Source organism: Aeromicrobium sp. IC_218, assembly GCF_004336805.1.
Lineage (GTDB): Bacteria > Actinomycetota > Actinomycetes > Propionibacteriales > Nocardioidaceae > Aeromicrobium.
On sequence record NZ_SJXM01000005.1, the window covers coordinates 168405 to 224109 of the forward strand.

Consider the following 55705-nt stretch of genomic DNA (forward strand, 5'->3'; position numbering starts at 1 on the left):
CGCCGGGCTCGGTGCACGTGGTGGTGTCGCGGCTCCGGTCGCGCGTCGGCGACGGGCTCGTCCAGACCCAGACGCCCGGCTACCGGCTCGTCCTGGACGGCCACGAGCTCGACGCGGACGTCTTCGAGTCGCACCTGCGGGCGGCCCGCGAGAGCGACGACCCCGCCGCGGCGCGCGCGAGCATCCAGGCGGCCCTGGCCCTGTGGCGGGGCGACGCGTACGCCGACGTGCAGCTGCGCTCGGCGCGCACCGAGGCCGACCGGCTGCACGCGATGCGCCTGTCCGCGCACGAGCAGCTGGCCCGGCTCGACCTCGACGAGGGCCGGCACGACGAGGTCGCCGAGCGGCTGGCCGTGCTGGTCGACGCCTACCCGCTCGACGAGGGCCTGCTGACGCCGCTGATGCTGGCGCTGTACCGGGGCGGTCGCCAGGCCGACGCCCTCGCCGTGCTCGACCGCGCCCGCCGCTGCCTGGACGAGGAGCTCGGCGTCGAGCCGACCCCGGCGACGCGCGACATGCACCAGCGCATCCTGCGCCAGGACCCCTCCCTCGACCACGTGCCCGCGGCCGCGCCGGTCCGCCCCGACGAGCCCGACCGCCCCTCGCTCATCGGCCGCCACGACGAGCTCGAGCGGCTCGTCGGCGAGGTGCGCCGCGGCTGGACGTCCGGGCTGTCCGTCACGTCCGTGGTCGGCGAGGCCGGCATCGGCAAGACCCGACTCGTCGAGGAAGCCGCCGCCCGCGCCACCGACGACGGCGCGCTCGTCGCCTTCGGACGCTGCTGGGACACCGACGGCACGCCCGCGATGTGGCCCTGGGAGCAGGTGCTCTCGGGACTGGCGGACCGGCTCGACCCCGGCCTGCTGGAGGAGGCGACCACCGGCCGCGGCCAGCTCGCCCGGCTGCTCGTCCGCTCGGACGACACCGCTCCCCTGCCGGTCACGTCCGACGTCGCCCCGACCCGGCTCTACGACGCGGTCACCGCGTTCGTCGAGACCGTCTCGGCCCGGCAGCCGCTCGTGCTCGTGCTGGAGGACATGCACTGGGCCGACCCCGGCTCCATCGAGCTGCTCGACTACCTGCTGACGTCGTGCCGCGGTGGACGCGTCGCGGTCGTGCTGACCGTGCGCGACCCGGACGGCTCGCTCGTCTGCTCGCGCGCGCTGACCGCCACGCTCGCCCGGGCCGCGGGCACCGTGCGCATCGACCTGTCCGGACTGGACGTGCCGGAGGTGCAGGAGCTGGCCACCCGCAGCCTCGGCGCCCCCGTCCCGCTGGCCACGGCGCGCGCGCTGCGCGAGCGCACCGACGGCAACCCGTTCTACGTCGGCGAGCTCGCGCGGCTCTACGGCGACGAGCGGCGCCGGCACGGACGCGGCGACACCCCCGTGCCCAGCGGCGTCCGGGCGGTCATCGAGCGTCGCCTGCGCCACCTGCCCGACGGCGACGCCGACGTGCTGGCCGCCGCGGCCGTCATCGGCCGCACCTTCGGCCTGCTGCTGCTCGAGGACGTCACGGGCACCGGGCGGCTCGCGCTGCTCGAGACGATCGACCGGGCGATGACGGCGGGGATCCTGACCCCGGCCGACGACGTCCTGGAGTACCGGTTCAGCCACGCCCTCGTGCAGGAGACGCTCACGGTCAGGATGAGCCTGGCCCGCCGGGCCGCCGTCCACGCCGCGGTCGCCGAGTCCCTGCAGGCCCGGCACGGGCCGGACGCGGTGCACGCCGCCGCGATCGCCCACCACTTCCTCGAGGCCCACCCGCACGCCGACGCGGCGAAGGCCATCCGCGCCTCGCTGCACGCCGCCGCCCTGGCGCAGCAGCGCCTGGCCTTCGACGACGCCGAGCGGCTGGTCCGGCGCGCCCTCGAGCTCGTCGGGGTGGTGCCCGCCGACCGGGCCGCCGCGCTCGAGGTCGAGCTTCGGGTCCGGCTCGGCTCGCTGCTGACCCTGCGCCACGGCTACAACGGGCCGGGCGTCGCCGAGGAGCGTCGCCGGGTGCTCGAGCTGAGCGGACCGGGCGGGGCGGTGCCGGACCTGTTCTCGGCGCACTGGGGCACGTGGGGCGGCGCCCTGGTCTCGGGCCACCTGGACGAGGCCGGCGCCGCCGTCCGGGCGCTGCAGGACGCCGCCGACGCCACGGGCGACCCGGGTCTCGCCCTCGCCACGCTGGTGGCTCGCGGCCAGACCGCCTGGCACCTCGGCCGGTTGACCGAGACCCGGGACGCCATGGAGCGCGCGGTCGCGCTGGCCGACGCCGCCGCGACGCCGTTCGACCTCGACCTGTGGCTCCAGCACCCCGGCGTCCAGGCCCGCATCTGGCTGTCCCTGGCGGTGGCCCAGCAGGGCGACCTGGAGCTGTCGCACCGCATCACGCGGGAGGCCGCGGAGGCGGCGCGGGACTCCGGCCACCTCTACACGGTCAGCTTCCAGCTCATCGCCGAGGGCGTGCGCAGCGTCGTGCTCGACCGGCCCGAGGCGGCCGTCGAGCACGCCCGCCGTGGGCAGGAGCTGGCCGTCGCCAACGGCTTCCTGCAGCTGCAGGCGTTCGCGCTCATGCCGATCGGCTGGGGAACCGGCCGGCTCGGTGACCCGGAGGCCGGGCTGGCCATGCTCGAGGCCGCGATCGCGGCCTTCACGTCGCTCTCGGACCGGCACCTGTTCGGCCCGTTCATGCTGCGCCTGGCCGCCGACCTCCACGGCCGGGCCGGACGAGCCGAGGAGGCGCTGCGCCTCACCGACGCCGCGCTGGCCCACACCGAGCGCACCGGCGAACGGTTCGACCTGGTCGACCTGCACCTGCTGCGCGCCCGGCTGCTGGCCGACGACACGGCCGCGGCCGGGGCCGAGCACGCGCGCGCGGCCGAGGTCGCCCGGGCCGAGGGCGCCGGGCTCCACCTCGACGGCCGGCACTGAGCCGGACGTCCGATCGCGGTCAGCGCGAGCCGGAGAACGGTCCCCGCAGCGCCGCCCACTGCAGCAGCATCACGGTCTTGGCGTCCACGACGTCCGTGCCGATGGACGCGAGCGCCGTGTCGAAGTCGAGCTCGACGACCTCGATGTCCTCGCCCTCCTCGGCGAGCCCGGCGCGCGACCCGTCGAGCCCGCGGACGCTGTAGGGCGCGGCGAAGAAGTGCAGCCGCTCGGTGACCGAGCCGGGGCTCATGTAGACGTCGAAGACGTGCTCGACGTCGCCGACCTCGACCCCGGTCTCCTCGGCCGCCTCGCGCCGGATGGCGTCCTCGGGCGAGTCGTCGTCGAGCAGCCCGGCTGCCGTCTCCAGCAGCATCCCGTCGGGGTGGTCGTTGACGTAGACCGCGTAGCGGAACTGCCGGGTGAGCAGCACGGTGCGCCGCTCGGGCTCGTACAGCAGGATCGTCGCACCGTCGCCGCGGTCGTACGTCTCACGCCGCTCGGTGCTGACCGTGCCGTCCGGGTGCGTGTAGTCGTAGGTGGTGGCCCGCAGCACGCACCAGTCGCTGGCCAGCAGCTCGACCTCGCGCACCCGCACGCGCGGGTTGCGCCGCAGGTCGAGCCCGGTCAGGTGCAGGCCGGTGCGTCCCCGGCGGTCGGGGACGTCGGCGCCAGGGGTTCCGTCGGTCACGTGGCTAGGACAGCCAGGTCGGGCGCAGCGGGAAGCCGGACGTGCCGTCGGGCGCGTTCTTGACCGCCAGCACGTGGTGCAGCTCGATCTCGTCGCGCTCGAAGGCGATGCGCGAACCGGCCATGTACAGGCCCCAGATCTTGGCCCGGCCGAGCGACACCTCGCGCAGCGCCTCGTCCCAGTTCCGCTCCAGGTTGGCGCACCAGGCCTCGAGCGTCCGCGCGTAGTGCTCGCGGATGTTCTCGGTGTGCCGCACCTCCAGGCCGACGTCCTGGACGGTCGAGACGATCGTCCCGGACCCGGCCAGCTCGCCATCGGGGAAGACGTACCGGTCGATGAAGGCGCCCGCGGACGTCGGCGAGACGTTGTCACGGCGCGTGATGCAGTGGTTGAGCAGGCGGCCGCCGACGGCCAGCTTGTCGCGCAGGAACGAGAAGTACGCCGGGTAGTTCTTCACGCCGATGTGCTCGGTCATGCCGATCGAGCTGATCGCGTCGAAGCCGGACTCGAGCACGTCGCGGTAGTCGCTGAAGCGCACCTCGGCCAGGTGCTCCAGGCCGCGCTCCTTGATCGCCTTCTGCGCCCACTCGGCCTGCTCCTGCGACAGCGTCACGCCGAGCACCTTGACCCCGTAGTGCTCGGCGGCGTGCATGACCATGCCGCCCCAGCCGCAGCCGACGTCGAGCAGGCGCTGACCCGGCTGCAGGTCGAGCTTGCGGCAGACCAGGTCGAACTTCTCGGCCTGCGCCTCCTCCAGCGTCGCGTCCGCCGTCGGGTAGACCGCGCAGGTGTACGCCATCGACGGGCCGAGCACGAGCTCGTAGAACCGGTTCGACACGTCGTAGTGGTGGTGGATGGCGTCGGCGTCGCGCACCTTGGTGTGGCGCAGGCCCTCGAGCGTCCGGCGCCAGCGCGGCAGGTGCTCCTCGACCGGCGGCGCGGGCGGGACGAGGTTGCCCACGCCCAGGCCGCGCACGATCTTCACCAGCTCGGCGGGCGGCGGCAGCTTGAAGCTGAGCTTGCTCAGGATCTCGGTCATGAGCGGGTACGGGTCGCCCGGGTGGACGCCCTCGATCTCCAGGTCGCCGGCCACGTAGGCGCGGGCGAAGCCCAGGTCGCCGGGGGCCGTGACCAGGAAGGCCAGGCCGCGCTGGTTGAGCAGCCGCACCGTGTACGGCGACGCGGGGTCGCCGGTGGTGCTGCCGTCGTAGGCCTCGAAGCGGAACGGGATGCCGTGGCGCATGAGCCGCTCGAGGGCTCCGGCGATGGTGATGCGCTCGGGGTCGAGCAGGGTCATGAGTTCCTCACCGCTTTCTCGTACAAGGTGCTGAGTCGTCCCTGCGGGTCGTAGCGCTCGCGCACCCGCGCGAGGTTCTGCCCGCCGTACATGGCGTCGAAGGTCTCCTGGTCGTAGAACGCCTCGGAGTACAGCGACTTGTGGCCGTCGAGCCGTCCCACGGCTTCCTCGACCCGCCGGTTGACGTAGCCCGCCGGCGCGTCCGCGGGCACGACGACCGTGCCCCAGAAGCCGACGTTGACGTACGTCTCGCCGGTCGCGAGCGGGTACGTGGCCCACGGACGCTGGGTGCGCAGCGGGCACAGCCAGACCGGGCGCATCCCGACCTCGGCGTCGAACCACTCCAGGAACTCCGGCAGCCGCTCCAGCGGCACCTCGATGTCCTGGATGACGCGCTCGCGGCCGGGCACCTTCTTGATCCGGTCCAGCTTCTCGATGATCCCGAACCGGGCGTCGAGCGCGACGATCTTGTGGAACACGTCGCTGCGCCGCCACCGGCGGGGCCAGACGCGTCGCAGCCGGGGGTTCTGCGCCCCGAACGCGGCCGAGCACCAGAACCAATCGGTGTCCCAGCGCCACAGGTAGTCGTGGATGGTCAGCGCGTCCGTGCGCCGCTCCTGGATCGAGCGGTAGTAGACCTGCTGGCCGGTGTAGTCGCTCAGCGCGGCCGGGCGCTCGTCGGTGTACTCGGCCAGCGTCAGGTAGACCTCGTCCGGGCTGAACGCGGTGCCGTCGACGGCGTCGACGCGCACGCCCTCCCACGCGCCGGCCTCGACGACCTGGCCGAGCGCCTTGGTGGCCGACGCGACGTCGTCGAAGCGCACGTGGCGCAGCCGGACGTACGGCGGCACCTGCTCCAGCCCGATCCGCAGCCGGGTGGCGTAGCCGAGGCTGCCGTAGGAGTTGGGGAAGGCGTCGAACAGGTCGGCGTGCTCGTTGTCGGCGGTGGCCGTGACGACCTCGCCGCTGCCGGTCAGCACGTCCATCTCGAGCACCGACTCGTGCGGCAGCCCGTTGCGGAAGGACGTCGACTCGATGCCCAGCCCGGTGACGGCGCCGCCCAGCGTGATGGTGCGCAGCTGCGGCACGACGTACGGCACGAGCCCGTACGGCAGCGTCGCCTCGACGAGGTGCTCGTAGGTGCAGGCCAGCTGCACGTCCGCGGTGCGGGCGACCGGGTCGATGGAGATCACCCCGTCGAGCCCGCTGACGTCGAGCCCGGGCGTCGTCGTGGCGGCGCGCGGACGGAACAGGTTCGAGGTCTTCTTGGCCAGACGGACGCGCTCGCCCGGCGCTATGGCGGCGTACGAGGCGAGCAGTCGGTCCATGGCCACGCGGTGCGCGTCCCAGCCCTTCACGCGCTCAGACTATTACCGCAACAAGTTGCATGGTGCACTGGTCGTGCGCGACCTCCGTCACGCCTCCAGGAGCCAGACCAGCGCCTCCGCCGGAACGTCGGCCTCGAGGGTCAGCGCCCGGCCGTCGTGGATCCGCAGCTCGTCGCCCGGAGCGAGCTCGTCGGCGCCGTGCCGGACGCGTCCGCGGGTGACGTGGACGAGCGTCCGGGCCGCCGCCGGCACCTCGACCTCGTCGCCGGCACCGAGGCGGGCGACGAGCAGCCGGGCCGGCGCGTGGACGTCCACGGCGGCGTGGAGCCCGGGACCGTCGGCCACCGTCGCCTGCGCGTACTCGGGGTCGTCCCCGTGCTGGGAGACGAGCATCATCTGCACGAACACGAGCGGCTCGGTGCCGGACGCGTTGTGCTCGCCGTGGAGCACGCCCGACCCGGCGCTCAGCCGCTGGGCCGTGCCGGGCTCGACGACGCCACCGGGGCCGGCGGTGTCCTCGTGCCGCAGCGCGCCGTCGAGCACCCAGGTGACGATCTCGACGTCGGCGTGGCGGTGCGGCGCGTACCCGCGCCCCGGCTCGACGTGCTCGGTGTTGATCGCGACGAGCGGCCCGAACCCGACGTTCGCCGGGTCGTAGTGGTCCCCGTAGGAGAACGAGTGCCGGGTACGGACACCGTCGCCCACGGTCTCGTAGCGGTCCGCCGCGCGGCGCAGCTCGGCGTCAGGCATAGCCGAGCTCGTGCAGGCGCGCGTCGTCGATGCCGAAGTGGTGGGCGATCTCGTGGACCACGGTGATGCGGACCTCCTCCACGACGTCCTCCTCGCTCTCGCACATGGCCAGCGTCGGGTTGCGGTAGACGAAGATGCGGTCGGGCACGACGCCGCCATACGCGTGGTCGCGCTCGGTCAGCGGGATGCCGTCGTACAGGCCGAGCAGGTGCGGGTCGTGCGGCGGCGCGTCGTCCTCGACGAACAGCACGACGTTGTCCAGCAGCTCGACGAGCTCGGCCGGCACGCCGGCGAACGCCTCGTCCACGAGCTGGTCGAACCGTTCCGCGCTGATCTCCACCACGCGGACATCGTCCCAGGCCCGGCCCAACCGAGCCGGTGGGTATGCTGAGCCGGTCCAGCCCCCGTCGTCTAGCGGCCTAGGACACCGCCCTTTCACGGCGGCAGCGCGGGTTCGAATCCCGTCGGGGGTGCTCTTGATCACGTTCCGCCCATCTCGAGATGCGCTAGGTGCCATACCGGGTGAAGATTTTCTCATCACCTCCACCGCACATCGCGCATCCCTGTGGCGGAGGACAACGAACTAGGACCCTCGTCGACCCCGGTCGACGAGGGTCCCTTCGCGTCCTGGACGGTTCCTGAGCCTGTCGAAGGACGTGGCACGCTGAGGCCGTGCCCGCCGGACGCTTCGCCCCCAGCCCCTCGGGCGACCTGCACGTCGGCAACCTGCGCACCGCCGTGCTCGCCTGGCTGTTCGCCCGCTCGACCGGACGCGACTTCCTCGTCCGGGTCGAGGACATCGACCGCGTGCGTCCCGGCTCGGCCGAGCGACAGCTGGACGACCTGCGGGCCCTCGGCCTGGACTGGGACGGCGAGCCGCTCATGCAGTCCACCCGCACGGACGTCCACGTGGACGCGATCCGACGGCTGGACGAGGCCGGTCTGACCTACGAGTGCTTCTGCACCCGGCGCGAGATCGCCGAGGCGGCGTCCGCACCGCACGCCGCGCCCGGCGCCTACCCGGGCACCTGCCGCCACCTCACCGAGTCCGAGCGCGAGCTGCGCCGGCGCGAGCGTCCGGCCGCGATCCGGCTGCGGGCCGGCGTCACGACGTGGGCGGTCGACGACGTGCTGCACGGGCGCTACGAGGGCACGGTCGACGACTTCGTGCTGCGCCGCAACGACGGCGTCCCGGCCTACAACCTCGCGGTCGTGGTCGACGACGCCGACCAGGGCATCGACCAGGTGGTGCGGGGCGACGACCTGCTCAGCTCGGCCCCGCGGCAGGCCTACCTGGCCGACCTGCTCGGCCGTCCGGCCCCCGAGTACGCCCACGTCCCGCTCGCCCTGAACACCGAGGGGCGACGCCTGGCCAAGCGTGACGGCGCCGTGACCCGGCGCGAGCTGGAGGACCTCGGCGTCGACGTGCCGGCGATGGTCGCGGCTTCGCTCGGGCTCCCCGGACGCTCGCCGCGCGAGCTGCTGGCCGCCTTCGACCCGGTTCGGCTGCCGCGCGAGCCCTGGGTGGTCGTGCCGCCCGTCGGTGCGTCGTGAGCGGTACGGCCAAGGCCGTCATACCGGCGTTTCCGCGGCTCGGAGCGAGCAGACGACCCCCGGTTTTGGAGTCCGCGGAGGGGTAGGTTAGAGTTGCCGTCGGCTCAGCGAGAGCAGGGCCGCAGCAGGAACAGCAACATGGCCCCGTGGCGCAGTTGGTTAGCGCGCCGCCCTGTCACGGCGGAGGTCGCGGGTTCGAGTCCCGTCGGGGTCGCAAGTCAGCCGAGAGGCCGGTCGTCATGACCGGCCTCTCGGCTTTTTCGTGCCCACCCCCGCGCTCGCCGAAGGCCCGGTCCCCGAGCCCGTCGAAGGGCCGGTCCCTGAGCCTGTCGAAGGACGCCCGTGGCAGGGTGAAGCCATGTCCGACGCGCTGACCTCCCGCCTGCACGACGTCCTGCCGAGCGTGCTGTCCGACCTGGACCACCTCGTGCGCATCCCCTCGGTGTGGGCCCAGCCCGAGCACCGCGACGACGTCCGACGCTCGGCCACCGAGGTCGAGCGTCTGCTCCGCGAGGCCGGCTTCGCCCGGACCAAGATCGTGTCCGTCGGCGACGGCGCCCCCGCGGTCATCGCGCACCACCCGGCACCCGAGGGCGCGCCCACCGTGCTGCTGTACGCCCACCACGACGTGCAGCCGGTCGGCGACGAGAGCCTGTGGACGTCCCCGCCGTTCGAGCCGACGCAGCGCGGCGACCGGCTGTTCGCGCGCGGCGCAGCCGACGACAAGGCCGGCATCGCCGCGCACCTGGCCGCGTTCCGCGCCCACGGCGGCCAGCCCCCCGTCGGCGTCACGGTGTTCGTCGAGGGCGAGGAGGAGTCCGGCTCCCCCACCCTGGTCGAGCTGCTCACCACGTACCGCGACGAGCTGGCGGCCGACGCGATCGTCATCGCCGACTCGGCCAACTGGGACGTCGGCGTCCCGGCGCTGACCGTGTCGCTGCGCGGCCTGGTCGACTGCGAGGTCACGGTGCGCACGCTCGACCACGCCGTCCACTCGGGCATGTGGGGCGGCGTCGTCCCGGACGCCCTCACGACGCTGTGCCGCCTGGTCGCGACGCTGCACGACGCGGACGGCTCGGTCGCGGTCGAGGGCCTGCACCACGGCACCGCCGCCGACCTGACGTACCCGGAGGACCGGCTGCGCGCGGAGTCCGGCGTGCTGGACGGCGTCGAGCAGATCGGCACCGGCTCCGTCGTGCAGCGCCTCTGGGCCGAGCCGGCGATCAGCGTCATCGGCATCGACGCGACCCCGGTCGACATCGCGTCCAACACCCTGTCGCCGTCGGCACGGGCCAAGATCAGCATGCGCGTGGCGCCCGGCGGCGACGCCGAGGCCCACCTGGACGCCCTGCAGCGGCACCTGGAGCAGCACGCCCCGTTCGGCGCGAAGGTCGAGGTGACCCGCGGCGAGGTGGGCTCCCCGTACGCGGTCGACGCGACGGGCCCGGCGTACGACGCCGCACGCAGTGCGTTCCGCGACGCCTGGGACGGCACCGAGCCGGTCGACATGGGCATGGGCGGCTCGATCCCGTTCATCGCCGAGTTCGCCCGCATCTTCCCCGACGCGGCCGTGCTGGTGACCGGCGTCGAGGACCCGGACACCCGTGCCCACGGCATCGACGAGGGCCTGCACCTGGCGGAGTTCGAGCGCGTCTGCCTGGCCGAGACGCTGCTGCTGCAGCGCCTGGCCGACGTGGGACCGGTTTCCTGAGCCCCGAGCCCATCGGGTAAGGTGATGGTCGCTTGCTCGCAAGCACGGCCAGGTAGCTCAGTTGGTACGAGCGACCGCCTGAAAAGCGGTAGGTCGCCGGTTCGACCCCGGCCCTGGCCACCATCACGACGAAGCCCCCGCACCCCCGGTGCGGGGGCTTTCTCGTTCCTCACGCTGCTCGCCAGCGTCCGTCATCGCGCCACTGGCCGTCGGGTCCGCGGGTCTGGACGCGTCCGTGGTCGTCGCGGCGGAACTGCCAGCCGTCGCGGTGGGCCTGGTGGTGGTGTCGGGGGCAGAGCAGGACCGCGTTGTCCAGGTCCGTCGTGCCGCCCGCGCTCCAAGGGATGGGGTGATGGACCTCGGACCATGACGGTGGTCTGTCACATCCGGGTGCGACGCAGCCGAGGTCGCGGAGTCCGAGGGCAGTCTTCTGGTGCTTGGTGAAGAGTCGCTTGGTGCGGCCGAGGTCGAGCGGGAGGGACTCGCCGTCCAGGACGGCCGGGACGACGCCGGCGGTGCAGGCGAGGCGGCGGGTCTCGCCGCCCGAGAGCCGAGTGCCAGTCGCCAGGGTGGAGGCCGCGAGACCGTCGCGAAGGTCCTTCAGCTGCATCGTCACGACGAGGGTGGCCGCGGTGGTGCCGGACTGCGGGAGCCCGTCGACGGGCATCTTCTCGACCAGGTGGGCGAACGCGTGGCCCTGTCGCTGGCCGAGGGTCCCTTCGACAGGCTCAGGGACCGGGATCGCCTCAGGCGCGGACCGGTCGTTGAGCTTGTGGAAACGACCGTTGCCCTGCCTCGGGGCGGTGAAGGCGTCGAGCATCGTCTTCAGCAGCTCGGCCTGGAGGTCGGGCAGCACGAACCCGCCGCGCCAGGTGCCGTCCCGGTTGTCGGCCATCCAGAATTCCGTGCGCTCCCAGGCGCGGGCTTCCTGCTTCTCGAGCGCATCGTTCTCGATCTGGTCGACGACGGGCTTGGGTGCGTACACGTCCGCGATCCGCCGGGCCCGACACGACAGGTCCTTGGCCGACAGCGTCTGCGCCGCCGCGATCAACGTCTGCTCGCACCGTTCCTGATGCTCCGCCGGCACGCCCAGCAGAGCGTTGACGATCACCACCGCCTGGGCCTCGGTGATCAGTCCTTCGGCCAGTGCCCGCTCGGTCGCGGTCCGCTCACCCAACGACCGCGCCAGCCGCACCTGCCGGCTCGCCGCGCGCCGGTCACGTCCGAAGTCGCGGGCCAGCAGGTCGGCCGTGCCGGTGGACCCGCCAAGACCCACCGGCACCAGAGCATCGACCGCCCGCACCACCGCCGCACTGTGCGCGGCCAGGCGCGCCTGCAGCCGCTGGATCCGCATCGCCGCCCGCCGCGCCTCGTCCGGCGACAGCCCCAGGTACGACGAAGGATCAGCGGCGTCGAGGGCTCGCTCGAGCTCGTCCAGGAACGCCACCGGCGACTCCGTCTCGACGAGCTCAGCAACCATGATTCCCCCGAATCGAACTGATGTTCCCATCCTAGACGCGGTCGCCGACAGTTCTCGATGCTTCAGCTCATCTGTGGATCACCCGTTTCGCCCCGCTGAGCAACCCGTTCCCGTACCCTCAGCAGGCCGACGCTCGAGACCGGGGGATTCCATGCGCCGACCCTTCTTCGCCCTGCCGCTGCTGCTCGCCCTCGTGGTGGGCGCGCTCGCCGGACCGTCCACGACCGCCACCGCGGCCGAGCCGCCGGTCGTGACGCCGGGAGACGCCTTCGACAGCGTCCCCACGCTCTCGATCGGCCGCGCCGTCGTCGGTCAGCGGGTCAAGGCGACCCCGAGCGGATCCTTTGCACCGACGCCGACCCGCGTCACGTACCGCTGGTACGTCGACGACGAGTACGTCGGCTGGAGCGGTGAGGGAGACTGGCCCGTCTACCGCGCGTACGCCGGTCATCGCCTTCGGGTCGAGCTCCACGCCGAGCGGACCGAGGACGGGGACTTCCGAACCGGCGTGGTCGCCGCGAGCACGGTCGTCTCCCCCGCGACGCGGACGATCAAGCGTCTCCCGACCTTCTCCCACGCGCAGGCCGGGAACCGAGTCTGGCTCGAGACCTACTTCCCCGTCTGGAACCAGGAGCCGGACCCGGCCGAGTCCGACGCGCGGCGCACGTACCAGTGGCTGTTGGACGGCCGCGTGGTCTGGACGTCCCGCGACTCGGCGGTGACCCTGCCGCGGAGGTCCAAGGGCCAGCGCCTCCAGGCTCGAGTCATCCTCGACCAGCCGGGATTCCAGCGGGCGACGGCGACGAGTCGCCCCGTCACCGTCGGCGGGCTGCTCTTCCGCCGCACCGGCTACCCGGAGATCGAGTCCTTCCTGCCCGAGGTCGGCAGGACCGTGCGCGTCGACACCGACACCTGGTCCCCCCGGCCGACCCGCTTCACGTACCAGTGGTTCCTGAACGGCAAGAAGATCAAGGGCGCCACGAAGTCGCGGCTCAAGGTGACCAAGCGGATGAAGCGCAAGTACCTCAAGGTCAGCATCACCGGTCACCGCCGCTACTACGAGCCCGAGACGACCTTCTCGACGAGCTACAAGGTCTACGGGCCGAACCTGAGCTGAGCCGACCTGGAGCGTCCGTCCCCGACGCCGCGCGGGTTCTGCCGTTCCGCTCCGCGGGACGCATGTGCTGCCGTACCCTCGGCGAGCCGACGCTCGAGACGGGGGATCCCATGCGCCGACCCTTCCTGGCCCTGACTGTGCTCCTCGCCCTGGTGTTCGGCGTCCTCGCGGGACCCGCCACGACCGCGACCGCGACCGCTGCGGACTCCACCGGCTCGATCTCGGGCACCGTCACGTACCCCGACGGTGACGTGACCACCGTGCAGGTCCGCGTCCTGGGTCCCGCCGGTGCACGCTGGCTCACCCTCGCCACGGTCCGACCGGACGCTGACGGGCGCTGGCGCCACGCAGGGCTTGCCCCGGGCCGCTACCGCCTCGGGTACGTGACCACGTCCGACGTGGTCGGCACCTTCTACCGCACGACCGCCGGGACGGTCTCGGACGTCACTGCCGCCTCGACCCTGACGGTGGCCGCCGGGTCCGACCTCAGCGCCGACGTCACGGTTCCCCTGGGCGGCGCGTTGAAGGTCACCCACGTCCACCCCGACGACGAGGCACCCAGCGCGCTGGTGGTGATGTCGCGGAGCGACGACGGCACCTGGAACCCGATCCGCACCGTGACGGCCGGCTCGGCGTCGACCACCGTCGCCGGCCTGGAGGCTGGAACGTACCGGCTCGGGGTGCGACGCAAGCCATCCTCGACCGGGGTGAGCTCCCCGGACCTCTTCTGGACACGGGATGGGCTCGTCGCGGACGTCGCGGACGGCGACGACCTCGAGGTCGTGCCGGGCGAGGTCCTGGACGTCCCTGTCTCGCCCTTGACGCCACACGACCTCGTCCAGCCGCTCGTCCGCCCCACCGTGGTCGGCCTCGCGCAACCGGGCGGCACGCTGACGGCCACCGGCGAGCGGTGGCCCGCAGACGTCAGGGTCGTCGACCGACAGTGGTACCGCGCCGCCGGCAGCTCGCCCGCGACCGCCGTCCCGATCCCGGGACGGACCGGGACGGTCCTGCCCGTCACTCCCGACCTCGTGGGCTACCACGCCTTCCTCGTGACGACCCTGGGCGCTCCCGGCCGGGACCGCACCACCCACTGGACGACGGGCCAGCCGATCACGCAGCCGTTCGCGTCGGTTCCTCGGCTGACGGTCACAGCTCCCCGGGTGGGCACCGACACCCGCGCCGTGCTGAGCGGGGCTTGGTCCTCGCCGCCGGCCCTGGTCACCTACCGCTGGACCGTCGACGGCGTCCTCAAGGGCTTCTCGCCGTCCTTCACCCCCGCACCGGACCAGATCGCGAAGACGCTCCACCTGGAGGTCACGGCCATCGACTCGTCCTTCCGCAGCGCCACCTTGCGGGCCAAGACCCTCGTGTCCGGTGGCCGCCGTGGGCTGAGGCAGCTCCCGGCTCTCAGGAACGTGCGAGTCGGGCTCGTCGCCCAGCTGGCGGAGGACAGCTCCGGGACGTTCGAGTGGGTCCGAGGCGCCGAGAAGGCGCGGCGCACGTTCGAGTGGCTGCTCGACGGCAAGGTCGTCAGGGGCGCGGCCGGCCGGCAGTACCTCGTGCCGCCGGCCGCGGCCCATCGCCGCCTCACCGTCCGTGTCACCGAGTCCCTGCCTGGCTACGACGTCGCGGTCGCGACGACGAACGCCGTGGTCGTCCCGCGTGGATCGTTCGTCAGGCCGTGGCGGCCCTACATCGCCGGTCGATTCTCCCCCGGTCGCGTGATCCGTGCCGGCGCCAACGTGCACCCGGCACCGACCGGGTTCCGGTACCGCTGGTACCTCGACGGCAAGCCGATCCGCGGCGCGACCGGAAAGCGGCTCCGGATCACCAAGGCCATGAAGAACCGCGACCTGCGCGTCGCGGTCACCCCGATGCGTCCCGGCTACGAGGTGAGGGCGGTGCGCTCGAGACGGATCCGTGTCGACGGCGGCGGGTGGTGGCCGTGATCCGCCGATCCGCGCCCATCGCTCTCGTGCTGGCGCTGCTCGCGTCCGCGCTGGGCACGAGCGGCTCCGCGCAGGCCGCCGACCACGGCACGATGAGCGGCACCGTGCAGCACCCGTCGGGCGACCCGACCAGCGTGCAGATCTCGATCCGTCATGCGTCCGGACAGCTGGTGCGCACCCTCCGCCCGCAGGCTGACGGACGTTGGAGCGTCGTCATCGCACCCGGTACCTACCGCGTGCGGTTCGACCCGGCCTCCGGTGACCGCAGCACCCTGCCCCAGCACTGGGGTGGCACCACTCCCGCCGATCTGGTCGTCCGCGCCGGCGACGCGATCACCGGCATCGACGCTCGCCTCGAGGAGGCCGGACGCGTGACGGTGAACGTCGCGCCCGACCCCGAGGCCTCCGACCCCGTGCAGGTCCGCCTCGTGCGCGTCGACGACGGCGCCGAGGTGCCGACCGGCCTCGTCTCGCGTCGACTCCGTCCGGGTGGCTCCCACGTCTTCGACCAGCTCCCCGCGGGGACCTATCGCGCGCACGTGGATCCGCTCCCTGCGTACCTCGACGCCCTCGAGGACATCCTTCGCCTGTCGGCGCCGGGATACCTCTGGCGGGACGCCGACGGTCGTCCCGACCTGACCGTGACCGCAGGCGGGCGGACGGCGATCCGGGTGTCCGCGCCCCAGCTCTCCGGCACGCCGAGCTTCCCGAGCGTGTACCTCCGGGAGCGGCACCGGGACGGGGTCTTCACACTCAGCACGGGGACGCCGCCGGCCGGCACGTCGGTCGTGTCCCGGCAGTGGTTCGCCGGTCGGGACGGCCTCCTCCCCCTCGCGGGCCAGGACGGCACGTCGTTCACCGCGCCGCCCGCGCTGCGCGGCCAGGACCTCACCGTCCGCCTCCTGCTGCGCGACCGCGCAGGGCGGGAATCAGCCCTCTGGTCCAATGCCGTGCCCGTCATGGACGTCGTCGAGTCCGCCGGCACCGTCACGCTGACCCCGGTCGTGGCCGATTCCCTCGTCCAAGCGGAGCTGAGCGGGACCTGGCCCCAGGTCTCCCACTACCTCTACCGGCTGTTCGTCGACGGACGCCTGATCGAGTCCAACGGCTACGCGGAGTTTCGCGTCCCTCGCGAGGCGGTGGGCAGGACGCTGACGATCGAGGTCGCTGCGGACGCGCAACGCGTCCGTCATGTCGCTCGAGCGTCAGCGGTGGTGCGGCCGGCCTCACGCCGCGTCGTCAGTCGCCCGAGTATCCGGGACGCCCGCGTCGAGAGCACCCCGCACCTGTCCAACGCGTGGGAGATCTGGAACCCGGTCCCGGACCTCAACTACATCACCCCCGACTTCCGGTTCCAGCGCCAGTGGTACCTGGACGGCAAGCCGATCGCCACGCCGCGCAAGCTCTCGTGGCGTTACGGCGGACGCCGCCTCCACGCGCGAGTCACGCTCACGCAGGCCGGCTACCGGACCGTCACGGTCGACACCCAGCCGGTCACGGTGCAGCTCGGGCGCATTTACTCCCAGGTCCGTCCCGACCTGAACACCCTGATGGTGAGCGTCGGCGACACCGTGCGCGCCTCGAAGGGCACGTGGAGCGTGCGGCCGAGGAGCGTGCGCTACCAGTGGTACGCCGACAAGAAGCCGATCAAGGATGCGTCGACCTCACGATTGAAGGTCACCAAGAAGCTGGCGGGCAAACGGATCCGGCTGAAGGTGACCGCAGGCCACCCCGGCTACCGGTCGGCCACGCGCTGGTCGGACACCCTGCGGGTCAATCCTTGGTACCCCGGGCAGCGCTGACCTAGCCCTGGGCTGCCTCGGCGGCCTCGGTCGTGGCCTGGATCGCGCGGTGCAGGAAGCGTGTGACGACCTCGAGCTCGGCGTCGTCGAGGTCGTCCACGACGACGCCCATGGCGTCGCCGAGCGGCTGGAACATCTCGCGCCCGTCGGTGCGGGCGCTCTCAGTCGGACGCACGATGGTGCGCCGGCGGTCGCGGGGGTCGGGCTCGCGCTCGGCGTGCCCGGACGCGACGAGGCGGTCGATCACGGTGGTGGTCGCGGACGGGGTCAGGCCGACCGCCCGGGCCAGCTCGCCGGGGCTCGTCGCCCGGCCGGCCATCGTGGCCTGCATGACCGCCAGCAGGGCGTGCAGGTCGCTGCGGTGAAGGCCTCGGCGCGCACCGGCCGCCTCGGCGTAGCGCTGCGCGGCGGCGGAGAACGCCTGCAGCAGCATCACGACCTGGCGGCGCTGGTCGGGGAGGTCGGCGGGCATCGTCACGACCGTCAGTCTAGTATCGCCGCATGACTTCTTTCGATCATCGAACGAATTCGCGCGTCCCCTTCGTCCACCTCGTGGGCCGCAAGCGTTCGATCCTCGTCGTGCTGGCCGCGCTCGTCGTGTCCGTCCTGGTGATCCTGTTCGCGCCCGACCCGGTGGAGGGAAGCGGGGCCGGCTCGAACCTGCCGGACGGCGCCGAGTCCGCACTGGCCAAGAAGGCCGCCGCCGAGCTGCCCGGCTCCGAGGACGCCCCGGCGATCGTGGCGTTCTCGCGCGACGGCGAGAAGCTGAGCGGCCAGGACCTCGCCGCCGTCGCCGCCCTGCGCGAACCGCTCGCCGACCTCGGCGAGGCGAGCCCGCCCGTCCCGTCCGAGGACGGCACCCTGGCGCTGCTCGCGATCCCCCTGCCCGGCGACGTCTCCAACGACGAGAACGCCGACAACGTCCAGGAGCTGCGCGACGTCGTCGCCGACGGGACGCCCGAGGGCGTCACCGCCGAGGTCACGGGCGGCCCTGCGGTCCAGGCCGACCTGGGCAAGGTCTTCGACGGCGCCGACACCCGCCTGCTCGCCGTCACCGCGGGCGTGGTCGCGCTGCTGCTGCTCATCACCTACCGCAGCCCGTGGCTGTGGCTCGTCCCGCTGACCGTCATCGGCATCGGCGACCGGGTCGCCGCGGTGTCGCTGAACTACGCGTCCCAGCTGCTCGACAAGCCGATCGACGGCTCGATCACCGGCATCACGTCGGTGCTGGTCTTCGGCGCGGGCACGAACTACGCCCTGCTGCTCATCGCCCGCTACCGCGAGGAGCTGCGCCGCTACGACGACCGCCGCGACGCCATGCGCCACGCGGTGGGCGCGGCCGCCCCGGCCATCCTCTCCAGCTCGGGCACCGTGGCCCTCGCGCTCGTCGCCCTGACGCTCGCGGAGTCGCCGTTCGTCAGCAGCATCGGCGCCGCCGGCGCGCTCGGCATCGTCGTCGCCGTCCTCTACGCCCTGGTCGTGCTGCCCTCGGCGATGGTGCTGCCCGGCCGGTGGCTGTTCTGGCCGTTCGTCCCCCGCCAGGGCCAGGAGGGCAAGGAGTACAGCGGCCTGTGGGGCCGGCTCGGCACCGGCGTCACCCGGCGCCCGGCGATCGTCCTGGTCGTCAGCCTCGCCGCGCTCGTCGCCATGGCCCTGCCGCTGCTCGGGCTCAAGACCGGCCTCGGCCAGAGCGAGCAGTTCCTGGACGAGCCGGAGTCGATCTCGGCGCAGAAGACCCTGTCCGAGGGCTTCCCCGGCGGCCTGTCGTCCCCCACGACCGTCGTGACGTCCGCCGACCGGGCCGAGGACGTCGCCGCGGCGGCGAAGCAGGTGGACGGCGTCGACGACGCGACCGTCCAGCGTCGCGACGACAGCGCTGCGGAGATCTCGGTGACCCTGGCCGCGGACCCCGGCACCGACGAGAGCCTCGACACCATCCGTGACCTGCGCACCGCCCTGGACGACGTCGACCCGGACGCCCTGGTGGGCGGCGCGGACGCCGAGGACATCGACGAGCGGGCGACCGCCGCCGACGACCGTGCGCTGCTGATCCCGATCGTCCTGGGCGTGGTGCTCGTGATGCTGCTGGTGCTGCTGCGCTCCGTCGTGGCGGCGCTGCTGCTGGCCGCCACGACGGTGCTGAGCTACCTGTCCGCGCTGGGCGTCGGCTGGCTGGTGTTCCAGGGCCTCGGCTACTCGGCCATGGACGTCAGCACGCCACTGCTGGCCTTCATCTTCCTGGTGGCGCTGGGCGTCGACTACAACATCTTCCTCACGGCCCGCGCCCGTGAGGAGACGGCCGCGACCGGCGACGCCACCGACGGCATCGTCCGTGCCCTGGCCGTCACCGGCGGCGTCATCACCAGTGCGGGCATCCTGCTCGCGGCCGTGTTCACCGTGCTCGGCGTCCTGCCGCTCGTGCTGCTCGCCCAGCTCGGCGTGGTCGTGGGCTTCGGCGTCCTGCTCGACACCCTGCTGGTGCGCAGCGTGGTCACGCCGGCCCTGGTCGCCGTCACCGGTCGGTGGTTCTGGTGGCCGAACCGTCTGTCGAAGCAGCACGCCGAGGGCGCGCACGCCGCGTGACGGCGTAGGCGACGAGCGCCAGCGCGAGCACGACGAGACCGGGCAGCACCGACCCGGCCGGCTGCGTCCAGCCGAGCAGCAGGCACCCGGCGAGGCCGGCGACGGGCACCGCCCGTCGCCGGCCTCGCCGCGTCCGGACCGTGAGCGCGGCCGCGTTGGCGACGGCGTAGTAGAGCAGCACCCCGAAGGACGACGCGCCGACGACCGTCCCGAGGTCGCCGACCAGGACGAGCACCACCACCACGACGGCGATGCCGGCCTCGGCCGGCCGCGGGACCCCGTGCCGCGCGTCGACGCCGGCCAGCGTCCGGGGCAGGTGCCCGTCGCGCGCGAGGGCCAGCACCGTCCGCGAGACGCCGAGCAGCAGCGCGAGCAGCGCGCCGCCGGCCGCGAGGGCAGCCGCCGTGCGCACCACGGGCGCCAGCGCGTCGGCCCCTGCCGACTCGACCACGTCGACCAGCGGGGCGGTGGACGTCCCGAGGTGCGCGACGCCGAGCACGCGGATCCCGGCCCAGGCGACCGCGGCGTACACGACCAGCACCGCCCCGAGCGCCAGCGCCACGGCTCGCGGCACCGTGCGGCTCGGGTCGCGCACCTCCTCGCCGAGCGTGGCGACGCGGGCGTACCCGGCGAAGGCGAAGAACAGCACGCCCGCCGCCGCGAGCACGTCCCGCACGCTCCCGCGACCATCCCCGGCTGGCACAGCGGGAGCGCCGGCACCCACGGCCACGACCGCGGCCAGCACGGCGAGCACCACGACGACGATGACCGCCATGACGGGGATCGTCCGCTGCACGCCCCACCAGCCGAGCGCGGTCAGCGCCACGACCAGGAGCACCGCCACGACCCGCGCGTGCCCCGGCCAGGCGTAGGTGCCGACCGCCAGCGCCATGGCGGCGCACGACGCGAGCTTGCCGACCACGAACGCCACGCCGGCCAGGTAGCCCCACACCGGGCCGAGCGCCTCGCGCCCGTAGACGTACGCACCCCCGGACTGCGGCCAGCGAGCCGCGAGCACCGACATCGAGGACGCGTTCGCCGCGGCGACGAGCGCGGCCAGCACCAGGGCCACCGGCAGTGCGTCCCCGGCCAGTGCCGCGGCCGGCGCGAGGGCGACGAAGACCCCTGCACCGAGCATCGACCCCAGCCCGACGACCAGGGCGCCGCCGAGGCCGAGCCGCCGTCGAAGAGATCCTGTCGCGCTCACGCTCCGAGCATGGCGCAGCCGCGTGAACGGACGGGGCTACGGTGACGGCATGGACCTCGGACTCAGCGGACGCACCTTCCTCGTCACCGGCGGCACCCGCGGACTCGGCCGCGCCACGGCCGAGACGCTCGTCGCGGAGGGCGCGAACGTCGTCGTCTCCTCCCGCACCCAGGACAGCGTGGACGCGACCGTGTCGGCCCTGGGCGAGCGCGCCCACGGCCTCGCCCTCGACAACGCCGACCCGGCGACCGCGCAGGCCCTGGTCGACGCCGCTCTCGAGCGCTTCGGCCGACTCGACGGCGCCCTGGTCAGCGTCGGCGGCCCGCCGCCGGGCCCCGTCTCCGAGGCGACGGACGAGCAGTGGCGCGCGGCGTTCGACAGCATCGTGGTCGGCGGCATGCGGGTCGCCCGCGCCGTCGCCGGCGCCCTGGGCGACGAGGGCGGCTCGATCGCGTTCGTCCTGTCGACGTCGGTCAAGCAGCCCATCGGCGGCCTCGGCCTGAGCAACGGCCTGCGACCGGGCCTGGCCATGGCCGCCAAGACCCTCGCCGACGAGCTCGGCCCGCGGGGCATCCGGGTCAACGGCCTGCTGCCCGGCCGCGTCGACACCGAGCGGGTGCGCGAGCTGGACGCGCTCGGCGGCGACCCCGAGGCCGCCCGCACGGCGGGCTCCGCCACCATCCCGCTGCGTCGCTACGGACGTCCCGAGGAGTTCGGCCGGGTCGCCGCCTTCGTGCTCTCCCCCGCCGCCGGCTACCTGAGCGGCGTCATGCTGCCCGTGGACGGCGGCGCCACCCGCGCCCTGTGACGACGATGCTGTGGGCCCACCTGCCGCGCTGGGCCGTGGACGAGGACGGCCTCCCAGCTCCGCGTCGGGACACCCTCTGGAACCCCGTCGGTCTCCGGATCAATACTGACTCCCTCGCCCCCGCGCGCGAGGCTTCCGGCGTGGTCACCGTCGACGCTTCCGCTCCTCCCACTGAGTGCCGCTACCGCGCCACGGGCACCGTCTCGGAGCTCCGCGAAGTGCGAACAGCGCTGCCGGGGCTCGCGCTGCTGGAGCTCGTGCTGGACTGCGGGGAGGTAGCCCTGCAGGTGCAGGCCGAGGGGCGCGCGTCCCGGCTCGCCGGGGTCGGCCGTCTCTCCGTGACCGGACGGCTCGAGGTCGTGCCGGGCTACGAGTGGGAGGACTTCGCGCTGCTCGACACCCGATCGTCCTGGCTGGTCGCCGAGATGCTCGACGACGCCGAGGAGGACGACGTGCTGGTCGCGTTGTCTCCACTGGGCACCCAGCCGGGTGGACCGAGCACGTAGCCGACGCGCTCGCGCCACGAGCGGGCGTGGCGCAGGTCCCTTCCGATCCGCGCGTACTCGCCGTACTGCAGCCGCAGCAGGTTGTACGTGCCGACCGGCTTGGTGAGCCCGTACGTCGGCCGCCGGCCCTCGCGCACGAACGTGCCGAACAGCCGGTCCCAGACGATGAGGATGCCGCCGTAGTTGGTGTCCAGGTACTCCGCGTCGCTGCCGTGGTGGACGCGATGGTGCGACGGCGTGTTGAGCACCCACTCGACGGGCCGGGGCAGGCGTCCGACCGTCTCGGTGTGCGTGAAGAACTGGTAGACGAGGTTGAGCGCGAACGCGACGTAGAGCGTCCACGGCGAGAACCCGAGCAGCGGCAGCGGGAGCCAGAAGAAGAACTCGAACCACGGGTTCCACTTCTGCCGCAGCGCGGTGCCGAAGTTCATGAACTCGCTGCTGTGGTGGGCCTGGTGCCCGGCCCAGCCGAGCCGCACGCGGTGCGAGAAGCGGTGGTGCCAGTAGTACGCGAGGTCCACCCCGAGGACGACCAGCACCCAGTACCACCAGGTGTCGGTCGGCAGGTGCCACGGCGCCAGGTACGAGTAGACGGCGACGAAGGCGAAGAACGTGATGATCTTGTAGACGGTCAGCACCGCGATCGAGACGACGCCCATCGAGATGCTCGTGCGTGCGTCCTTGAGCTCGTACCCCGTGCGCGGGTGGTCGTGGTCGTCGTCGAGCCAGCGCAGCGCGGCCAGCTCGATGCCGATGCACAGCACGAAGAACGGCGCGGCGTACGTCAGCGGGTTCTTCAACGGGTCGAGCGACTGCCACAGGTCCATGCCGCGATCGTAGGTGTGACGCAGGTCGCACTAGAGTGGGGCCAGGCCACCACACCCCGTGGCCGCACCACCGGACGGCCCACCACCGCCGCCCGCGACCCGAGGAGCTCACCACCGTGACCGACCACCGCACCGACGACCTGCCCGTGTCCGCCTTCGGCGCCCCGCACGAGCAGGTCGTGTTCTGCCACGACGCCGACTCCGGCCTCAAGGCGATCATCGCCATCAGCACCACCGCGCTGGGCCCGGCCCTCGGCGGCACCCGCTTCTACCCCTACGGCTCCGAGCAGGCCGCGCTCGCGGACGTCCTCGCGCTCAGCCAGGGCATGGCCTACAAGAACGCGCTCGCCGGCCTCGACCTCGGCGGTGGCAAGGCGGTCATCATCGGCGACCCGCGTCGCGACAAGTCCGAGGCGCTGCTGCGGGCGTACGGACGCTTCGTCGAGACGCTCGGCGGGCGCTACTTCACCGCTTGCGATGTCGGCACGTTCAGCCCCGACATGGACGTCATCGCCCGCGAGACCCGCTACGTCACCGGCCGCACCGTCGAGCACGGCGGCGCCGGCGACTCGTCCGTGCTCACCGCGTGGGGCGTCTTCCAGGGCATGCGGGCCAGCGCCCAGCACGTCTGGGGCGACACCTCGCTCGCCGGACGCCGCGTGGGCGTCGCCGGCGTCGGCAAGGTCGGCCGTCACCTCACCGGGCTGCTCGTCGACGCGGACGCACGTGTCGTCGTCACCGACGTCGACACCGCCGCGGTCGAGCGCCTGCGCGAGACCTACCCCGGCATCGAGGTCGCCGAGTCGACGGACGCGCTCGTGCGCGAGCAGCTCGACGTCTACGCCCCGTGCGCGCTCGGCGGCGCGCTCAGCGACGAGGTCGTCGACGTGCTCACTGCGCGCGTCGTCTGCGGCGCCGCCAACAACCAACTCGCGCACGCGGGCGTGGAGAAGCAGCTGGCCGACCGCGGCATCGTGTACGCGCCCGACTACTGCGTGAACGCCGGTGGCGTCATCCAGGTGGCCGACGAGCTCGAGGGCTTCGACTTCGACCGCGCCAAGTCACGCGCGACGGGCATCTTCGACACCACGCTGGACGTGCTGGAGACCGCGAGGTCGGAGGGAGTGCCCCCGTCGCAGGCCGCCGACCGGCTGGCCGAGCAGCGGATGCGTCAGGTGGGACGACTGCGCTCGATCCTGCTGCCGTAGCAGCGGACGAGCGAGAGGATCAGGCGGGCGAGGGCCCGGCTGGCCAGCTCAGCTGGCGGCCGGGTCCTCGCGCTGATGCACGAGGTCGACGTACTGGTCGGGGATCGGGTCACCCGACTCCCCGTGGAGCTCGCGCTGAAGATCGGTGAAGTCCGTGTCGAACGTTCGGTACTTCAGATCGCGAGCGACCTTGGTCTGTTTGGCTTTGGCTCGGCCGCGCCCCATGGGTCGACCCCCTCACAGAGAGATAGGCATCAATACGTCGTGGCACCCACCCTACCCAACGACGACGGGAAAGCACGAACCAGCCCCACGAATGTCACACCGTGGTGACTCGTGGCGCCTGACGGGCGGGAAGAGGCCTAGCCGTGGGTTCCCGTCAGGGTGACCGAGCCGCCCTCGCCGTGGACGCCCGCGGCGGCGACGTCGCCGGCGATCCAGGCGTCGACGCCGTGCTCGGCGAGCAGCCGGACGGCCGCGTCGGCGGCGTCGGGCGCGACCAGCGCGACCATGCCGACGCCGATGTTCAGCGCCTCCTCGAGGTCGGCCTGCGGCACGGAGCCGACCTGCTCGACGAGGTCGAAGATGGGCTGGCGCGTCCAGGTGCCGCGGTCGACGCGCACCGACACGGAGTCGGGCACGACGCGGGCGAGGTTGGCCGCCAGGCCGCCGCCGGTGACGTGCGACATCGCGTGCACCTCGAGCTGGTCGGCCAGGGCCAGGCACGGCTTGGTGTACAGCCGGGTCGGGGTGAGCAGCTCGGCGCCCAGGGTGCCGCCGAGCTCGGGCACCTCGCGGTCGAGCTGCCAGCCGGCCTGGTTGAGCAGGACGTGGCGCACGAGCGAGTAGCCGTTGGAGTGCAGGCCGGACGAGCGCATGGCCACGACCACGTCGCCGGGGCGGACGAGCTCGGCACCGAGCAGGCGGTCGGCCTCGACCACGCCGGTGGTGGAGCCGGCGACGTCGTACTCGTCGACGCCCAGCAGGCCCGGGTGCTCGGCCGTCTCGCCGCCGAGCAGGGCGGTGCCGGACTCGGCGCACGCCATGGCGATGCCCTTGACGATGTCGGCGATCCGCTCGGGCACGACCTTGCCGGTGGCGATGTAGTCGGTGAGGAACAGCGGCTCGGCGCCGCACACGACCAGGTCGTCGACCAGCATGCCGACGAGGTCGAAGCCGATCGTGTCGTGGACGTCCATGGCCTGGGCGATGGCGACCTTCGTGCCGACGCCGTCGGCCGACGTGGCCAGCAGCGGGCGGGAGTAGCGCTTGAGCGCGGAGGCGTCGAACAGTCCGGCGAAGCCGCCGATGCCGCCGACGACCTCGGGCCGGCGGGACTTCTCGACCCACTGCTTCATCAGCTCGACGGCGCGGTCGCCCTCGGCGACGGAGACGCCGGCGGCGGCGTAGCTGCTGGGGGACGTGGTCATGGCAGCACCTTCAGCTCGGGGTTCGGCGTGCGGTCCTCGAGCAGGTGCTTGCCGATGATGTCGTCCTCGGGGAGCGGCACCGGGTAGATGCCGTCGAAGCAGGCCCGGCACAGGTCGTCCTTGGGGACCTCCGTGGCCTCGATGAGCTCGTCCAGCTCGACGTACGCGAGCGAGTCGGCGCCGATCGAGCGGCGGATCTCCTCGGTCGAGGCGCCGTTGGCGATGAGCTCGGCCCGCGAGGCGAAGTCGATGCCGTAGAAGCACGGCCACTTCACCGGCGGGCTGGAGATCCGCACGTGCACCTCGGCAGCGCCGGCCTCGCGCAGCATCCGCACGAGCGAGCGCTGGGTGTTGCCGCGGACGATCGAGTCGTCCACCACCACGAGCCGCTTGCCGGCGATGACGTCGCGCAGCGGGTTGAGCTTGAGCCGGATGCCCAGCTGGCGCAGGGTCTGCGACGGCTGGATGAACGTGCGGCCGACGTAGGAGTTCTTCACCAGGCCGTGGCCGAACGGGATGCCGGACTCCTCGGCGTAGCCGATCGCCGACGGCGTGCCCGACTCCGGCACCGGGATGACCAGGTCGGCGTCGACCGGGTTGGCCCGGGCCAGCCGGCGGCCGATCTCGACCCGCACGGTGTGCACGCGGCGGTCGGAGATGCGGGTGTCGGGGCGCGCGAGGTACACGAACTCGAACAGGCAGCCCTTGGGCGCGGCCGGGGCGAAGCGCTCGCTGCGCACGCCGGCGGCGTCGATGGCGATGAACTCACCCGGCTCGACCTCGCGGATGTAGGAGGCGCCGACGATGTCGAGCGCGGCGGTCTCGCTGGCCACGACCCAGCCACTCTCGAGCCGGCCGAGCACGAGCGGGCGGATGCCCTGCGGGTCACGGGCGGCGTACAGCGTGCCCTCGTCCATAAACACGAGCGAGAACGCGCCGCGGAGCATCGGCAGCACCTCGAAGGCGGCCTGCTCGACGGTGCGGTCGGGGTAGGACGACAGCAGCGACGCCATGGCGCCGGTGTCGGACGTCTGCAGCTCGCCCTGGCGGGCGGGGGTGCCGGTCTCGCGCTCGGCGAGCGTGGCGATGAGCTCGGCGGTGTTGGTCAGGTTGCCGTTGTGGGCCAGCGCGACCGAGCCGGTGGCGGTGGGCCGGAACGTCGGCTGCGCGTTCTGCCAGACGCTGGCGCCGGTGGTCGAGTAGCGCGAGTGGCCGATGGCGACGTCGCCGGTGAGCGACTCGAGCGTGGCCTCGTCGAAGACCTGGGAGACCAGGCCCATGTCCTTGTAGACCAGGATCTGGCGGCCGTTGCTCACCGCGATGCCCGCGGACTCCTGGCCGCGGTGCTGCAGGGCGTAGAGCCCGAAGTAGGTCAGCTTGGCGACCTCCTCCCCCGGGGCCCAGACACCGAAGACGCCGCAGGCGTCCTGGGGTCCACGGTCCTGAGGATCGAGGTCGTGCGTAAGGCGTCCGTCTCCGCGAGGCACCCGGCCAGTCTACGGGACGTCCGGCGATGCCCCGACCACCCGCGATGCACCCGCGCTCGCCCTACGCTCCGGGTGACCTGGCTCACACACCGAGGAGTCCGCCATGGCCGTGCCGCCCGCCACCTTCGTCGTCGACCACCTGCTGCAGCGCGAGCAGGAGAAGCCGGACGCCCCGTGCTGGATCTACGAGGGCCGCACGTGGAGCTGGGCCGAGGCCGCCGACGGCGCCCGCCGCCTGGCCGGGGCCCTGCGGGCCGCCGGGGTCGAGCGCGGCGGCACCGTCGCCTTCCTGGACAAGAACAACCCCGCGATCATGCAGACCACCTACGCCGTGGCGCTGCTCGGCGCCAAGCAGGCGATCGTCAACTGGCGCCTGGCCGGTGACGAGCTCGACTACGTCGTCAACGACAGCGGCGCGACCGTGCTGCTCGTCGGCCACGAGCTGCTCGACACCGTGAACCTCGTGCGCGACCGGCTCACCAACATCGAGCGCGTGGTCGTCGTGGGCGGGCCCGACGACGAGTACGAGGCCCTCGTCGCGTCCGGCGAGCCGCTCGACCAGGACCCGGCGGTGACGCCCGACGACGTCGTCACGGTCATGTACAGCTCGGGCACCACCGGACGCCCGAAAGGCGTCATGCTCACCCAGCACAACCTGGTGCAGCACACCGCCCACGGCGGCGGCGACGTGGAGTACACCGACGGCGACATGCTCATGGTGGCCATGCCGATGTTCCACGTCGGCGGCTCCTCGTACGCGTTCTTCGGGCCGGCCGCGGGCATCCCGGCGTACGTGGTGCGCGAGGTCGACGGCGCCAAGCTGGCCGGCGCGGTGATGGCCGGCTGCACGCACGCGTTCCTCGTCCCGGCGGTCGTGGCCGGGCTGATCCAGGCCGGGCCGGACGCGATGGCGCTGTTCAGCCGGCTCAAGGTGTTCAGCTACGGCGCGGCGCCGATGCCGCTGCCGGTGCTGCGGGCGGCGCTCGAGGCCTGGCCGACCACCCACTTCATGCAGGTCTACGGCATGACCGAGATGTGCGGCGTGGCCACGGTGCTTGACGACGCCGCCCACCGCGACGAGGCGCACCCCGAGCGCCTGGTCTCGGCCGGACGTCCGATCGAGGGCGTCGAGCTGCGCGTCGTCGACCCGGCCACGGGGCGCGACGTCGAGCCCGGCACCGCCGGCGAGCTGTGGTGGCGCACCGAGCAGGCCACGCCCGGCTACCTCGGACGTCCGGACGCCACCGGCGAGCTGTTCGCCGAGGACGGCTGGCTGCGCTCGGGCGACGTGGGCCGCACCGACGACGGCGGCTTCGTCTACGTCGAGGACCGGATCAAGGACATGATCATCACCGGTGGCGAGAACGTGTACTCCCCCGAGGTCGAGCGCGTCCTGGCCGAGCACCCGGACGTGCTCGAGCTGGCCGTCATCGGCGTGCCGGACGACCGCTGGGGCGAGGCGGTGAAGGCCGTGGTCGTGCTCAAGGACGGGGCGACGACGACCGCCGACGACCTGCGCACGTTCGCCCGGGAGCGGCTCGCGCACTACAAGGTGCCGTCGAGCTTCGACGTGCTGGGCGAGCTGCCGCGCAACCCCTCGGGCAAGATCCTCAAGCGCGAGCTGCGCAAGCCGTACTGGAGCCAGGCCTCGCGCCAGGTCTGATCTGCGAAAACTTTGCCACCGGCGGGGAGGCCGTGTTTCCCTGGAAGGCATGGACTCCTTCCGTCGCCCGGCCACCCGCCGGCTCGGTCTGGTCGCCTCGGTCGCCCTCGTCGCGGGCCTGCTGGTGGCCCTCGCCGCGCCGGCCGGGGCCGCCAGCCCGAAGTCTCCCGGCCGCTTCACCGGCTTCGCCTTCGACACCTGCGTGGCTCCGTCGAACCAGGTCATGGACACCTGGCGCATGACGTCCCCGTTCTCGGTCGTCGGCATCTACACCTCCGGCCGGGCCCGAGCGTGCCCCGAGAGCGCGCAGCCGAACCTGAGCCCGGCGTGGGTCAAGCGCCAGGCCGACCGCGGGTGGCGCTTCCTGCCCATCCACGTCGGCTACCAGGCGCCCTGCTTCAGCGGCAAGAAGTCGCGGATGGCCGCGGACGTGCGCACCGCCCGTCAGCAGGCTCGCGTGGACGCCGACGAGGCCGCGGTCGCCGCCCGCCGCTACGGCTTCGGGTCCAAGAACGTCCTGTACCTCGACATCGAGTACTACAACCGCGGCAACCGGGCGTGCGACAACACGACTCTCGAGTTCATCGACGCCTGGAACGAGCGCGTCGCGAAGCGCGGCTACCGCGCCGGCCTGTACTCCAGCGGTGCCGCCGCGATCATGTCGGTCGACGAGGCGCGCCGCACCAAGCGCAAGGGCTTCACGCAGCCGTACCACCTGTGGATGGCGTGGGAGAACGGCCGGGCGAACGTCTCGGGCGGGAAGTACCTGTCGGACGCCGGCTGGAAGGGCCGCCGCATCCACCAGTACGACCTCGACACGAAGGCCTCGTACGGGGGCGCCACGGTCAACATCGACCGCAACTACCTGCAGACCGGTGGCGGTTCGCGAGCCACGCGCGCCAAGAAGGCCTGCGGCGTCCCGCTCAACCAGTCGCGCTACCAGTCGCTGAGGAAGGGCAGCCGCGGCTCCCAGGTGAAGCTGCTGCGCTGCCTGCTGCGCCGCGAGGGCCTGGTCAAGTCGGTCAGCAGCAGCTACTCGTCGGCCACCGCCCGGGCGGTCGACACGTACCGCCGCTCCAAGGGCTGGTCGGCCAACGGCCGCGTCAGCAGCACCGTGTGGGCCGCGCTGCTCGCCGAGGGCTCCACCGGCGGCGTGCTGAAGTACGGCTCGACCGGCGAGAAGGTCTGGCGCGCCCAGCGCTCGCTCAAGGCCGGCGGCGCGAACGTGAGCGTCAACGGCATCTTCGACGCGCGCACCGCCGCGGCGGTCAAGCGCTACCGGCAGAAGAACGGTCTGCCGGGCTACCAGACGCTGGAGGCCTCGGTCTGGCGCAAGCTGCAGGCCGGCCGGCGGTCCTGAGCCGCACCGGTCGACGACGGCCGTCCCACCGGCGGGTGGGGCGGCCGTCGTCGTGTCAGGACGACAGCGGCAGGTAGGGCGACAGGTCCGAGCGCTCGCCGGACGCGGCGACCTTGGCGTCGGCCCAGGCCAGGCGACCGCGGGCCAGGGCGATCCACGTGTCGGCGTCCATCTCGACGACGGCGGGCGGCGTGCCCCGCGTGTGGCGCGCCCCCTCGATGCACTGGACGGCCGCGTACGGCGGCACGCGCACCTCCACGCTGCGTCCGGGCGCCCGCTCGGACAGCAGGCCGAGCAGGTGCTTCACCACGGCCTTGAGGTCGGCACGGTCGGCCTCGCCGGCGTCCAGGCGTGCCAGCAGCGCCGACGCCTCGTCCGCCGGGAGCGGGACCAGCCGGCGGGCCATCAGCCCTGGACGGCGGTGGTGCCGATGGCACCGGGGATGGTGTGGCCCAGCACGGCCGGGAGGGTGGCGCGCCAGCGCTGCTCCAGCTCCGCCGCCGGGACGCTGAACGAGCCGGCGACCTCGAGCGCGTCACCGCCGGTACGGCCGATCGACGACACGACGACGCCGTGCTGCTCGGCCAGCGTCATGAACGCCTCGTGCTGGTCCTCGCGGACGGTCACCACGGCGCGCGAGGCGGACTCGCTGAACAGCTCCACGAACGGGTCGTCGAGCTCGACGTGCGCGCCGACGCCGTTGCGGATGACCGACTCGGCCAGCGCGATCGCCAGGCCGCCGTCGGACAGGTCGTGGGCGGACGTCAGCAGGCCGGCCTCGATGGCCGCCCGCAGCAGCGCGCCCAGCGCCTTCTCGGCGGCCAGGTCGATCGCCGGCGGCATGCCGCCGAGGTGGTCATGGACGACCCCGGCCCACGCCGAGCCCGAGAGCTCCTCGCGGGTCTCGCCCAGCAGCAGCACGTGCTCGTCGGCGGCGGCGAAGCCGCTGCGCACGCGGAGCCGGACGTCGTCCACCACGCCGAGCACGCCGACGACCGGCGTGGGCAGGATCGCGACGTCGCCGGTCTGGTTGTAGAACGACACGTTGCCGCCGGTGACCGGGATGCCCAGCTCGGCGCAGCCGTCCTTGAGCCCGTGGGTGGCCTGCTCGAACTGCCACATGACCGCAGGGTCCTCGGGCGAGCCGAAGTTCAGGCAGTCGGTGACGGCCAGCGGCTCGCCGCCGGTGACGGCGACGTTGCGGTACGCCTCGGCGAGCGCGAGCTGCGCACCGGCGTAGGGGTCGAGCTTGGCGAAGCGGCCGTTGCAGTCGGTGGCCACGGCGACGCCCAGGTTGGTCTCGGGGTCGATGCGGACCACGCCGCCGTCGTCAGGCTGCGACATGACGGTGTTGCCCTGCACGTAGCGGTCGTACTGGTCGGTGACCCACGACTTGTCGGCCTGGTTCGGCGACGCCAGGACGTCCAGCAGCTGGGTGCGGAGCTCGTCGCCGGTGGCCGGACGCGCGAGCGCCTCGGCGACGTCGGCCTGCAGGGCGTCCTGCCAGTCGGGACGGGCGTAGGGACGCTCGTAGGTGGGGCCGTCGTGCGCGACCGAGCGCGGGGGGACGTCGACGACGGTCTCGCCGTGCCAGTCGATGACCAGGCGGCCGGTGTCGGTGACCTCGCCGACGACGACGGCCTCGACGTCCCACTTCTCGCAGATGGCCATGAAGCCGTCCAGGTGCGCGGGCTCGACGACGGCCATCATGCGCTCCTGGCTCTCGCTCATGAGGATCTCCTCGGGCGAGAGGCTGGAGTCGCGCAGCGGCACGGTGTCGAGCTCGACGTGCATGCCGCCGTCGCCGGCGCTGGCCAGCTCGGACGTGGCGCACGAGAGGCCGGCGCCGCCGAGGTCCTGGATGCCGTTGACGACGCCCGCCCGGAAGAGCTCGAGGGTGCACTCGATGAGCAGCTTCTCCATGAACGGGTCGCCGACCTGGACGCTCGGGCGCTTGGCCGGGCCGTCGGCGTCGAACGTCTCGGAGGCGAGCACGGACACGCCGCCGATGCCGTCGCCACCGGTGCGGGCGCCGTAGAGGACGACCTTGTTGCCGACGCCCGTCGCGTGGGCGAGGTGGAGGTCCTCGTGGCGCAGCACGCCGACGCACAGCGCGTTGACCAGCGGGTTGCCCAGGTAGGTCTCGTCGAAGACGACCTCGCCGCCGATGTTGGGCAGGCCGAGGCAGTTGCCGTAGCCGCCGACGCCGGCCACGATGCCGGGCAGCACGCGGGCGGTGTCCTCGGCGTCCAGCGGGCCGAAGCGGAGCGGGTCCATGACGGCGACCGGGCGCGCGCCCATGGCGAGGATGTCGCGGACGATGCCGCCGACGCCGGTGGCCGCGCCCTGGTAGGGCTCGACGTAGGACGGGTGGTTGTGCGACTCCACCTTGAAGGTGACCGCGTAGCCCTGGCCGATGTCGATGACGCCGGCGTTCTCGCCGATGCCGGCGAGGGTGCGTCCGCGCGGCGTCTCCTGCGACAGCTCGCCGAACTTCTTGAGGTGGACCTTCGAGGACTTGTACGAGCAGTGCTCGCTCCACATCACCGAGTACATGGCCAGCTCCGCGCCCGTGGGGCGGCGGCCGAGGATCTCGCGGATGCGGTCGTACTCGTCGGCCTTGAGGCCCAGCTCGGACCACGGGAGCTCGCGCTCGGGGGTGCCGGTGGCGACCTCGACGGTGTCGAGCTGACGGGTGGTGGGCGCGGCGGCGTCGGTCACGCCGTGAATCCTACCCGCGCCGCGCCGGGGCCCGGACGGCGACGAGTGTCGGTGCTCTCGGGCAGGCTCGGGCGCGTGGGCACGACGCGCGAGTACGAGTTCGAGAGCACCGTGTGGAAGGTCGACGACCCGGGCACGTGGTTCTTCACCACGCTGCCGTTCGACCTGTCCGACGAGATCGAGGAGCGCCACCGCGACCGAGCCGCCGGCTTCGGCTCGCTCAAGGTGCGGGTCCGCGTCGGTGCCACCACCTGGACGACGTCCCTGTTCCCCTCCAAGCAGGCCGAGGCGTACGTCCTGCCGGTGAAGAAGGCGGTGCGCGAGGCCGAGCAGCTGCACGAGGGCTCGCCCGTGCGGGTCGCCGTCGAGGTGCTGTAGCCGCAGCTACCGCTGGCCGAGCATGTCGCTCCCGGTGGCTGAGCTCGTCGCCCCGCTGGCTGAGCTTGTCGAAGCCCCTTCGACAGGCTCCGGGAGCGGGGTTGGGGCTCAGGCGGGGGCGAGCAGGTCGATCGCGAAGCCGTAGCCCGCGATGCCCGCACCGGCGATGACCGCCTTGGCGATGCCCGAGACGTACGAGTGGTGCCGGAACTCCTCGCGGGCGTGGACGTTCGACACGTGCACCTCGACGACGGGCAGGGCGACGCCGGTGAGGGCGTCGCGCAGCACGACCGACGTGTGGGTCAGTCCGCCGGGGTTGACGACGATGCCGTCGCAGTCCTCGCGCGCCGCGTGGATCGCGTCGATGAGGACGCCCTCGTGGTTGCTCTGCACGAACCGGATCTCCGCACCGTGGGCGGACGCCCGCTCCGCGCACAGCGCCTCGACGTCGGCCAGGGTCGCCCGGCCGTAGACGTCCGGCTCGCGCGTGCCGAGCAGGTTGAGGTTCGGACCGTTGACGATGAGCAGGCGGCGGGTCACGCGCGTCAGCCTAGCGTCCGCAGGCGGCGGGCCAGCGGGTCACGACGCTGCGCGCCGGGCACCGGCCGGGCGGGCGACGACGCCCGGGTCGACCTGCACCACGTGCACGCCGATCGCGCCGAGCATCGAGCGCAGCGCGGACAGGCCGAGCGACACGTGCCGCTGGCCGGGGCCCATCGCCGCGCGCAGCCGAGCGGCGTCGCTGAACGCCAGCCCGACCCGGGTGCCGTCAGGACGGCGGCAGACGCTCAGCGTCATGACGCCGTGCTCGTCCTCGCGCACCGGCACCGCGAGGGTCATCGGTCTCTCCAGGTCCATGGCCACAGCCTGCGCCGGTGCCGCGACGCGCGGGAGGGGGTGGACCGTCAGGATCCGCCCCCTCCCCGTCAACGTCGCGTCAGGGCGCTCAGCGCCACGCGCCCCGCTCGTACTGCGGCGGGTACGGCGCCTCGGCGGCCGGCACGCCCAGCTCGTGGGCGGCGCGCAGCGGCCAGTGCGGCTCACGCAGTGCGGCCCGGGCGAGCAGGACGACGTCCGCCGAGCCCTCGAGCAGGATCTTCTCGGCCTGGGCCGGCTCGGTGATGAGGCCGACGGCACCCGCCGGGACGTCCGCGTCGTGCACGGCGCGCGCGAACGGCACCTGGTAGCCGGGGCCGACGCTGATCTGCTGCCGCGCGTCCAGGCCGCCGGAGGACACGTCGACGAAGTCGGCGCCGAGCCCGACCAGCGCCTTGGACAGCTCGACGGTCTGGTCCTCGTCCCAGCCGCCCTCGACCCAGTCGGTCGCGGAGAGCCGGACCATGACCGGCTTGTCCTCGGGCCACACGGCCCGCACCGCCGCGACCACGTCGCGGACGACCCGGGTGCGGTTCTCGAAGGAGCCGCCGTACTCGTCCGTGCGCTCGTTCGAGAGCGGGCTGAGGAACTGGTGCAGCAGATAGCCGTGCGCGGCGTGGATCTCGACCGTCTCGAAGCCGGCGCGCAGCGCCCGCGCCGCGCCGTCGGCGAACGCCTGCGGCAGCGCGGCGACCTCCTCGGTGGTCATCGCGCGCGGCTCGGCGTACCCGGTGAACGCCTGGGCGCTCGGCGCGACCGTCGGCCATCCGCCCTCGTTCTCGGGGACGGTGCCCTCGCCGTCGTGGAACGGCGCGTAGGTGGACGCCTTGCGGCCCGCGTGGGCGAGCTGCATGCCCGGCACGGCACCCTGGGCGCGGACGAAGTCGGCGATGCGGCGCCAGGCCTCGACCTGCTCGTCGTCCCAGATGCCCGTGTCCTGCGGGCTGATGCGTCCCTCCGGGACCACCGCGGTCGCCTCGGTGAGCACGAGGCCGAAGCCGCCGCGGGCGAACGAGCCGAGGTGCACCAGGTGCCAGTCGGTCGGCACGCCGTCCTGGGCGTCGACGCTGTACTGGCACATCGGCGCGAGCCAGATGCGGTTGCGGAACGTGGTGCCGCGCAGGGTCAGCGGCTCGAAGAGCTGGGTCACGCCTGGTGCCAACGCCTCGCCCCGGCCGACTTGTTCCGCGGGTCTTGCCGTCCGTGAGTCACCGTGCCTATATTCAACGCATGATGAATATCTCGGTCGAGATCGCCGGGCTCCGCGTGGTGCGGGGCGGGCGGACCGTGCTGCCGGGCTTGGACCTCGTCGTCCCGGCCGGGCAGGTCGTCGGCCTGCTGGGACCCAGCGGCTGCGGCAAGACGACGCTCATCCGGTCGATCGCCGGGGTGCAGCGCCTGGCGTCCGGGCGCGTCACCGTCCTCGGCGAGCCGGCCGGCTCCCCGGCGAACCGCACCCGCGTCGGGTACGTCACCCAGGCCGCGTCGGTCTACCCCGACCTCACCGTCGCGCAGAACCTCGCCTACTTCGCCGCCCTGGCCGGGACGGGCCGCGCCGAGGCCGGGCGGGCGCTCGAGGCGGTCGACCTGACGGGCCACCGCTCGTCGCTGGCCGGCGCCCTGTCCGGCGGGCAGCGGACGAGGGTCTCCCTCGCCGCGGCGCTGCTCGGCGACCCGCGCCTGCTGCTGCTGGACGAGCCGACGGTGGGCCTGGACCCGGTGCTGCGCCGCGACCTGTGGCAGCTGTTCGGACGCCTGGCCGCCGAGGGCCGCACCCTGCTCGTCTCCAGCCACGTCATGGACGAGGCGGCCCGCTGCGACCGCGTGCTGCTCATGCGTGAGGGACGGATCGTCGCCGACGACACCCCGGACGGACTGCGGACCCGGTCCGGCACCCAGGACCTGGAGCAGGCGTTCCTCACCATCGCCGAGCAGGCGGCCACGGCATGACCCGCACGCTGGCCACCGCGCGGCGCGTGCTGCAGCAGCTCTCGCACGACCGGCGCAGCGTCGTGCTCGTGGTCGCGCTGCCGTCGCTGCTGCTGACGATCTTCCGCTTCGTCTACGACGGCTCCCCCGCCGTCTTCGACCGGGTCGGGCCGCAGATGCTCGGGCTGTTCCCGTTCGTCGTCATGTTCCTGCTGACGTCCGTGACGATGGTGCGCGAGCGCACGTCGGGGACGCTGGAGCGGCTGCTGACCACGCCGCTGCGCAAGGGCGAGCTCGTCGCCGGGTACGCCCTGGCGCTCGGGCTCGCGGCGGTCGTGCAGGCGCTCGTCGCCACCGCGGTCGGTCTGTGGCTGCTCGACCTGGACGCCGACCGGCCCTGGCTCATGCTGCTGCTCGCCGTGGTCGACGGCGTGCTCGGCACCGCGCTCGGCCTGCTCATGTCGGCGTTCGCCGTGACCGAGTTCCAAGCGGTGCAGTTCATGCCGCTCGTCGTCGTGCCCCAGATCCTGCTCTGCGGGCTGCTGCTGCCGCGCGAGGAGATGCCGCGGGCGCTCGAGCTGGTCTCGGACGTCCTGCCGATGAGCTACGCGACGGACGCGTTCACGGAGCTGGCCGACGGCACGGCGGCCGCCTCGGGCCTGCTCACCGACGTGGCCGTGCTGGTGGGCTGCTGCGTCGTCGCGCTCGCCCTGGCCGGCGTCAGCATGCGGCGGCGGACCGCGTGACCACCCGTCCGGGACGCGGGCGGCCCAAGGCGTCCGACGGGGCGGACCGGCGCACCGCCCTCGTCGACGCCGCGCGCCGGCTGTTCGCCGAGCGCGGGTTCGCGGCCACGTCCGTCCGCGCGGTCGCCCGGGAGGCCGGCGTCGACGCGGCCCTGGTGAGCCACTACTTCGGCGACAAGCAGGGACTGCTCGTCGCCACCATGGCGCTGCCGGTCGACCCGGCCGCCCGGATCCGCGAGGTGCTGGACGGCGGCCGGGACGGGCTCGGCGAGCGGCTCGTCCGGACCTTCACCGAGACCTGGGACCCGCACGAGGACGTCATCGCCGCGCTGCTCCGCACGGCGATGACCGGCGACCCCGAGCAGGCGCCGGCGCTGCAGCTGGCCCGCGCCGTCCTGGTCGTGGGCGTCCGCGAGCAGCTCCAGGGACCGGACGCCGACGGACGCGCGGCCCTGGTCGCGGCGCAGGTGGTGGGGCTCGCGGTGACGCGGTACGTCGCCCGGCTCCCGCACGTCCGCGACCTCACGCCCGGCGACCTCGCCCGGGTCTACGGACCGGCCGTGCAGGCGCTCGTCGACGGGAACTGAGCTAGGCCAGCCGCTCGGCCAGCGCGAGGGCGTCGTACGGGGCGTGCACCTTCATGTCGTTGTCGAAGTACACGTAGACGTCGGTGCCCTGGTCGGTCCAGCCCCGCACGAGCGCGGCCCCCTCGTCGAGCGCCCGCGGCGAGTATCCGCTCGCGTACAGCTCCTCGTCGCCGTGCAGCCGGACGTAGGCGAAGTCGCTGGTGACCTCGCGGATCAGCGGCCACCTCCCCGCCGTGTCGGCGACGACGAGACCGACGTCGTGGGCGCGCAGCAGGGCCAGGAACGCCGGGTCGTGGAAGCTGTCGTCGCGCACCTCGAGGCAGTGCCGCACCGGGACGTCCACCTCGCACTCGGTGACCGCGCGACCGTCCACCCGGGTGTCGTGGCGGGCGGCGGGCGCCGCCGCCTCGGCGGTGGTGCGCGGCAGCAGGTCGAAGAAGGACGCCAGCCGCTCGGGCTCGAAGCGCAGGCGCGGCGGCAGCTGCCACAGCACCGGCCCCATCTGCGGCCCGAGGGCGAGCACGCCGGACGCGAAGAAGTTGGCCAGCGGCGTCTCGACGTCGGCCAGCTTCTTCATGTGCGTGATGAAGCGTCCGCCCTTGACCGCGAACACGAAGTCGTCGGGCACCTCGGCCCGCCAGCGGCGGAAGCTCTCGGGACGCTGCAGCGAGTAGAACGTGCCGTTGATCTCGACGGTGCGCATCCGTTCGCCCACGAACCGCAGCTCGTCGGCCTGGCGCAGGCCCTTCGGGTAGAAGTCGCCGCGCCAGCCGGCGTAGCGCCAGCCGCTGATGCCGATGCGCGCCGTGCCGGCCATCGTCAGAAGGTGCCGGCCGCGGTGCCGACGAGCGCGAGCAGCAGCACGACCAGGGACACCGGCACCATCCAGAGCGCGGCGAAGGTGCCGGTGATCGTCGTGCCCAGGCGCGGCGGGACGAAGTAGCGGGCCCGGGGCAGGTCGCTGACGCCCTCGATCCAGCGCGCCGGCATGCTCGCGCCTCGCCACGCGCCCTGGAGCCGGGAGAAGACCCGCCAGCCGCCGCCCCCGCCGAGCTGGGTGAGCACGCCGCGGGTCTCCTCGACGCGGTCGGCGAGGTTGATGGCCACGGCCAGCTCGGTGGCCAGCGCGGCGGGCTGGTTCACCGCGTCGAGGATGCGCTTGCGGCGCAGCGCGAAGAACCCGGTGACGCCGAGCATCAGCAGCGCGACCACGACGCCGACCCAGCGGGCGGTGCCGTCCCAGGTGAGCGCGAGCAGCAGCGTGGCCAGCTCCAGCGGCAGCGGGACGACGACGAGCGCGAGCGACGGCAGCCGCAGCAGCCGGATCGTGGGGGCCAGCACCTGCACCGCCCGGGTGGCCGCCTCCTGGGTGCCGCCGTCGACCCGTCCGGCCGCGTTGCGGACGTACTCGTTGGCCCGGCGCCCTGTCCCTCGCATCCTCATGCCGCCAGCCTAGGAGGGACCCACACGGGCCGCCCGTCGCCGGACGTCCGCTAGGCGCCGCGCGGGGCGTACATGATGACCGCGACGCCGACCAGGCACACGAGGGCGCCGGCGACGTCGAACCGGTCGGGCCGGAAGCCGTCCACGACCATGCCCCAGAGCAGCGAGCCGGCCACGAAGACACCGCCGTACGCGGCCAGGATGCGGCCGAAGCTCGCGTCCGGCTGGAGCGTGGCCACGAAGCCGTAGAGCCCCAGCGCGATGACGCCGGCGCCGGCCCAGAGCCAGCCGCGGTGCTCCCGGACGCCCTGCCAGACGAGCCAGGCGCCACCGATCTCGGCCAGGGCGGCGACGGCGAACAGGACGAGCGACTTCGCGACGGTCATGGCCCGATGGTGGCAGAACCGCCACCCTCGTCCCCGTCCGCGGACTGTGATCCTCGCCAGGATTCCGCGGGAAAGCGTGCGGACCCGTAGGATCTGCCCCTGACAAGGAGGTCGCATGCTCGAGCTGGCCGTCGCGGTGCTCGCGACCGGCGTCGCCGCTGTGCTGCTCGTCGTCCTCCTCGCCGGGGACGACAAGCGCCGCCAGCCGGCTGCCGGCCCCGACGCGACCCCGTCCCCCTCGCCCGCCACGTCCGAGGACCCGCAGGTCCGTCGCCGCGAGCTGGTCGTCGCCCAGCGCGAGCTGGACACGCTGCTGCGGGCCGGGGCCGAGCTGCTGCTCCCGACCGGCAACCCCGACGAGTACGTCGTCGTCACCGCCGTGCGCACGTCCGCCCACGGGCAGTCCGGGATCGCCGTGCCCGAGGGCCTCGCCCGCTCGGTCGCCGACGTCTCCCCCGCCCTGCGCGGCGCGTACGAGGGCATGCCCACCACCGTCCGGCTCGTCGTGCTCGACTCGCTCGAGGCCACCGGTGTCGCCGCCGCCACGACCGTGGCCAGGACCCGCGGTCGCGTGCTCGGCGTCATCACCCGCGACGGCCGCATCGCGAGCGTCCCGCAGCTGGGCGAGATCGGTGCCGGCACCGGCACCAGCCGCGACGCCGCGTACGTCCTCAGCGCGCTGTCGCTGCTCGTGGAGATGACCGGCCTGGAGCAGAAGCTGGGCGAGCTGGTGGACGTCACGACCTGGATGCCGCACCCGGCGCAGGTCGAGCTGCGCGAGTCGGTGCGCAACCACCTGGGCATCATCGAGCGCGTCTACGAGCCGGTCCGGGGGCTCGAACAGCTGCCCGACGGGACGTGGGGGCTGCTGGCCCCGCACCTGGACCAGGCGGTGCAGGACCAGGCCGCCGCCCGCGCGGACGTCGAGGAGCTCGTCACCCAGGGCGCGGAGGACTCGCCCTTCTGGGCCGAGCCGAACCCCGAGCGGGTCGAGCTGCTGCTCCAGGACCTCGCCTCGGCGATGGAGACGCTGCGCGCCGCCGACCGCGTCGTCCTGCAGGTGCTGGTCGTGCGCCTGTGGCACCACGCGCTGGAGAACCGCGAGGTCGTCGGCGTCCTGCGCGACCAGGCCCGGCGCGAGCTGGCCGAGCAGCGCGACCGCGAGGACGCCGCCCACGCCGTGCTGGCCCGCCTGCTCGAGCACGTCGCCGAGCCGCCGGACGTCGCCCGCACCTTCCCGTGGCTCGCCCGCGAGAGCGAGGACGCTCAGGCCGCTGCGACGGTCGAGGCGGCCGAGCAGGTGCTGAGCCACCGCGAGCAGATCGGCCAGTGGCTGGCCTCGCGCGCACCCCTCGACGTCCCGCCACCGACCGACGACAAGGACGACCGCCGCAGCCGGTGAGCGGGTGAGCGTCCGCCGACCGGCTACTTGAGGAACTTGGACGTGCGCCGGTCGGCGAGCAGCTTGCCGCCGGTCTGGCAGGTCGGGCAGTACTGCAGCGAGGAGTCGGCGAACGACACCTCGCGCACCGTGTCGCCGCACACCGGGCAGGCCTCACCGGCGCGGCCGTGGACCCGCATGCGGGTGCGCTTGTCGTCCTTGAGCTCGGAGGCCGGCTTGCCCGCGGCTTCCTGCAGCGCCTCGGTGAGGACGTCGTGCAGGGCAGTCTGCAGCCGGTCGAGCTGCTCGTCGTCGAGCGTGTCGGCGATCTGGAACGGCGACAGCCGCGCCGCGTGCAGGATCTCGTCGCTGTAGGCGTTGCCGATGCCCGCGACGACCTTCTGGTCGCGCAGCAAGCGCTTGACCTGCATGCGGCGACCGCGCACGAGCGGGCGCACGTCGAAGCCGGGCTCGAGCGGGTCGGGGCCGAGCGCGGCGATGGCGGGGACCTCGTGCGGGTCGCGGACGACGTACATCGCCAGGCCCTTGCGGGTGCCGGCCTCGGTGACGTCGAAGCCGACGTGCGGACCGTCACCGGCGTCCAGGCGGAGGCGGGCGGCGATCGGGCCGCCGAGCTTGAGCTTCTTGTCGGCGAGCTGGTCGGACCAGCGCAGCCAGCCAGCCTTGGCCAGGTGGACCACGACGTGCAGCCCGTCGACGTCCAGGTCGATCATCTTGCCGTGGCGGGCGACGCCGACCACCTGCAGGCCGGACAGCGCCGAGGCCGGCGGGTCGAAGGTCTTGAGCACCGAGAACGAGGCGAGCTCGAGCTCGGCGACGACGGCTCCGACCGCGCGCTCGCGCAGGAAGCCGACGAGCGCGTCCACCTCGGGCAGCTCAGGCATGCCGCGAGTCTGGCACCGACCGGGGACGAGGTCACGCGGAACGGGCTCTGCGGGGCGTCGGTTTACCTGGTCTACGTGGTAAACCGACGAAGGCCAGGGAAATGATCCTGGCGTCCGTCGGCTTTCCTGGCAGACCCCTGCTCGGTCAGCGGGCCGTGGTCGTCTCGCGCCAGCGACCGTAGAGCAGGAAGAGCACGAACAGCAGGGCCCCGGGCACCAGGAGGAACCCCGCCAGCCCGATGACGAGCTCGGGGCTGTCGACGGGGAGCGGGGCGTGCTCGGTGGTTCCCGCCTCCGAGGAGTCGGACGTCCACGCCAACAGCGCCGGGAGGCCGAAGACCAGGGCGCCGACGACCAGCAGGGTCAGCCCGGTGCGCACGAGCGCCTGACGCACGACCATGGGGACTCCTTCGACGACGGGACGGGCAGACCGCAGCCTAGGCCGCCGCCCACCGCCGCGGGGCCGAACGGCTTTCCTCGGTTTACCTGGTAGACCAGGTAAACCGAGGAAAGCGGGGGAGATTTCCCTGGCATCCAGCGGTTTCCCGGGCGGACGTGACGTCCGTGACACGCACGAGCCCGCCGCCCCGAGGGGACGGCGGGCTCGTCGGTCGCGGGCTCCCAGCACAGGCTCAGGGAGCGGACCTCAGCGCTGGGGGGTGCGGGGACGGCCCGCGCCGCCGCCGTTGCCCGAGCGGCTGGCGTTGCCGCTGGGACGACGACGCCGGTTGCGGTTGCCACCGCCACCGCCGCCACCGGGACGTCCGCCCTGGCCCTGGCGGGCCGGACGTCCGCCGGTCGGCTGGTGCTGACCCTGCGGCTCGTCCTTGGGCAGCTCGCCGCTGGTCGACAGCGCCTGCGCCGTCATCGGGCGCGGGGCGTTGGCCGCGGTGTGGCGGCGCGCGGCGACGCCGGCCTTGCGCTGCAGCGCGAGGGTGTCGCGCAGGTCCTCGGGCATCGTCATGGTGACGACCGTGCCCGACTCACCGGCGCGGGCGGTGCGGCCCGAGCGGTGCGTGAACGCCTTGTGCTCGGCCGGCACGTCGAAGTGGACGACCAGACGGACGTCGTCGACGTGGATGCCGCGGGCGGCGACGTCGGTGGCGACGATCGCGCTGGCCTGGCCGGCGCTGAACTTGGCCAGGTTCCGCTCGCGGCGGTTCTGGGCCAGGTCGCCGTGCATGTCGACGGCCTCGATGCCGGCGGTCGTCAGCTGCTTGGCCAGACGGGTCGCGCCGCGCTTGGTGCGGGTGAAGACGATCGCGCGCGGGTTGGCCTCGACGAGGGCGCGGACGACCTCGAGCCGCTGCTCGCGCGGGGTCACCAGCAGGTGGTGCTCCATCGCGGCGGCGTCGGACTCGTCGGACTCGATCTCGTGCAGGACGTGCTGGGGCAGGTGGCGGCGCACGAGCCGGTCGACGTCGCCGTCGAGCGTGGCCGAGAGCAGCAGCCGCTGGCCGTCGGCCGGCGTGAGCGCCAGCAGGCGGTCGATCGGCTTGTAGAAGCCCAGGTCGCACAGGTGGTCGGCCTCGTCGAGGGCGGTGACCTCGATGCGGTCGAGCGTGACAGCGCGACGCTCGATCAGGTCGCCGAGGCGGCCGGGGGTGGCGACGACGAGGTCGACGCCCGAGCGCAGGCGCTGGATCTGGCGCTCGATGGACGTGCCGCCGTAGACGGTCGCCATGCGCAGGCCGAGGGCCTCGGCGACCGGGTCCAGCGCGTCGCGCACCTGGGTGGCGAGCTCGCGGGTCGGCAGCAGGATCAGGCCACGCGGCGCCTTCGGACGGCGCTCGCCGCCGGCGAGGGCGGCCAGCACGGGCAGGCCGAACGCGAGCGTCTTGCCCGAGCCGGTCTTGGCCCGGCCGAGCACGTTGCGGCCGGCGAGCGCGTCCGGCAGGACGACCTGCTGGATGGGCGTGGGGGTCTCGATGCCCTTGCGCGCCAGCGTGGCGACGACGGGCTTCGGCAGACCGAGGGAGGAGAAGGACGGCAGCGCAGGGCTGCCCACAGGATGGGTCATGTACTCACAGACTCGTGAAGACGCCCGTTCGTCCAGACCGCGCGGGAGTGCGCATCATCGACGGGCATTGATGGGGTTGCGAGCCGCAGCCGGAACGGGGGCTCAACGACTCGAGCCTAGCAGGCGGGTGCCTGCCGGGCGGAATCGTCAGCTCAGCAGGTCGGCGTACTCGGGGTGACGGTCGATGTAGTCAGCCACGTACGAGCAGGCGGGGACGACCTTCTTGCCCTCGCTGCGCGCGTCGTCGAGGGCGACCTTGACGACCTCGCCGGCGACGCCCTGCCCCCGGAACTGCATGGACGTGACGGTGTGCGGGAACATGCGCAGGTCCGCCTGGTCGACGTAGTCGGCGAAGCCCGCCACCTGGTCGTCGATGACCATCTCGTAGCGGGACTGCTGCTCGTCGCGTCGCACCTGTCGGCTCATGCCAGGCACAACGCGGCCGGACGCCGACGGCATTCCCGGACGTCCGACCAGTAAGCCGGTCCGCGCGGGCGATCCGGCCCGCGGTGCCCCGCGCTCCGCCTACGCTCGGGGCTCCTCGACAGATCGGACGTGCCCATGCGCGGGAAGCGCTCACGCGGCCGGGCCCTCGCGCTCGCCGTCGTCTCGGCCGTCGTGCTCGGCTGCGCCCTGGCCGGGATCGCGGTGGCGGCGGTCGTCGTCGGCTGCCCCGGCTGCACCGACGAGCCGGCCGCCGCCGCCACGACCGAGGCGCCGCTCGACGCCGGGACCGCCGCGGCCGTCGAGCGTCTCGGCGCACCGTTCCCCGCCTCCGTCGACGCGCGGGCGGTCGTCGACGAGGTGGAGCGCCGCCACAGCATCGACCCCGAGCCGTACCTGCAGTGGGGCTCGGCCGACGAGGAGCTGCGGCTCCGCTGGCAGTGCGCGTGGGAGGCGGAGGTGCTCGCGGCGGAGTCCGACGGTGACGGTCCGCGGCTGCGCAGCGCGATCGACCAGCTGGACGTCGCCCAGCGGGCGGAGCAGGACGCCGTGGACCCGGCTTGGTTCGCCGAGGTCGTGGCCCCGGCCCGCGACGGCCTGGTCGCCCCGCTCGCCGAGCACGTCGAGACGGGCTGCCCCTCCCCCGTCGGCTGACCGTCGACGGGTCGCTTCGACAGGCTCAGGGAGCGGGACGCACCGGCCCTCAGGGAGCGGGACGCCCCCTCAGGGAGCGGCCACGTCCAGGCTCAGGGAGCCGGACGCAGCGGGGCCGCCGTGCGCTCGCGCACCGTGGCCTCGTCCACGCCCGGCGCCAGCTCCACGAGCGTGAACCCGTCGCCGGCCACGTCCAGCACGGCGAGGTCGGTGACCACCCGGTGCACGACGCCCTGACCGGTCAGCGGCAGCGTGCACCGCTCGACCAGCTTGGCGCCGCCGGAGCGGTCGCAGTGCTCCATGAGCACGATGACCTTGCGGGCGCCGTGGACGAGGTCCATCGCGCCGCCCATGCCCTTGACCATCTTCCCGGGCACCATCCAGTTGGCCAGGTCGCCGTTGGCCGCGACCTGCATGCCGCCGAGCACGGCGGTGTCGACGTGGCCGCCGCGGATCATCCCGAAGCTCAGCGCGGAGTCGAAGAACGACGCCCCGGGCAGCACGGTGACGGTCTCCTTGCCCGCGTTGATCAGGTCGGGGTCGACGGCGTCCTCGGTCGGGTAGGGCCCGGTGCCGAGGATGCCGTTCTCGCTGTGCAGCGTCACGTGGACGCCCTCGGGCAGGTGGTTGGGGATGAGCGTGGGCAGCCCGATGCCGAGGTTGACGTACTCGCCGTCGCCCAGCTCGAGCGCGGCCCGCGCGGCCATCTGCGGCCGGGTCCAGCCCACCTGCGTCGTCGTCTCGCTCATGCCGTCGCCTCCCGCACGGTGCGCTTCTCGATCTGCTTGTCCTGCGGCCCGGTGTGGACGATCCGCTGCACGAAGATGCCCGGCAGGTGCACCTGGGCCGGGTCGATCTCGCCGGGCTCGACGAGCTCCTCGACCTGCGCGATGCAGACCCGTCCGGCCATCGCGGCGAGCGGGTTGAAGTTCCGGGTGGCCAGGTTGAACACCAGGTTGCCCTCGGTGTCGCCGCGCAGGGCGTGGACGAGCGCCACGTCCGCGGTCAGCGACTCCTCCAGCACGTAGCGGCGTCCACCGAGCTCGCGCACCTCCTTGGGCGGCGAGGCCACGGCGACCGAGCCGTCGGTCGCGTAGCGCCACGGCAGCCCGCCGTCGGAGATCGGGGTGCCGACGCCCGCCGGCGTGTAGAACGCGGGGATGCCCGCGCCGCCGGCGCGCAGCTTCTCGGCCAGCGTGCCCTGCGGGGTCAGCTCGACCTCCAGCTCGCCGGACAGGTACTGGCGCGCGAACTCCTTGTTCTCGCCGACGTACGAGGCGACGACACGACGGATGCGACCGCGCTCGAGCAGGATGCCCAGCCCGTGGCCGTCCACGCCGCAGTTGTTGGAGAACACCTCCAGGTCGTCCGCCCCCTGCTCGGCCAGCGCCTCGATGAGCGCGTCGGGGATGCCCGACAGGCCGAAGCCGCCGACCGCGAGCGAGCTGCCGGACGCGACGTCGGCGACCGCCTCGGCCGCGGTCGCGACGACCTTCCCCCGGCTCACGCGGTCACCGCCGGCAGGATGCGTGCCCGCACCTCGCCGAAGCCGATGCGTCCGCCCGCGGCGCCCGGCGCGGTGGCCGAGATGGCGACCTCGTCGCCGTCCTCGAGGAACGTGCGCGGCTCGCCGGCCACGGTGACCGGCTCGGCGCCGCCCCAGGTGAGCTCGATGAACGCGCCGCGCTGGTCCTTCTCCGGACCCGAGATCGTGCCCGAGCCGAACAGGTCGCCCGTGCGGCTGGTCGCGCCGTTGACCGTCATGTGGGCCAGCATCTGCGCCGGCGACCAGTACATCCGCGCGTACGGCGGACGGCTGACGACGTCGCCGTTCCACTCGACCTCGAGGTCGACGTCCAGGCCCCAGGCCTGCTCGGCGCGCAGGTACGGCAGCACCTCGGGCTCCTGCTCGGGCGTGGGGATCCAGGCGGCCTCGAGCGCGGCGAGCGGGACGACCCACGGCGAGATGGACGTGGCGAACGACTTGCCCAGGTTCGGGCCGAGCGGCACGTACTCCCAGGCCTGGATGTCGCGCGCCGACCAGTCGTTGAGCACCACGACGCCGAAGCAGTGGTCGGCGAACTCGTCGGTGCCGATGGTCTCGCCCGGCTGCGTCCCCGCGCCGACGACGAAGCCGAGCTCGGCCTCGATGTCGAGCCGGCGCGACGGCCCGAAGGTGGGCGCGTCCTCGCTCGGTGCCTTGCGCTGGCCGCACGGACGCACGACGTCCACGCCCGAGACGACGACGGTCGACGAGCGTCCGTGGTAGCCCACCGGCAGGTGCTTCCAGTTCGGCATGAGCGGCTCGGAGTCGGGCCGGAACAGCCGGCCGAGGTTCGAGGCGTGGTGCTCGGAGGCGTAGTAGTCGACGTAGTCGGCCACCTCGATCGGCAGGTGCAGCCGGACGTCGGCCAGCGCGTGCACCGCCTCGTCCGGGAGGTCGCCGGCCAGCCGCTCGACGAGCTCGGCCCGGACGGCGTCCCAGCGCGCGCGGCCCTGGGCCATGAACGGGTTGAGCGACGCCGCGGCGAACACGTCGTCGCCGAGCAGCACGGCCAGGTCGACGACGTGGTCGGCCAGCCGGACCCCGACGCGCGGCGCCGTGCCGGCGGTCGAGAAGACGCCGTAGGGCAGGTTGTCGAGCCCGAACAGCGAGCCGTCGGGGATGTCGATGCGGGTCATGCGAGCCGTCCTTCGGGGATCGGGGGGATCGAGCCCGGCACGAGGCCGAGCGCGAGCAGGTCGTCGAGCGGCTCGGCGACGCTGCAGGTGCCGAGCGATCGGAAGCCGTCGCGCAGGCGTCCGACGGCCTCGGGGTCCAGGGCGGACAACCGCTCGGCCAGCACGCGCCCGTCGCGCTCGGCGAGCAGCCCGGCCAGGGTGAACACGTCCGCGCCGCCCTGCGCCGCGGCGACGGTCGCGAGCACGTTGAGGAAGCCGTGCTGCTCGAAGCCGGTGGCGGGGTCGGTGTGGCGCACGGCGTGGTGCAGCCCGGCGGTGGCCTTGAACGGCACGCCGCGGCGCACCAGCAGGTCGACGGCGGACGCGAGCTCGCGCTCGTCGGGGTACGCCTCGGCGACGACCCCGCCGGTGCGCAGCTTGGCCCGGTACCGGGTGCCGGCCAGCACGTCGACCACCGCCGGACGACGCTCGTCGCGCGGCACCTCGACGTAGACGTCCAGGCCCGGACGGCGCGACGCGAGCGCGTCGAGCCCGGCCAGCAGCGTGACCGCGTCCTGGCCGGCGGGCACCGCGACCTCGACCGCGGCCACCGCGACGCGGGGCAGGCCCTCGGCCCGCGCCACCGCCTCGGCGGCCACCGTCACGTCCGGCACCGTGAGGCCCAGCACGAGGTCACCGGGGTAGGGACGCTCGGCCAGCTCGGCGGCGAGCTCGTCCAGGCGTCCGGCCGGGAACACGAACGTGCCGACCAGGTCCGCGTGCGGCGCGCGCTCGTGGACGGCGTGGGCGGCCAGCGCCTCGGGCAGCGGGGCGTCACCCGGCGGGAACAGGGCCGCGTCGTCGCACAGGCCCGAGACCAGCGACGGCACGGTCATCGGTTGCGCGCCCAGGACTGGTAGTAGGTGCCGTCGTCGGTGGCGATCGCGCCCTCGCCCAGCTCGAGCGGGCGGAACGTGTCGACCATGACCGCGAGCTCGTCGAAGAACTCCGCGCCCAGGCTGCGCTCCATGGCGCCCGGCTGCGGGCCGTGCGCGTGGCCGCCGGGGTGCAGCGAGATCGAGCCCTGCCCGATGCCCGACCCCTTGCGCGCCTCGTAGTCGCCGCCGCAGTAGAACATCACCTCGTCGGAGTCGACGTTGGAGTGGTAGTACGGCACCGGCACCGCGAGCGGGTGGTAGTCGACCTTGCGCGGCACGAAGTTGCAGATGACGAAGTTGTGGCCCTCGAACGCCTGGTGCGCCGGCGGCGGCTGGTGGATGCGCCCGGTCAGCGGCTCGTAGTCGTGCACCGAGAACTTCCACGGGTACAGGCAGCCGTCCCAGCCCACGACGTCGAACGGGTGGTGCGGGACGACGAAGCGGGTGCCCACAACGCCGCGGCTCGTGCGGTGCTTCACCAGCACCTCGACGTCGGTCTCGTCGACGAGCAGCGTCTCGGTGGGGCCGTGGATGTCGCGCTCGCAGTAGGGCGCGTTCTCCAGCAGCTGGCCGAAGCGCGAGCGGAAGCGCTTGGGCGGCTCGATGTGGCTGAAGGACTCGATGACGTACGCGCGCAGCGGCTCGTCGCCGGTGGGGATCCAGCGCGACACGGTCGACGTCGGGATCATCACGTAGTCGCCGGACTCGACCTCGAGCGCGCCGAAGACGGTCTCGACCCGGGCGGTGCCGGACTCGACGTAGACCATCTCGTCGCCGTACGCGTTCTTGTACAGCGGCGACGTCCTGCGCGCGACGGCGTAGTGGATGCGCACGTCGGCGTTGCCCAGCACCAGGCGGCGGCCGGTGACGACGTCGGTCTCGTCCCACGAGTCCTCGGGGAACAGGTCGTGCAGGCGCAGGTGCACCGGGCGCAGGGGGTGGTTCGGGGTGAGCGTCTGGTCGGGCAGCACCCACTCGGTCGACTCGACGATCGCCGACGGGATGTGGCGGTGGTACAGCAGCGCGCTGTCGGAGGAGAAGCCCTCCTCGCCCATGAGCTCCTCGTAGTAGAGGTTGCCCTCGGGGTCGCGGTGCTGGGTGTGACGCTTCGGCGGGACGTGGCCGAGCGAGCGGTAGTGCGCCATGGTCTGGCCTCCTCGATCGAGAGTTGATCAATACCTTAACTATCTGCCGACGTGACGACAACCACGTTCTCCGGCAGGGGGTCTAGCGGCGGTCGCGCACGCCGAAGTCGCGTGCGGTGACCAGCTTGTTCAGCAGGCCGACGAGCGTCTCCTGCTCGTCGGGGGTGAGGACGTCCACCCAGGCGGCCTCGCGCTCGTTCTGGGCGCGGAAGGTCTCCTCGATGGCCTCGCGGCCGGCGTCGGACAGCTCGAGCCGGACCGAGCGGCCGTCCTCGGGGTCGGGCGTGCGCAGCAGCACCCCGTCGTCGACCAGCGGCTTGGCCAGGTTCGACACCGCCGCCCGGCTCATGCCGGTCAGCAGCGCCGCGGTCTTGGGCTCGATCGGCCCGGCCAGCCAGACGACGAAGACCAGCCGGTAGGCCGACCACGAACGTCCGCGCGGGCGGTGGATGGCCGCCTCAAGGTCGTACGTGACGATGTCGGACGCCCGGTTCAGGCTCAGCAGCACGCGGTTGGCCGCCGCGTCGTGGTCGCCGACCCGGGCCCGCAGCCGGCGCGAGGCCAGCTCGACGAAGGACCAGTAGTCGAGGCCCTCGGTGGCGGACATGGGCGTCAGGCTACCGGCCCGGACGCGGTCGGGACCGGGGCCGCGCGGGGCGGCCCCGGTCCCTGCGCTCACGCGACCGGCTCGGGCGTGCGCGGCGTGCGCTTCTGCTCGCCCTCGCGCACCTTGACCAGGCCCAGCATAATCACCGAGACCACCAGGCAGCCGATCGGGAAGTACAGCCCGATCGTCACGTCGTCGGCGGTGGCGTTCTTGCCGATGACGTACGGCGCGGCGAAGCCACCCAGCGCGGCGATCGTGTTGATCGCGGCCAGGCCGACGGCCGTCTCGGCCCGGGTCAGCACCTGGCTGGCCAGCGCCCAGTACGGAGCCAGGTAGCCCAGCACGCCGATGGCGGTCATCGACAGGAAGATCAGCGCCACCTGCGCGGTGTCGACCGTCAGGATCGTGCCCAGCAGGCCGACCGCGGCCAGCGACAGCGCGCCCATCGTGTGGAACCGGCGCTCGCCGGTGCGGTCGCTGTGCCGGGCGATGAGGAACATGCCGATCGCACCCACGATGAACGGCAGCGCGCCCAGGAAGCCGATGTTGGTCGACGAGTACTCCGGGTTCATCTGCTTGATGATCTGCGGGACGAAGAACGTGTAGCCGTACAGGCCGCACGCGGCGAAGAAGTTCGCGACCGCCAGGTGCAGCACGCGCGGGTTCTTGACCGCCTTGAGCAGCTCGCGCCAGCCGTCGGCGTCCTCGGGCTCGTCGTACTCGGCCTTGATCGAGCTGTCGACCCAGTCGGCCTCGCGCTTGCTGAGCCACTTCGCGTCCTTGGGCAGCGAGGGCAGCAGGAACAGCACCGCGACACCGAGCAGGATCGTGGGGGCGCCCTGCAGGATGAACACCCAGCGCCAGCCGCTCAGGTCGAACCACGAGACGTGGTCGAGGATCAGGCCGCCGGTGAACGAGCCCACGATCATGGCGATCGGCTGGGCCATCGCCATCATCGCGATGGCGCGACCCCGGTCGGCCTGGCGGAACCACAGCGTCAGGTACAGCAGCAGGCCCGGGTAGAGGCCGGCCTCGGCGATGCCGAGCAGGATGCGCACGCCGTAGAGCTGGTTGAGGCTCTGCACGAAGCCCATGAGGACCGTGACCAGGCCCCAGGAGATGGCGATGCGCGCCAGCCAGACGCGCGCGCCGAACTTCTTGAGCGCCATGTTCGAGGGGACCTCGAAGACCACGTACGCGAGGAAGAAGATGGACGACGCCAGGCCGAACGCGGCCGTGGTGATGCCCAGCTCCTCGCCCATCGTCAGCTGGGCGTAGCTGATGTTGGTGCGATCCATGTAGTTGAAGATGTACAGCAGCATGACGATCGGGATGATGCGCACAGAGATCTTGCGCACGATCGCCTGGCCTTCGGCCTGCGACACGGTGTCGCGGTCAGGTGCTCCCATGAGAGTCTCCTAGTCGGGGGTGGGCGCGGGCCGGGCTCTGGACAAGATCGTCCCGCGCTCACCGTTCACACGGTGGGGGTGGTCCTGGTGGCGGCCGCACGGGCCGCTCCGAGACCGGCGATGCGGCCCATGGTCAGGGCGTTGGCGACGGCGTTGCCGCCGCCGACGTACCGGGCGCCGAGGATCCCGGCGCCCGCCTCTCCGGCCGCGAAGAGACCGGGGACGGTGTCACCGACCCGGTCGACCACGGCGGCCGAGCCATCGATCTGCAGGCCGGCGTGGGTGCACACCAGCTCGGCAGGCAGGATGCGGGCCGCGTAGAACGGCCCGTCCGCGATGGGGGCAGGGGGCTCGCTGCTGCCCTTGGCGGCCAGCGAGACGTGCCGCAGGAAGTCGGGGTCCTCCCCCTGCGGAAGCTGCGTGTTCCAGCGCTCGACCGTCGCGACGAGCGCGTCGGCCGGGACGCCCATGAGCCCGGCGAGCTCCTCGAGCGTGTCGGCGCGCAGGGTGCGTCCGGCCTCGGCCTCGGCGAGGACGTGCTCGGCGTCCCAGTGCGCGTAGCCGGCCGGCAGGCCCAGGCGCGCCTTCTCGTCGAACACGACGTGGCACGGGCCGCCCTGCAGGTCGATCAGGCCGCCGGACACCGCGTACGAGGCGTCCTCGTCCATGAAGCGCCGCCCCTGCGGGTTGACGTGGACGCGCGAGCGCGGCGGGAAGCCGGACTGCCAGTGGTGCAGGCGCTGGAAGTAGACCGTCGGCATGAGCAGGCCCCAGTCGTGGCCGACGACGGCCGCATCGACCTGCTCGCCGAACGCGAGGTGGTCGCCCTGCGAGCCCTCGGCGGCGACGACGAACAGGTCGTCGCCCGCCTCGAGCACCGTCGGGTAGAGCTGCTCGAGCAGGGCGGGGTTCTGGGCGAAGCCGCCGGACGCGACGACGACCGCGTGCGCGCGCACCTCGATGTCGTCCACCACGACGCCGCGCACCTGGCCGGCCTCGACGAGCAGGCGCTGCACGCGCGAGTTGAGCACCGCCTCGACGCCGTGCCGCTTGCGCGCCGCGTCGAGCGTCTGCACCAGGCCGTAGCCCTGGTCCTTGGGCACGTGGCCGCGCCAGACGTCCTCGACACCGGCCCGGCACAGGCCGGGCTCGTGGGCGCTGGCCGACACGACGGCCGGCACCTCGACGCCGAGCTCGATGAGCCACTCCAGCGTCGGACCCGCGTTGTCGCAGAACGCCTTGACCAGGCCCGGCTCGAGCAGCCACTGGTTGAGGTCCATGTAGTGCTGGAAGAACTTCTCGGCCGAGTCCTCGACCCCGAGCCCGCGCTGCACGGACGTGCCGGCGGCGGTGAACAGGCCGGCGGACAGCTGCGTCGAGCCGCCCAGCTCCTTCTGTGACTCGAACAGCAGCACGCTGGCGCCCTGCTCGGCGGCCGAGACCGCGGCGGCCAGTCCGGCGCCGCCTCCTCCGACCACGACGACGTCGACGACGTCCTCCTCGGTGCTCACAGGCTTCCTCCCGACTCGTGGACGATGCGGTGGTACAGGCCGTTGGAGACCAGGCCGCCGTCGACCGTGACCTCGCTGCCCGTCATGTAGGTGGACCGGTCCGACAGCAGGAACAGCACGGCGTCGGTGACCTCGTCGACCGTGGCCATGCGCCCCATCGGGACGGAGTCGACGGCCGCCCGGACGAAGCCGTCCGACCCCTCGAGCAGCGCCGTGCCGACCAGGCCGGGGTGCACGGAGTTGACCCGGATGCCCCACGCGGCGAAGTTGCCGGCGGCGGCCTTCGACAGGCCGGTCAGGCCCCACTTGCTCGACGAGTACGCCGGCGAGAAGTAGCCGATCTGCCCCGAGATGGACGAGATGTTGACGATCGAGCCGCCCCCGCTCGCCCGCATCGACTCCGCCACGGCCTTCATGCCGTAGAACGGGCCGAACAGGTTGATCCGCATCGTCAGCTCCCAGACGTCGTCCGGGGTGTCGAGGAAGCCGAGCCGGCGCGAGATGCCGGCGTTGTTGACCAGGCCCCCGATCTCGCCGTGCGCGGCGCGCACCTCGTCGACCACGCGGGCCCAGGCGGCGGCGTCGGTGACGTCGAGCGCGTGCGCGGACGCGGTGCCGCCGGCGGCGACGATCGCGTCGACGACCTCCGACGCGTCCGCCACGTCGGCCACGGCCACGTGCGTGCCGGCCGCGGCCAGCGCGCGGGCGTGGTTGGCGCCCATGCCGCCGGCGGCGCCGGTGACCAGGACGACGTCCGGGTAGGACTCAGACATGGCGCGAGCCGCCGTCGACCGAGATGGAGTTGCCGGTGACGTAGCGCGCGGCGTCCGAGAGCAGGAACAGCATCGCGCCCAGCACCTCCTCGGGGGCGCCGAAGCGGTGCAGCGGGACGTTGTCGAGCGCCTTGGCCAGGGCCTCGGGGTCGCCCTTGATCCACTGCGTCATCTCGGTGTCGATGAAGCCCGGGGCGATCTGGTTGACCCGGATGCCCTTGTCGCCGAGCTCGAAGGCCAGCGACTCGGTGAGGTGGTGCACCGCGGCCTTGGAGGCACAGTACGCACCGCGCCCGCGGCGCACGCGCAGCGCGGAGACCGACGACATGTTCACGATCGCGCCGCCCTCGCCCAGGTGACGGGCCGCCGCCTGGGCGCCGAACAGGACGCCCTCGACGTTGACGTCGAGCGTCGTGGAGATCTGCTCGGGGCTGATCTCCTCGGCCAGCGCGAAGGGGAAGATGCCGGCGTTGTTGACCCAGTAGTCGAGACGGCCGTGCTCGGCCAGCGCGACCTGGGCGAGCGCCTCGTGGTCGGCGGCGACCGTGACGTCCACGCGGGCGCCGGTGACGCGGCCGGGCTGCTCGACGAGCGCGTCGGTGGCCAGCTCGGCGTTGATCCGCTCGGCGGTCGCCTTCATGGCCACGTCGTCGATGTCGCCACCGACCACGTGCACGCCGCGCGCCGCCAGGCCCTTCGCGAACTGGGCGCCCATGCCGCGGGCCGCGCCGGTCACGACGGCGACCTTGCCGGGCATCTCGGGGTAGATGGCGCGGATGGTGGCGGTGTTGGTGCGGCCGGGGTTCTCGTCGACGGTCGTCATGGGGTGCTCTCCTCCAGGCGGGGTGGCGCGCCGGCGGTGGTGGCGGCGCAGGGTCGGTGGGTCAGGCGTGGTCGCGCACGACGTCACGGCGGGCGACGAGCCAGCCGTCGCCGTCGCGCACAAGCCGGTCGTGCAGCGTGGTGAGGCGGACGAGCCGGGCGTCCTCCCCCGGGCGGGTGCCGACGATCTGCAGGTAGGCGCGCACGCCGAGCGCGTCCTCGCCGGTCTCGACGACGTCGACGGTGGTGACGACGTGACGCTGCACGTCGCCGCTCGTGCGGCCGGCCTCGGCGAACCGCTCGGCGAACGCGGTGAGCGCGTCGGCGCCCTCGACCGGAGCGGGGTAGCTCGGGGAGGCGAAGACGCCGTCGGCGGTGAAGGTGCCCGCCCAGCCGGCGGCGTCGCCGCCGTCGATGAGGTGGCTCTGCCGGGCGTAGAGGGCGTGGACGGCGGTCGCGACGTGCGGGTCAACCATCGAGCTCATGCGCTAGGCTCCTTCTGTGCGGTAATCGCACGCACCGTGCGACAAACGCACACATTACGTGGGCCGCGTCACACCGTCAACACCGGGGTGCGACACGGGTCACAGGAGGTGACGGGTCATGGCTCAGTTCCCTAGATTGACCGGCGTGGAGCTGGACGCCGGGATGTCGAAGACGCTGCACCACGGCCTGGTGATCCTCGAGGAGCTCGCGCGGCGCCCGGAGGGGCTCACCGTCACCGAGGTGGCGGACGCCGTCGGGGTGCACCGCACCGTCGCGCACCGCCTGCTCCGCACGCTCGAGGCGCACCAGCTCGTCCGGCGCGACGAGCACAAGCGCGTGCGGCTCAGCACCGGGCTGGTGTCGCTGGCCGAGTCCGTCGAGCACGGGCTGCGGGCCGTGGCCCTGCCGGTGCTGGAGCGGCTGGCCGAGACCACGCAGGCCACCGCCCACCTCGTCGTCCGCGAGTCCGCGAGCCAGGCGCGCGTGCTGCTCGTCGTGGAGCCGCGCCGCGCGCCCATGCACATCGCCTTCCGGCCGGGCCAGTCGATCGAGATGCCCCGCGGCTCGGCGGCCATGGCCATCCTGGCCACCGAGCCGGTGCTCGACGGCGAGCGTCCGGAGGTCGCGCAGGCCCGCCGCGACGGCTACGCCATCTCCGCCGGCGAGGTCGTGCCGAGCACGGTGGGCGTGTCCGTCGGCGTCCCGCGCGGACGCACCACGCCGTCCGCGGCCATCGGGCTGTCGCTGTTCGACGAGGCCTCCGCGCGCCGGGCGGCACCGGACGTCGTCGAGGCCGCCCGCGAGCTGGCCACCCTGCTCCCCTAGACCCCTGGTCGTTGTCGGAGGTCGGTCCTACCGTCGGTCCATGAACCTCTCACTCGCCATGGTCACGACCGACTCGACCGACCCGCTCGCCTCCGCCCGCTGGTGGGCCGAGGCGATCGGCGCCGAGATCGCCCACGAGATGGACGGCTTCGCCGCCCTCTCCCTGCCCGGCGGCACGATGCTGGGCTTCCAGCAGGTCGACGAGCCCACGCCGGGCAAGAACCGCCTGCACTACGACTTCAGCGCCGCCGACCCCGAGGCCGAGGCCCAGCGGCTCGAGGGCCTGGGCGCCACCCGCCAGGGCCGGCACGGCGACGACTCCTTCTGGTGGATCACGCTGGCCGACCCCGACGGGCTGCTGTTCGACGTCGCGCCGTCGCAC

Annotated in this window: 54 protein-coding genes and 3 tRNA genes (2 of these 57 only partly in view); 22 read left to right on the top strand and 35 right to left on the bottom strand. The window is 73.1% G+C overall.

The features are described 5' to 3' along the window. Window positions 1–2918, top strand: partial view of a BTAD domain-containing putative transcriptional regulator gene (locus tag E0W78_RS08165; RefSeq protein ID WP_131403367.1) — the 3' portion only. The gene continues 166 nt to the left of window position 1, outside the view; the window shows 2918 of its 3084 coding nt (coding positions 167–3084); its start codon lies beyond the left edge, outside the window; its stop codon occupies window positions 2916–2918. 19 nt (window positions 2919–2937) lie between these two features. On the opposite strand, the gene E0W78_RS08170 is transcribed toward E0W78_RS08165, so the two are convergent. Genes E0W78_RS08170 through E0W78_RS08190 form a run of 5 tightly spaced genes read right to left on the bottom strand, consistent with a single transcriptional unit; the run spans window position 2938 to window position 7324 of the window. After that, the gene (locus tag E0W78_RS08170; RefSeq protein WP_131403368.1) at window positions 2938–3606 is read right to left on the bottom strand and encodes an NUDIX domain-containing protein; all 669 of its coding nucleotides are present in this window, start codon (window positions 3604–3606) and stop codon (window positions 2938–2940) included. Window positions 3607–3610: 4 nt separating this feature from the next. Continuing rightward, complete coding sequence (locus E0W78_RS08175) at window positions 3611–4903, bottom strand: cyclopropane-fatty-acyl-phospholipid synthase family protein (protein WP_131403369.1); 1293 nt, start codon at window positions 4901–4903, stop codon at window positions 3611–3613. Then, complete coding sequence (locus E0W78_RS08180; RefSeq protein WP_242686278.1) at window positions 4900–6261, bottom strand: FAD-binding oxidoreductase; 1362 nt, start codon at window positions 6259–6261, stop codon at window positions 4900–4902. Before E0W78_RS08180 ends, E0W78_RS08175 begins: the two co-directional genes overlap by 4 nt. Window positions 6262–6318: 57 nt before the next feature. Then, the gene (locus E0W78_RS08185) at window positions 6319–6981 is read right to left on the bottom strand and encodes a pirin family protein (RefSeq protein WP_131403370.1); all 663 of its coding nucleotides are present in this window, start codon (window positions 6979–6981) and stop codon (window positions 6319–6321) included. Next, entirely contained in the window at window positions 6974–7324 is a 351-nt protein-coding gene (locus E0W78_RS08190; protein ID WP_131403371.1) for a metallopeptidase family protein, read from the bottom strand. The genes E0W78_RS08185 and E0W78_RS08190 overlap by 8 nt, the downstream gene beginning before the upstream one ends. A 57-nt stretch (window positions 7325–7381) precedes the next feature. Here E0W78_RS08190 and E0W78_RS08195 point away from each other — a divergent pair. The 5 genes from E0W78_RS08195 to E0W78_RS08215 all read left to right on the top strand — a co-directional run bounded on the left by E0W78_RS08195 (window position 7382) and on the right by E0W78_RS08215 (window position 10369). Continuing rightward, window positions 7382–7454: transfer RNA gene (locus tag E0W78_RS08195), tRNA-Glu, on the top strand. Window positions 7455–7653: 199 nt separating this feature from the next. Then, window positions 7654–8535, top strand: a complete 882-nt coding sequence (gene gluQRS / locus E0W78_RS08200) for a tRNA glutamyl-Q(34) synthetase GluQRS (protein ID WP_131403372.1) — start codon at window positions 7654–7656, stop codon at window positions 8533–8535. Window positions 8536–8675: 140 nt separating this feature from the next. Then, window positions 8676–8749 (top strand) — tRNA-Asp (locus E0W78_RS08205). Window positions 8750–8893: 144 nt separating this feature from the next. Then, window positions 8894–10246: a dipeptidase gene (locus E0W78_RS08210; RefSeq protein WP_131403373.1), complete on the top strand. Its 1353-nt coding sequence runs from the start codon at window positions 8894–8896 to the stop codon at window positions 10244–10246. A gap of 46 nt (window positions 10247–10292) precedes the next feature. Continuing rightward, window positions 10293–10369: transfer RNA gene (locus tag E0W78_RS08215), tRNA-Phe, on the top strand. 46 nt (window positions 10370–10415) lie between these two features. Here the strand turns inward: E0W78_RS08215 and E0W78_RS08220 are convergent. Beyond that, a complete protein-coding gene (locus E0W78_RS08220) occupies window positions 10416–11726 on the bottom strand; it encodes an HNH endonuclease signature motif containing protein (protein ID WP_165570445.1) in 1311 nt (436 codons plus the stop codon). A gap of 151 nt (window positions 11727–11877) precedes the next feature. On the opposite strand from E0W78_RS08220, the gene E0W78_RS08225 reads away from it, so the two are divergent. From E0W78_RS08225 to E0W78_RS08235, 3 genes are all read left to right on the top strand, one after another. Then, the gene (locus tag E0W78_RS08225; protein WP_131403375.1) at window positions 11878–12843 is read left to right on the top strand and encodes a hypothetical protein; all 966 of its coding nucleotides are present in this window, start codon (window positions 11878–11880) and stop codon (window positions 12841–12843) included. Window positions 12844–12953: 110 nt separating this feature from the next. Beyond that, a complete protein-coding gene (locus E0W78_RS08230; RefSeq protein WP_131403376.1) occupies window positions 12954–14795 on the top strand; it encodes a carboxypeptidase-like regulatory domain-containing protein in 1842 nt (613 codons plus the stop codon). Then, complete coding sequence (locus tag E0W78_RS08235; protein WP_131403377.1) at window positions 14792–16597, top strand: carboxypeptidase-like regulatory domain-containing protein; 1806 nt, start codon at window positions 14792–14794, stop codon at window positions 16595–16597. The genes E0W78_RS08230 and E0W78_RS08235 overlap by 4 nt, the downstream gene beginning before the upstream one ends. Window position 16598: 1 nt before the next feature. Here E0W78_RS08235 and E0W78_RS08240 read toward each other — a convergent pair whose 3' ends face one another. Next, complete coding sequence (locus tag E0W78_RS08240; RefSeq protein WP_242686284.1) at window positions 16599–17069, bottom strand: MarR family transcriptional regulator; 471 nt, start codon at window positions 17067–17069, stop codon at window positions 16599–16601. 80 nt (window positions 17070–17149) lie between these two features. Between E0W78_RS08240 and E0W78_RS08245 the strand changes: the two genes are divergently transcribed. After that, a complete protein-coding gene (locus E0W78_RS08245) occupies window positions 17150–19180 on the top strand; it encodes an MMPL family transporter (RefSeq protein WP_242686279.1) in 2031 nt (676 codons plus the stop codon). Here E0W78_RS08245 and E0W78_RS08250 read toward each other — a convergent pair. Then, window positions 19110–20387: an APC family permease gene (locus E0W78_RS08250; RefSeq protein WP_242686280.1), complete on the bottom strand. Its 1278-nt coding sequence runs from the start codon at window positions 20385–20387 to the stop codon at window positions 19110–19112. The two genes, E0W78_RS08245 and E0W78_RS08250, sit on opposite strands and share 71 nt — an antisense overlap. Before the next feature lie 49 nt (window positions 20388–20436). Here E0W78_RS08250 and E0W78_RS08255 point away from each other — a divergent pair, with 49 nt between their 5' ends. Beyond that, window positions 20437–21195: an SDR family oxidoreductase gene (locus E0W78_RS08255; protein ID WP_131403380.1), complete on the top strand. Its 759-nt coding sequence runs from the start codon at window positions 20437–20439 to the stop codon at window positions 21193–21195. A 367-nt stretch (window positions 21196–21562) separates the two neighbouring features. On the opposite strand, the gene E0W78_RS08260 is transcribed toward E0W78_RS08255, so the two are convergent. Then, on the bottom strand, window positions 21563–22528 hold the full coding sequence (locus tag E0W78_RS08260) for a sterol desaturase family protein (protein ID WP_131403381.1): 966 nt from the start codon (window positions 22526–22528) through the stop codon (window positions 21563–21565). A 116-nt stretch (window positions 22529–22644) separates the two neighbouring features. Between E0W78_RS08260 and E0W78_RS08265 the strand changes: the two genes are divergently transcribed. Further along, on the top strand, window positions 22645–23736 hold the full coding sequence (locus E0W78_RS08265; protein ID WP_242686281.1) for a Glu/Leu/Phe/Val dehydrogenase dimerization domain-containing protein: 1092 nt from the start codon (window positions 22645–22647) through the stop codon (window positions 23734–23736). Between the two features lie 48 nt (window positions 23737–23784). Here E0W78_RS08265 and E0W78_RS08270 read toward each other — a convergent pair whose 3' ends face one another. The 3 genes from E0W78_RS08270 to purF form a co-directional block, all read right to left on the bottom strand. Then, window positions 23785–23961 carry a DUF3073 domain-containing protein gene (locus E0W78_RS08270; RefSeq protein WP_019144549.1) on the bottom strand — a complete coding sequence of 59 codons (177 nt, stop codon included), beginning with the start codon at window positions 23959–23961 and terminating at the stop codon, window positions 23785–23787. Window positions 23962–24098: 137 nt separating this feature from the next. After that, complete coding sequence (gene purM / locus E0W78_RS08275; RefSeq protein WP_131403382.1) at window positions 24099–25166, bottom strand: phosphoribosylformylglycinamidine cyclo-ligase; 1068 nt, start codon at window positions 25164–25166, stop codon at window positions 24099–24101. Beyond that, window positions 25163–26653, bottom strand: coding sequence for an amidophosphoribosyltransferase (gene purF / locus E0W78_RS08280; protein WP_131403383.1), 1491 nt, complete (start codon window positions 26651–26653; stop codon window positions 25163–25165). The genes purM and purF overlap by 4 nt, the downstream gene beginning before the upstream one ends. A 103-nt stretch (window positions 26654–26756) precedes the next feature. Between purF and E0W78_RS08285 the strand changes: the two genes are divergently transcribed. After that, on the top strand, window positions 26757–28316 hold the full coding sequence (locus tag E0W78_RS08285) for a long-chain-fatty-acid--CoA ligase (RefSeq protein ID WP_131403384.1): 1560 nt from the start codon (window positions 26757–26759) through the stop codon (window positions 28314–28316). A gap of 49 nt (window positions 28317–28365) precedes the next feature. Then, window positions 28366–29676: a glycoside hydrolase domain-containing protein gene (locus E0W78_RS08290; RefSeq protein ID WP_131403385.1), complete on the top strand. Its 1311-nt coding sequence runs from the start codon at window positions 28366–28368 to the stop codon at window positions 29674–29676. Between the two features lie 55 nt (window positions 29677–29731). On the opposite strand, the gene E0W78_RS08295 is transcribed toward E0W78_RS08290, so the two are convergent. Continuing rightward, window positions 29732–30082, bottom strand: coding sequence for a sterol carrier family protein (locus E0W78_RS08295; RefSeq protein WP_131403386.1), 351 nt, complete (start codon window positions 30080–30082; stop codon window positions 29732–29734). Further along, on the bottom strand, window positions 30082–32397 hold the full coding sequence (purL, locus tag E0W78_RS08300) for a phosphoribosylformylglycinamidine synthase subunit PurL (protein ID WP_131403387.1): 2316 nt from the start codon (window positions 32395–32397) through the stop codon (window positions 30082–30084). The genes E0W78_RS08295 and purL overlap by 1 nt, the downstream gene beginning before the upstream one ends. A 75-nt stretch (window positions 32398–32472) precedes the next feature. Between purL and E0W78_RS08305 the strand changes: the two genes are divergently transcribed. Further along, window positions 32473–32775 carry a DUF1905 domain-containing protein gene (locus tag E0W78_RS08305; protein ID WP_207392681.1) on the top strand — a complete coding sequence of 101 codons (303 nt, stop codon included), beginning with the start codon at window positions 32473–32475 and terminating at the stop codon, window positions 32773–32775. A gap of 108 nt (window positions 32776–32883) precedes the next feature. On the opposite strand, the gene aroQ is transcribed toward E0W78_RS08305, so the two are convergent. From aroQ to E0W78_RS08320, 3 genes are all read right to left on the bottom strand, one after another. Then, entirely contained in the window at window positions 32884–33315 is a 432-nt protein-coding gene (aroQ, locus tag E0W78_RS08310; protein ID WP_131403388.1) for a type II 3-dehydroquinate dehydratase, read from the bottom strand. A 39-nt stretch (window positions 33316–33354) separates the two neighbouring features. After that, window positions 33355–33633 (bottom strand): SAV_915 family protein, encoded by a 279-nt coding sequence (locus E0W78_RS08315; RefSeq protein WP_131403389.1) that lies wholly within the window; start codon window positions 33631–33633, stop codon window positions 33355–33357. Window positions 33634–33721: 88 nt separating this feature from the next. Next, window positions 33722–34801 carry an NADH:flavin oxidoreductase/NADH oxidase gene (locus E0W78_RS08320; protein ID WP_131403390.1) on the bottom strand — a complete coding sequence of 360 codons (1080 nt, stop codon included), beginning with the start codon at window positions 34799–34801 and terminating at the stop codon, window positions 33722–33724. An 80-nt stretch (window positions 34802–34881) separates the two neighbouring features. Between E0W78_RS08320 and E0W78_RS08325 the strand changes: the two genes are divergently transcribed. From E0W78_RS08325 to E0W78_RS16550, 3 genes are read left to right on the top strand one after another with little or no spacing between them, the layout of a single operon-like run. After that, the gene (locus tag E0W78_RS08325) at window positions 34882–35601 is read left to right on the top strand and encodes an ABC transporter ATP-binding protein (RefSeq protein ID WP_131403391.1); all 720 of its coding nucleotides are present in this window, start codon (window positions 34882–34884) and stop codon (window positions 35599–35601) included. Continuing rightward, window positions 35598–36326, top strand: a complete 729-nt coding sequence (locus tag E0W78_RS08330; RefSeq protein ID WP_131403392.1) for an ABC transporter permease — start codon at window positions 35598–35600, stop codon at window positions 36324–36326. The genes E0W78_RS08325 and E0W78_RS08330 overlap by 4 nt, the downstream gene beginning before the upstream one ends. Further along, complete coding sequence (locus E0W78_RS16550) at window positions 36323–36913, top strand: TetR family transcriptional regulator (RefSeq protein WP_165570446.1); 591 nt, start codon at window positions 36323–36325, stop codon at window positions 36911–36913. Before E0W78_RS08330 ends, E0W78_RS16550 begins: the two co-directional genes overlap by 4 nt. Window position 36914: 1 nt before the next feature. Here E0W78_RS16550 and E0W78_RS08340 read toward each other — a convergent pair whose 3' ends face one another. The 3 genes from E0W78_RS08340 to E0W78_RS08350 are packed head-to-tail and all read right to left on the bottom strand — an operon-like array spanning window position 36915 to window position 38742. Then, window positions 36915–37730: a DUF72 domain-containing protein gene (locus E0W78_RS08340; protein ID WP_131403394.1), complete on the bottom strand. Its 816-nt coding sequence runs from the start codon at window positions 37728–37730 to the stop codon at window positions 36915–36917. A 2-nt stretch (window positions 37731–37732) separates the two neighbouring features. Then, window positions 37733–38356 carry a hypothetical protein gene (locus E0W78_RS08345; protein ID WP_131403395.1) on the bottom strand — a complete coding sequence of 208 codons (624 nt, stop codon included), beginning with the start codon at window positions 38354–38356 and terminating at the stop codon, window positions 37733–37735. 50 nt (window positions 38357–38406) lie between these two features. Continuing rightward, complete coding sequence (locus E0W78_RS08350; RefSeq protein WP_131403396.1) at window positions 38407–38742, bottom strand: YnfA family protein; 336 nt, start codon at window positions 38740–38742, stop codon at window positions 38407–38409. 115 nt (window positions 38743–38857) lie between these two features. On the opposite strand from E0W78_RS08350, the gene E0W78_RS08355 reads away from it, so the two are divergent. Next, a complete protein-coding gene (locus E0W78_RS08355; RefSeq protein WP_131403397.1) occupies window positions 38858–40144 on the top strand; it encodes a hypothetical protein in 1287 nt (428 codons plus the stop codon). A 23-nt stretch (window positions 40145–40167) separates the two neighbouring features. Here E0W78_RS08355 and E0W78_RS08360 read toward each other — a convergent pair whose 3' ends face one another. The 4 genes from E0W78_RS08360 to E0W78_RS08375 all read right to left on the bottom strand — a co-directional run bounded on the left by E0W78_RS08360 (window position 40168) and on the right by E0W78_RS08375 (window position 43474). Next, window positions 40168–41028: a DNA-formamidopyrimidine glycosylase family protein gene (locus tag E0W78_RS08360; RefSeq protein ID WP_131403398.1), complete on the bottom strand. Its 861-nt coding sequence runs from the start codon at window positions 41026–41028 to the stop codon at window positions 40168–40170. Window positions 41029–41173: 145 nt separating this feature from the next. Then, window positions 41174–41428, bottom strand: coding sequence for a hypothetical protein (locus E0W78_RS08365; RefSeq protein ID WP_131403399.1), 255 nt, complete (start codon window positions 41426–41428; stop codon window positions 41174–41176). A 246-nt stretch (window positions 41429–41674) separates the two neighbouring features. Then, window positions 41675–43048: a DEAD/DEAH box helicase gene (locus E0W78_RS08370; RefSeq protein ID WP_131403400.1), complete on the bottom strand. Its 1374-nt coding sequence runs from the start codon at window positions 43046–43048 to the stop codon at window positions 41675–41677. 147 nt (window positions 43049–43195) lie between these two features. Next, window positions 43196–43474: a GNAT family N-acetyltransferase gene (locus tag E0W78_RS08375; protein ID WP_131403401.1), complete on the bottom strand. Its 279-nt coding sequence runs from the start codon at window positions 43472–43474 to the stop codon at window positions 43196–43198. A 135-nt stretch (window positions 43475–43609) separates the two neighbouring features. Here E0W78_RS08375 and E0W78_RS08380 point away from each other — a divergent pair, with 135 nt between their 5' ends. After that, window positions 43610–44146 (top strand): hypothetical protein, encoded by a 537-nt coding sequence (locus E0W78_RS08380; protein ID WP_131403402.1) that lies wholly within the window; start codon window positions 43610–43612, stop codon window positions 44144–44146. Window positions 44147–44238: 92 nt separating this feature from the next. Here E0W78_RS08380 and E0W78_RS08385 read toward each other — a convergent pair whose 3' ends face one another. The 11 genes from E0W78_RS08385 to E0W78_RS08435 all read right to left on the bottom strand — a co-directional run bounded on the left by E0W78_RS08385 (window position 44239) and on the right by E0W78_RS08435 (window position 54497). Beyond that, window positions 44239–44874: a CoA transferase subunit B gene (locus tag E0W78_RS08385; RefSeq protein ID WP_278249428.1), complete on the bottom strand. Its 636-nt coding sequence runs from the start codon at window positions 44872–44874 to the stop codon at window positions 44239–44241. 17 nt (window positions 44875–44891) lie between these two features. Continuing rightward, window positions 44892–45653 (bottom strand): CoA transferase subunit A, encoded by a 762-nt coding sequence (locus E0W78_RS08390; protein ID WP_131403404.1) that lies wholly within the window; start codon window positions 45651–45653, stop codon window positions 44892–44894. After that, complete coding sequence (fahA, locus tag E0W78_RS08395; protein ID WP_131403405.1) at window positions 45650–46828, bottom strand: fumarylacetoacetase; 1179 nt, start codon at window positions 46826–46828, stop codon at window positions 45650–45652. The genes E0W78_RS08390 and fahA overlap by 4 nt, the downstream gene beginning before the upstream one ends. Next, a complete protein-coding gene (locus tag E0W78_RS08400) occupies window positions 46825–47703 on the bottom strand; it encodes a hypothetical protein (RefSeq protein WP_131403406.1) in 879 nt (292 codons plus the stop codon). Before E0W78_RS08400 ends, fahA begins: the two co-directional genes overlap by 4 nt. Further along, window positions 47700–48890 (bottom strand): homogentisate 1,2-dioxygenase, encoded by a 1191-nt coding sequence (locus E0W78_RS08405; RefSeq protein WP_131403407.1) that lies wholly within the window; start codon window positions 48888–48890, stop codon window positions 47700–47702. Before E0W78_RS08405 ends, E0W78_RS08400 begins: the two co-directional genes overlap by 4 nt. An 82-nt stretch (window positions 48891–48972) precedes the next feature. Beyond that, on the bottom strand, window positions 48973–49497 hold the full coding sequence (locus E0W78_RS08410) for a MarR family transcriptional regulator (protein ID WP_131403408.1): 525 nt from the start codon (window positions 49495–49497) through the stop codon (window positions 48973–48975). 68 nt (window positions 49498–49565) lie between these two features. Next, window positions 49566–50906 (bottom strand): MFS transporter, encoded by a 1341-nt coding sequence (locus E0W78_RS08415; protein WP_131403409.1) that lies wholly within the window; start codon window positions 50904–50906, stop codon window positions 49566–49568. A 65-nt stretch (window positions 50907–50971) separates the two neighbouring features. Next, window positions 50972–52417: an FAD-dependent oxidoreductase gene (locus E0W78_RS08420; RefSeq protein ID WP_131403410.1), complete on the bottom strand. Its 1446-nt coding sequence runs from the start codon at window positions 52415–52417 to the stop codon at window positions 50972–50974. Continuing rightward, entirely contained in the window at window positions 52414–53190 is a 777-nt protein-coding gene (locus E0W78_RS08425) for an SDR family NAD(P)-dependent oxidoreductase (RefSeq protein ID WP_131403411.1), read from the bottom strand. The genes E0W78_RS08420 and E0W78_RS08425 overlap by 4 nt, the downstream gene beginning before the upstream one ends. After that, the gene (locus E0W78_RS08430) at window positions 53183–54013 is read right to left on the bottom strand and encodes an SDR family NAD(P)-dependent oxidoreductase (RefSeq protein WP_131403412.1); all 831 of its coding nucleotides are present in this window, start codon (window positions 54011–54013) and stop codon (window positions 53183–53185) included. Before E0W78_RS08430 ends, E0W78_RS08425 begins: the two co-directional genes overlap by 8 nt. Window positions 54014–54074: 61 nt before the next feature. Next, the gene (locus tag E0W78_RS08435; RefSeq protein ID WP_131403413.1) at window positions 54075–54497 is read right to left on the bottom strand and encodes a nuclear transport factor 2 family protein; all 423 of its coding nucleotides are present in this window, start codon (window positions 54495–54497) and stop codon (window positions 54075–54077) included. A 118-nt stretch (window positions 54498–54615) separates the two neighbouring features. On the opposite strand from E0W78_RS08435, the gene E0W78_RS08440 reads away from it, so the two are divergent. Further along, complete coding sequence (locus tag E0W78_RS08440; RefSeq protein WP_207392682.1) at window positions 54616–55323, top strand: helix-turn-helix domain-containing protein; 708 nt, start codon at window positions 54616–54618, stop codon at window positions 55321–55323. Window positions 55324–55363: 40 nt separating this feature from the next. Beyond that, on the top strand, window positions 55364–55705 hold the 5' portion of the coding sequence (locus E0W78_RS08445) for a VOC family protein (RefSeq protein WP_131403414.1). The gene runs 6 nt beyond the window's last position; 342 of the gene's 348 nt are visible here — the first part of the coding sequence; it begins with the start codon at window positions 55364–55366; its stop codon lies off the right edge, out of view.

Excerpts from the sequence above, each read along its gene's own strand:
- E0W78_RS08330 (WP_131403392.1), top strand. The coding sequence starts at position 35,598 with ATGACCCGCACGCTGGCCACCGCGCGGCGCGTGCTGCAGCAGCTCTCG.
- E0W78_RS08270 (WP_019144549.1), bottom strand. The coding sequence starts at position 23,961 with ATGGGGCGCGGCCGAGCCAAAGCCAAACAGACCAAGGTCGCTCGCGAT.
- E0W78_RS08400 (WP_131403406.1), bottom strand. The coding sequence starts at position 47,703 with ATGACCGTGCCGTCGCTGGTCTCGGGCCTGTGCGACGACGCGGCCCTG.
- E0W78_RS08430 (WP_131403412.1), bottom strand. The coding sequence starts at position 54,013 with ATGACGACCGTCGACGAGAACCCCGGCCGCACCAACACCGCCACCATC.
- E0W78_RS08425 (WP_131403411.1), bottom strand. The coding sequence starts at position 53,190 with ATGTCTGAGTCCTACCCGGACGTCGTCCTGGTCACCGGCGCCGCCGGC.
- E0W78_RS08230 (WP_131403376.1), top strand. The coding sequence starts at position 12,954 with ATGCGCCGACCCTTCCTGGCCCTGACTGTGCTCCTCGCCCTGGTGTTC.
- E0W78_RS08375 (WP_131403401.1), bottom strand. The coding sequence starts at position 43,474 with ATGAGCCGACAGGTGCGACGCGACGAGCAGCAGTCCCGCTACGAGATG.
- E0W78_RS08435 (WP_131403413.1), bottom strand. The coding sequence starts at position 54,497 with ATGAGCTCGATGGTTGACCCGCACGTCGCGACCGCCGTCCACGCCCTC.
- E0W78_RS08240 (WP_242686284.1), bottom strand. The coding sequence starts at position 17,069 with ATGCCCGCCGACCTCCCCGACCAGCGCCGCCAGGTCGTGATGCTGCTG.
- E0W78_RS08405 (WP_131403407.1), bottom strand. The coding sequence starts at position 48,890 with ATGGCGCACTACCGCTCGCTCGGCCACGTCCCGCCGAAGCGTCACACC.
- E0W78_RS08185 (WP_131403370.1), bottom strand. The coding sequence starts at position 6,981 with ATGCCTGACGCCGAGCTGCGCCGCGCGGCGGACCGCTACGAGACCGTG.
- E0W78_RS08355 (WP_131403397.1), top strand. The coding sequence starts at position 38,858 with ATGCTCGAGCTGGCCGTCGCGGTGCTCGCGACCGGCGTCGCCGCTGTG.
- E0W78_RS08295 (WP_131403386.1), bottom strand. The coding sequence starts at position 30,082 with ATGGCCCGCCGGCTGGTCCCGCTCCCGGCGGACGAGGCGTCGGCGCTG.
- E0W78_RS08325 (WP_131403391.1), top strand. The coding sequence starts at position 34,882 with ATGATGAATATCTCGGTCGAGATCGCCGGGCTCCGCGTGGTGCGGGGC.
- fahA (WP_131403405.1), bottom strand. The coding sequence starts at position 46,828 with ATGACCCGCATCGACATCCCCGACGGCTCGCTGTTCGGGCTCGACAAC.
- E0W78_RS08360 (WP_131403398.1), bottom strand. The coding sequence starts at position 41,028 with ATGCCTGAGCTGCCCGAGGTGGACGCGCTCGTCGGCTTCCTGCGCGAG.
- E0W78_RS08370 (WP_131403400.1), bottom strand. The coding sequence starts at position 43,048 with ATGACCCATCCTGTGGGCAGCCCTGCGCTGCCGTCCTTCTCCTCCCTC.
- E0W78_RS08285 (WP_131403384.1), top strand. The coding sequence starts at position 26,757 with ATGGCCGTGCCGCCCGCCACCTTCGTCGTCGACCACCTGCTGCAGCGC.
- E0W78_RS08380 (WP_131403402.1), top strand. The coding sequence starts at position 43,610 with ATGCGCGGGAAGCGCTCACGCGGCCGGGCCCTCGCGCTCGCCGTCGTC.
- E0W78_RS08225 (WP_131403375.1), top strand. The coding sequence starts at position 11,878 with ATGCGCCGACCCTTCTTCGCCCTGCCGCTGCTGCTCGCCCTCGTGGTG.
- E0W78_RS08260 (WP_131403381.1), bottom strand. The coding sequence starts at position 22,528 with ATGGACCTGTGGCAGTCGCTCGACCCGTTGAAGAACCCGCTGACGTAC.
- E0W78_RS08345 (WP_131403395.1), bottom strand. The coding sequence starts at position 38,356 with ATGAGGATGCGAGGGACAGGGCGCCGGGCCAACGAGTACGTCCGCAAC.
- E0W78_RS08410 (WP_131403408.1), bottom strand. The coding sequence starts at position 49,497 with ATGTCCGCCACCGAGGGCCTCGACTACTGGTCCTTCGTCGAGCTGGCC.
- E0W78_RS08220 (WP_165570445.1), bottom strand. The coding sequence starts at position 11,726 with ATGGTTGCTGAGCTCGTCGAGACGGAGTCGCCGGTGGCGTTCCTGGAC.
- purM (WP_131403382.1), bottom strand. The coding sequence starts at position 25,166 with ATGACCACGTCCCCCAGCAGCTACGCCGCCGCCGGCGTCTCCGTCGCC.
- E0W78_RS08290 (WP_131403385.1), top strand. The coding sequence starts at position 28,366 with ATGGACTCCTTCCGTCGCCCGGCCACCCGCCGGCTCGGTCTGGTCGCC.
- E0W78_RS08415 (WP_131403409.1), bottom strand. The coding sequence starts at position 50,906 with ATGGGAGCACCTGACCGCGACACCGTGTCGCAGGCCGAAGGCCAGGCG.
- E0W78_RS08255 (WP_131403380.1), top strand. The coding sequence starts at position 20,437 with ATGGACCTCGGACTCAGCGGACGCACCTTCCTCGTCACCGGCGGCACC.
- E0W78_RS08440 (WP_207392682.1), top strand. The coding sequence starts at position 54,616 with ATGGCTCAGTTCCCTAGATTGACCGGCGTGGAGCTGGACGCCGGGATG.
- E0W78_RS08175 (WP_131403369.1), bottom strand. The coding sequence starts at position 4,903 with ATGACCCTGCTCGACCCCGAGCGCATCACCATCGCCGGAGCCCTCGAG.
- E0W78_RS08365 (WP_131403399.1), bottom strand. The coding sequence starts at position 41,428 with ATGGTCGTGCGTCAGGCGCTCGTGCGCACCGGGCTGACCCTGCTGGTC.
- E0W78_RS08210 (WP_131403373.1), top strand. The coding sequence starts at position 8,894 with ATGTCCGACGCGCTGACCTCCCGCCTGCACGACGTCCTGCCGAGCGTG.
- E0W78_RS08350 (WP_131403396.1), bottom strand. The coding sequence starts at position 38,742 with ATGACCGTCGCGAAGTCGCTCGTCCTGTTCGCCGTCGCCGCCCTGGCC.
- E0W78_RS08340 (WP_131403394.1), bottom strand. The coding sequence starts at position 37,730 with ATGGCCGGCACGGCGCGCATCGGCATCAGCGGCTGGCGCTACGCCGGC.
- E0W78_RS08315 (WP_131403389.1), bottom strand. The coding sequence starts at position 33,633 with ATGGACCTGGAGAGACCGATGACCCTCGCGGTGCCGGTGCGCGAGGAC.